Annotated in this window: 38 protein-coding genes; 19 read left to right on the forward strand and 19 right to left on the reverse strand. The window is 71.1% G+C overall.

All coding sequences use genetic code 11. The features are described 5' to 3' along the window. Positions 1-88: 88 nt before the first annotated feature. Positions 89-487: a hypothetical protein gene (locus ADL12_RS55840; protein ID WP_208614730.1), complete on the reverse strand. Its 399-nt coding sequence runs from the start codon at positions 485-487 to the stop codon at positions 89-91. 29 nt (positions 488-516) lie between these two features. Between ADL12_RS55840 and ADL12_RS42375 the strand changes: the two genes are divergently transcribed. From ADL12_RS42375 to ADL12_RS42390, 4 genes are all read left to right on the forward strand, one after another. Continuing rightward, on the forward strand, positions 517-975 hold the full coding sequence (locus ADL12_RS42375) for a hypothetical protein (protein ID WP_062713549.1): 459 nt from the start codon (positions 517-519) through the stop codon (positions 973-975). Further along, positions 972-1,748, forward strand: a complete 777-nt coding sequence (locus tag ADL12_RS42380) for an isocitrate lyase/PEP mutase family protein (protein WP_062713489.1) — start codon at positions 972-974, stop codon at positions 1,746-1,748. The genes ADL12_RS42375 and ADL12_RS42380 overlap by 4 nt, the downstream gene beginning before the upstream one ends. Before the next feature lie 73 nt (positions 1,749-1,821). Beyond that, on the forward strand, positions 1,822-2,241 hold the full coding sequence (locus tag ADL12_RS42385) for an NUDIX hydrolase (RefSeq protein WP_062713492.1): 420 nt from the start codon (positions 1,822-1,824) through the stop codon (positions 2,239-2,241). Positions 2,242-2,353: 112 nt separating this feature from the next. After that, positions 2,354-3,226 carry a trypsin-like serine protease gene (locus ADL12_RS42390; protein WP_208614731.1) on the forward strand — a complete coding sequence of 291 codons (873 nt, stop codon included), beginning with the start codon at positions 2,354-2,356 and terminating at the stop codon, positions 3,224-3,226. Between the two features lie 73 nt (positions 3,227-3,299). Here the strand turns inward: ADL12_RS42390 and ADL12_RS42395 are convergent, their stop codons facing one another. The 5 genes from ADL12_RS42395 to ADL12_RS42415 all read right to left on the reverse strand — a co-directional run bounded on the left by ADL12_RS42395 (position 3,300) and on the right by ADL12_RS42415 (position 8,138). After that, the gene (locus ADL12_RS42395; RefSeq protein WP_062713495.1) at positions 3,300-4,052 is read right to left on the reverse strand and encodes a hypothetical protein; all 753 of its coding nucleotides are present in this window, start codon (positions 4,050-4,052) and stop codon (positions 3,300-3,302) included. Between the two features lie 37 nt (positions 4,053-4,089). Continuing rightward, positions 4,090-5,499: a prenyltransferase/squalene oxidase repeat-containing protein gene (locus tag ADL12_RS42400; RefSeq protein WP_062713496.1), complete on the reverse strand. Its 1,410-nt coding sequence runs from the start codon at positions 5,497-5,499 to the stop codon at positions 4,090-4,092. Between the two features lie 60 nt (positions 5,500-5,559). Then, positions 5,560-6,162 carry a TetR-like C-terminal domain-containing protein gene (locus ADL12_RS42405; protein WP_062713498.1) on the reverse strand — a complete coding sequence of 201 codons (603 nt, stop codon included), beginning with the start codon at positions 6,160-6,162 and terminating at the stop codon, positions 5,560-5,562. Between the two features lie 231 nt (positions 6,163-6,393). After that, on the reverse strand, positions 6,394-7,116 hold the full coding sequence (locus tag ADL12_RS42410) for a response regulator (protein ID WP_062713499.1): 723 nt from the start codon (positions 7,114-7,116) through the stop codon (positions 6,394-6,396). Continuing rightward, positions 7,113-8,138 carry a sensor histidine kinase gene (locus ADL12_RS42415; RefSeq protein ID WP_244188255.1) on the reverse strand — a complete coding sequence of 342 codons (1,026 nt, stop codon included), beginning with the start codon at positions 8,136-8,138 and terminating at the stop codon, positions 7,113-7,115. The genes ADL12_RS42410 and ADL12_RS42415 overlap by 4 nt, the downstream gene beginning before the upstream one ends. A gap of 60 nt (positions 8,139-8,198) precedes the next feature. Between ADL12_RS42415 and ADL12_RS42420 the strand changes: the two genes are divergently transcribed. The 3 genes from ADL12_RS42420 to ADL12_RS42430 all read left to right on the forward strand — a co-directional run bounded on the left by ADL12_RS42420 (position 8,199) and on the right by ADL12_RS42430 (position 12,288). Next, a complete protein-coding gene (locus ADL12_RS42420; RefSeq protein WP_062713500.1) occupies positions 8,199-8,906 on the forward strand; it encodes an ABC transporter ATP-binding protein in 708 nt (235 codons plus the stop codon). Continuing rightward, the gene (locus ADL12_RS42425) at positions 8,903-11,218 is read left to right on the forward strand and encodes an ABC transporter permease (RefSeq protein ID WP_062713501.1); all 2,316 of its coding nucleotides are present in this window, start codon (positions 8,903-8,905) and stop codon (positions 11,216-11,218) included. Before ADL12_RS42420 ends, ADL12_RS42425 begins: the two co-directional genes overlap by 4 nt. Before the next feature lie 146 nt (positions 11,219-11,364). Further along, on the forward strand, positions 11,365-12,288 hold the full coding sequence (locus ADL12_RS42430) for an aminoglycoside phosphotransferase family protein (protein ID WP_062713502.1): 924 nt from the start codon (positions 11,365-11,367) through the stop codon (positions 12,286-12,288). A 201-nt stretch (positions 12,289-12,489) separates the two neighbouring features. Here the strand turns inward: ADL12_RS42430 and ADL12_RS42435 are convergent, their stop codons facing one another. Then, on the reverse strand, positions 12,490-13,809 hold the full coding sequence (locus ADL12_RS42435; RefSeq protein ID WP_062713503.1) for a jacalin-like lectin: 1,320 nt from the start codon (positions 13,807-13,809) through the stop codon (positions 12,490-12,492). A 263-nt stretch (positions 13,810-14,072) separates the two neighbouring features. On the opposite strand from ADL12_RS42435, the gene ADL12_RS42440 reads away from it, so the two are divergent. From ADL12_RS42440 to ADL12_RS42450, 3 genes are all read left to right on the forward strand, one after another. Next, positions 14,073-15,800, forward strand: coding sequence for a PHP domain-containing protein (locus tag ADL12_RS42440; RefSeq protein ID WP_062713504.1), 1,728 nt, complete (start codon positions 14,073-14,075; stop codon positions 15,798-15,800). After that, positions 15,797-16,309, forward strand: coding sequence for a hypothetical protein (locus tag ADL12_RS42445; RefSeq protein ID WP_062713506.1), 513 nt, complete (start codon positions 15,797-15,799; stop codon positions 16,307-16,309). The genes ADL12_RS42440 and ADL12_RS42445 overlap by 4 nt, the downstream gene beginning before the upstream one ends. A gap of 105 nt (positions 16,310-16,414) precedes the next feature. Continuing rightward, complete coding sequence (locus ADL12_RS42450) at positions 16,415-17,281, forward strand: potassium channel family protein (protein ID WP_062713508.1); 867 nt, start codon at positions 16,415-16,417, stop codon at positions 17,279-17,281. Between the two features lie 38 nt (positions 17,282-17,319). On the opposite strand, the gene ADL12_RS42455 is transcribed toward ADL12_RS42450, so the two are convergent. The 9 genes from ADL12_RS42455 to ADL12_RS42495 form a co-directional block, all read right to left on the reverse strand. Then, complete coding sequence (locus tag ADL12_RS42455; RefSeq protein ID WP_107120171.1) at positions 17,320-18,120, reverse strand: ABC transporter permease; 801 nt, start codon at positions 18,118-18,120, stop codon at positions 17,320-17,322. A gap of 25 nt (positions 18,121-18,145) precedes the next feature. Further along, on the reverse strand, positions 18,146-18,952 hold the full coding sequence (locus ADL12_RS42460) for an ABC-2 family transporter protein (RefSeq protein WP_062713510.1): 807 nt from the start codon (positions 18,950-18,952) through the stop codon (positions 18,146-18,148). Position 18,953: 1 nt separating this feature from the next. Then, positions 18,954-19,976 carry an ABC transporter ATP-binding protein gene (locus ADL12_RS42465; RefSeq protein ID WP_062713512.1) on the reverse strand — a complete coding sequence of 341 codons (1,023 nt, stop codon included), beginning with the start codon at positions 19,974-19,976 and terminating at the stop codon, positions 18,954-18,956. A gap of 124 nt (positions 19,977-20,100) precedes the next feature. Further along, positions 20,101-22,968 (reverse strand): glycoside hydrolase family 2 TIM barrel-domain containing protein, encoded by a 2,868-nt coding sequence (locus tag ADL12_RS42470; protein WP_062713513.1) that lies wholly within the window; start codon positions 22,966-22,968, stop codon positions 20,101-20,103. 12 nt (positions 22,969-22,980) lie between these two features. After that, complete coding sequence (locus ADL12_RS42475; RefSeq protein ID WP_062713515.1) at positions 22,981-23,868, reverse strand: carbohydrate ABC transporter permease; 888 nt, start codon at positions 23,866-23,868, stop codon at positions 22,981-22,983. After that, on the reverse strand, positions 23,865-24,830 hold the full coding sequence (locus tag ADL12_RS42480; RefSeq protein ID WP_062713517.1) for a carbohydrate ABC transporter permease: 966 nt from the start codon (positions 24,828-24,830) through the stop codon (positions 23,865-23,867). Before ADL12_RS42480 ends, ADL12_RS42475 begins: the two co-directional genes overlap by 4 nt. Positions 24,831-24,850: 20 nt before the next feature. After that, positions 24,851-26,110, reverse strand: a complete 1,260-nt coding sequence (locus tag ADL12_RS42485; protein WP_062713519.1) for an ABC transporter substrate-binding protein — start codon at positions 26,108-26,110, stop codon at positions 24,851-24,853. Between the two features lie 241 nt (positions 26,111-26,351). Next, entirely contained in the window at positions 26,352-27,611 is a 1,260-nt protein-coding gene (locus ADL12_RS42490; RefSeq protein ID WP_062713520.1) for an ROK family transcriptional regulator, read from the reverse strand. A gap of 228 nt (positions 27,612-27,839) precedes the next feature. Then, positions 27,840-29,105 (reverse strand): FAD-binding protein, encoded by a 1,266-nt coding sequence (locus ADL12_RS42495; RefSeq protein ID WP_062713522.1) that lies wholly within the window; start codon positions 29,103-29,105, stop codon positions 27,840-27,842. A 133-nt stretch (positions 29,106-29,238) separates the two neighbouring features. Between ADL12_RS42495 and ADL12_RS42500 the strand changes: the two genes are divergently transcribed. The 5 genes from ADL12_RS42500 (at position 29,239) to ADL12_RS42520 (ending at position 36,301) form a co-directional block, all read left to right on the forward strand. Continuing rightward, the gene (locus ADL12_RS42500; protein ID WP_062713525.1) at positions 29,239-30,255 is read left to right on the forward strand and encodes a hydroxyacid dehydrogenase; all 1,017 of its coding nucleotides are present in this window, start codon (positions 29,239-29,241) and stop codon (positions 30,253-30,255) included. 235 nt (positions 30,256-30,490) lie between these two features. Beyond that, entirely contained in the window at positions 30,491-31,933 is a 1,443-nt protein-coding gene (locus ADL12_RS42505; RefSeq protein ID WP_062713527.1) for a fibronectin type III domain-containing protein, read from the forward strand. Positions 31,934-32,077: 144 nt separating this feature from the next. Then, positions 32,078-33,175: a substrate-binding domain-containing protein gene (locus tag ADL12_RS42510; protein ID WP_062713529.1), complete on the forward strand. Its 1,098-nt coding sequence runs from the start codon at positions 32,078-32,080 to the stop codon at positions 33,173-33,175. A 111-nt stretch (positions 33,176-33,286) separates the two neighbouring features. Next, complete coding sequence (locus ADL12_RS42515; protein WP_062713531.1) at positions 33,287-34,624, forward strand: radical SAM protein; 1,338 nt, start codon at positions 33,287-33,289, stop codon at positions 34,622-34,624. 189 nt (positions 34,625-34,813) lie between these two features. Then, positions 34,814-36,301, forward strand: coding sequence for a cellulose-binding domain-containing protein (locus tag ADL12_RS42520; protein WP_062713533.1), 1,488 nt, complete (start codon positions 34,814-34,816; stop codon positions 36,299-36,301). A 57-nt stretch (positions 36,302-36,358) separates the two neighbouring features. Here the strand turns inward: ADL12_RS42520 and ADL12_RS42525 are convergent, their stop codons facing one another. Next, positions 36,359-36,652, reverse strand: a complete 294-nt coding sequence (locus tag ADL12_RS42525; protein WP_062713535.1) for a hypothetical protein — start codon at positions 36,650-36,652, stop codon at positions 36,359-36,361. A 71-nt stretch (positions 36,653-36,723) separates the two neighbouring features. On the opposite strand from ADL12_RS42525, the gene ADL12_RS42530 reads away from it, so the two are divergent. The 4 genes from ADL12_RS42530 (at position 36,724) to ADL12_RS42545 (ending at position 40,922) form a co-directional block, all read left to right on the forward strand. Further along, positions 36,724-37,209, forward strand: coding sequence for a hypothetical protein (locus tag ADL12_RS42530; RefSeq protein ID WP_062713537.1), 486 nt, complete (start codon positions 36,724-36,726; stop codon positions 37,207-37,209). A 242-nt stretch (positions 37,210-37,451) separates the two neighbouring features. Continuing rightward, entirely contained in the window at positions 37,452-38,555 is a 1,104-nt protein-coding gene (gene rsgA / locus ADL12_RS42535) for a ribosome small subunit-dependent GTPase A (protein ID WP_062713539.1), read from the forward strand. Between the two features lie 268 nt (positions 38,556-38,823). Continuing rightward, positions 38,824-40,383 carry a DNA-3-methyladenine glycosylase 2 family protein gene (locus tag ADL12_RS51925; RefSeq protein ID WP_062713541.1) on the forward strand — a complete coding sequence of 520 codons (1,560 nt, stop codon included), beginning with the start codon at positions 38,824-38,826 and terminating at the stop codon, positions 40,381-40,383. Positions 40,384-40,385: 2 nt separating this feature from the next. After that, positions 40,386-40,922, forward strand: a complete 537-nt coding sequence (locus tag ADL12_RS42545) for a methylated-DNA--[protein]-cysteine S-methyltransferase (RefSeq protein ID WP_062713543.1) — start codon at positions 40,386-40,388, stop codon at positions 40,920-40,922. Between the two features lies 1 nt (position 40,923). Here ADL12_RS42545 and ADL12_RS42550 read toward each other — a convergent pair whose 3' ends face one another. Then, positions 40,924-41,406, reverse strand: coding sequence for a DUF456 domain-containing protein (locus ADL12_RS42550; RefSeq protein ID WP_062713545.1), 483 nt, complete (start codon positions 41,404-41,406; stop codon positions 40,924-40,926). 89 nt (positions 41,407-41,495) lie between these two features. After that, on the reverse strand, positions 41,496-42,485 hold the full coding sequence (locus ADL12_RS42555; RefSeq protein WP_062713547.1) for a helix-turn-helix transcriptional regulator: 990 nt from the start codon (positions 42,483-42,485) through the stop codon (positions 41,496-41,498). Between the last annotated feature and the right edge of the window lie 679 nt (positions 42,486-43,164).

The raw sequence follows: 43,164 nt of genomic DNA on the forward strand, positions 1-43,164 counted from the left end.
GGCCCCTGAACTCACCCTCATTGCGTGAGATCTGGACGCGGCCGGGCCACCACCGCCAGTGATGGTCACGAGCTGCAAGCCCGGGCATTCATGCCCGGGCCATGTTGACGGACTCCCAGGACAGCAGGAGGCGGTCCTTGCCGTACGGGGCGATGCGGACGTTGACGTGCTCGACGCTCTTGGTGCCGGACAGGTGGATCGTCTGGCCCGCAGGGGTGCTGCGGTTCTTGAGGAAGGCGACTGTCACCTGGTGCGTACTGGTCTTCGGCTTGACCGTCCTGCCGCGGCCGCTCGCGTCGTCCGGGTTCTTCGCGGCCGACGCGGCGCCGCGGGAGGCGAAGGCGGTGACGTAGGGCGTGCTCGGCGTGCTCGAGCACGCCCCGCACCGCCTCCCGGTCCGGGACCACGAGCACCTCGTCGACCAGGGCGGACACGGCGTGTGTACGACGTGTCCGGCGATGAGGTCGGCCGCTGCTTCGGCCGCCACCGAAACGATGTGCGCCTAGCGTGCGGAGCATGACCGACACCGCTCCTCGGACCCCCGCCGACGCCGTCACTGCCATGGTCGACCACGTCCTCACGCTCGCCGCGACCTGGCCGAACTGGGACGGCAAGCTCGCCCACGTCGACGACCGCGTGTACACCCCGCACAAAGCGATCCGCCGCGTCGCCGACCACCTCATCGACCACTTGGCCGAACTGGAGGCCCGCCTGGCCGGCGAGGAGCCCCGGCCCGACCACTGGCACGCCTCCACCGTCACCACCGAGGCCGACCTCGCGCCCTTCACCCCGCAGGACTTCGACGAGGCCCGCAGCCGGCTGACCCGCCTCGCCCGCATCTGGGCGAACCGGCTGGACGCCCTCAGCGACGACCAGCTCGACGACTCACCAGGCGAAGGCTGGAGCTTCCGCGAACTCGCCCACCACCTGGAGGGATCGACGTACTACGCCGACGCCGTAGGAGACCTGTCGTGACCGCTTTCGCCGGCCTTCACCACGGCGACGAGCCTCTGCTGCTCCCCAACGCCTGGGACCACGCCTCCGCGACCGCGCTCGCCGCCCAGGGCTTCCGCGCCGTCGGCACCACGAGCCTTGGTGTCGCCGCGGCCGCCGGCCTGCCCGACGGGACGTCGGCCACCCGCGACGAGACGCTCCGGCTCGCACTCGCTCTTGGCTCGGAGCCGTACCTTCTCTCTGTCGACACGGAGGACGGGTACAGCGAAGACCCCGAAAAGGTGGGGGAGTTCGCCCGTGAACTCGCGGCCGTCGGAGCCGTGGGCATCAACCTGGAGGACCGTCTCGGCTCCGCCGCCCTGCACGCCGCGAAGATCGCCGCCGTCAAGGCGGCGGCACCGGACCTCTTCGTCAACGCCCGGACGGACACCTACTGGCTGGGCGACGGCGAGGGGACCATGGCCCGTCTCGATGCCTACCAACGCGCGGGTGCCGACGGTGTCTTCGTCCCCGGACTCACCGACCCCGGTGAGATCGCCGCCCTGGTGAAGCACCTCGACCTCCCTCTCAACCTTCTCTGCACACCGACCGGTCCCACCGTCCCGCACCTCGCCGACCTCGGCGTACGCCGGGTCAGCCTCGGCTCGCTCCTCTACCGGCGGGCGCTGGGCGCGGCCGTGGAGGCGGTCGCGGAGATTCGGGCGGGCCGGGCACCGACCGGGCCCACACCGTCGTACGGTGAAGTGGACGCGCTCAGCCGCCGGGGCGACTTGAGTCACAGCGAGGGGACGTAGGGCCCTGTTAGCCTTGACTCTTTCCCGGGTATCAGACCCTTTGGACTCATCACCGGCGAGGGACCGAGGAACCATGACCATGGACATCCCCGGCGACAGGCGACTGGCGGCCGCCGTCGTGATGGACGACAAGCAGCGGGTGCTTCTGGTGCGCCGCAGCGAGAAGGAACGGTTCCTGCCGCGGGTGTGGGGTGTCCCCTGCGGGAAGCTGGAGCCCGGTGAGAGTCCCGAGGACGGTGCCCTGCGGGAGCTGAAGGAAGAGACCGGACTGCTCGGCGAAATCGTCCGCAAGGTCGGCGAATCGTCCTTCCTCAGCGACTACCGGGGGCACGAGATCAAGAACTGGCAGGAGAACTTCCTGGTCAGGCCGTTGTCCGCGAGCGTCACCCTCCCCGAGCCGGATCAGGACGCGCGGTGGCTCGGCCGGTCCGAGCTGACCAGCGTTGAGGTCGACGCGTACAACCTGGACATCGTGCACCAGGCCTTCACATAGGGAAAACCCTGCGGGAGCAGGCATTCTCTTGTCGCAGCAGCCCCCAGACGTTTCACTTGGCGCACCCCCCACAGGAGAACACCCAAGCTCACCTGCAGAAGGGTCAGTTCTTTTGTCAGCCATACGCGCCACCGCCGTCACCGCGGCTGCCTGTGCGGCCGTGCTCGCCACGGCGCTGCCGTCCTCGGCCATCAACTCGTACAACGCGACGCCCGCACCCGAACGCACCGAGGTCGGCGCGCTCGTGGCCACCTGGGACAACGACGGCGATCCCGCGACCCCGGACCGGGTCGACTGGGTCTGCTCCGGCACCATGATCGACGCGGACACCTTCCTGACCGCCGCGCACTGCACCACCGACTGGCCCGACAACGTGCAGTTCTACGTGTCCCTGGACCAGGACGTGCAGGCCGGCCTCGACGCCGCCGCCAAGAAGTACCCCGGCGACCCGGCCGCCCAGGCGAGGGCCGTGGCCGTCCAGGGCGCCGCCCACAGCCACCCCGACTTCCCGGGGCCCGCGTCGGACACCCACGACATCTCGGTGATCGAACTGCCCGCCGCGCAGGTCAAGGCCCGCTGGACCTTCACCCCGGCCACCCTGCCCACCGCGAACCAACTCGGTGCACTCGGACCGCAGGGCCTGAACGCCACCGACTGGTTCGTCGCCGGCTACGGCACCCAGGAGGCCGCCAACGGACCCGGCGGGCAGACCCACCCCGGCGGCGGCGTCCGCATGAAGGCGCCCGTCACCTTCGACGCCCTCAACAACTCCTGGGCACGCCTGGCCATGACCGCGCCACAGGGCAACGGCGGTGCCTGCTACGGCGACTCGGGCGGCCCCAACTTCGCGGTGATCGGCGGCAGATACGTCCTGGCCGCCACCACGATCACCGGCGACACCCCGTGCTACGCGACGAACGTGACGTACCGCCTGGACACCCCGGGCGCCCGCGCCTTCCTGTCGCCGTTCGTGAAACTCCCGTAACCCGGGCCACCCCGCTGCCCGGCGCACAAAGCCGCCGGGCGGCGGGGTACCGCAAGCCGTCACAACGCCCCTGTCACAACGCCCTGAGCCGTTCCGCCAGATCGCTCAACGCGTCCAGATAGTCCCGCACACCCAGCGGAACTTTCTCCACCGCACCCGGATGCGGGCCGGCCGCCGTGAACACATCAGTGTGGCGCCGCCGCCCGGCGCCCGTCTCCAGGAACAACGTCACCGTCGGCGCGTCCGTGTCGCACCAGGCCCGGTGCAGGGTGTGCGCGGGCAGGGCGTACGAGCTGCCCGCCGCGTACTGCCCCACATGCGTCAGCCGCAGCCGCGCCGCACCCGCCGGTTCCAGCACCCAGTCCGCCGACCGCTGCGCCAGCGACTCCTCGTACCGGGCCGCCGCGATACCGTCGACACGGTCATGGCCCCTCTCACCGTCCTCGCCGTAGACCTCGTACAACTCCATGGCCAGCCGGCCCCGTACGACATAGGAGGCCAGCGGCGAGCGGTGGTTGTGGATGTCCTCCTCGCCGATTCCGCCGGCGCCCGGATGCCATACGTGCGCGCGCAGCATGTGGCGCGGGCCACCGTCGATCAGCAGCAGCTTGTCGAAGCCGAGGACATGACGGTACGACAGGCGGGCGCAGCCCTCCGGATCGCCCTCCCCGGAGGCGAGTTCGGCGATCAGCTCCAACAGTCGGTCGGAGGAGCCGAGTTCGGCGACGACTGAGCGGGCAGCGGCCGCCAGCTGATGCTCGGGCAGGTCACCGTCCAGTGCCCCGGCCAGCAGCCGCCGCGTCGCCAGAACCTGCCGACCGCCCATGCACTCATCCTCCAACGACCGCTCGTGACAGCCGAGTTCAGCCACCCGGCTGATACATCCATACGGCATGCGCGCGCAGCGCCGAAAGACCTTGATAGGTCATCCACATGGGCCGCCGCAGCTCGGTGCTGTCGCCCCGCCCCCAGAACCAGACGCCGTCCGTCTGCCCCGCCCACACCGCGGCGACGGCCCCGTCCAGCCGGACCCGCCACGCCTCCTCCAGCCCGTCGGCGCGGGCGACCTCCACGGCGCCCGGCGAGAGCAGGGCACGTGCCACCCAGGAGGCGGTGAAGTGCCGTACGTTCAGCACCTCGTGGCGCGAGGGGTCGTCCGTGCGCGGCCGGCGTACCTCCTCGTGCAGGTTCCTCAGGTCCGCGCAGGTGTGGTGCGACGTCTCCGGGCAGGTCAGCAGCCACCGGACGCCGTCCTCGCGGGCGGCGCGCGCACCGGCGTTCTCGCCGAGGACCCGGGCGGCCCGGTCGAGGGCGACGACCGCCTGGGCGGTGTGCAGCGGCGACGGCCAGCCGTGCGGCGGGTCGAGGCGGTAGCCCCAGCAGCGCAGATGGTCGCGGCGCGCGTCGCTGATCGCGCCGTCCGCGAGGGCCTCGCGCAGCACGGGCAGGATCTCGGAGCGGGGCGCGGCGCGCAGCAGCCCGCGCAGCACGGTCGTCACGACATGGGTCGACTCCCGCCCGGCGCGGTCGAGTTGACGGGTGAACCCGCTGGTGCACCGGTCCACCTCCGCGGTCAGCCGCTCGGCGGAGGCGCCGGCCCTGGCCAGCGCGCCCAGCACCAGCGCGGTGACCTCCGGACGCGCCTCGGACCCCTGCGAGCGCGCCGACCAGCCGCCGTCCGGGAGCCGCAGCCGCCACAGCGTGTCCACCAGGTCGCCGGTGCTCAGCCTTCCGTCGGGCACGCCGAGGTCGAGCATGATGTGCAGGCCGTAGGCGGTGCCGACGGGGGTGGGGCGGGAGGACGAGTCCTCGCCGAGGGAGTGCGGCCAGCCGGTGAGCCGTCCGCGCTCCGGGTCGTCCACGACGGACACCTGGTCGACGAGGGTGTCGTAGGCGGACGCGAAGACCTGGGGGAGCGGGTCGGACGCCCCCGGTGCCATGGCGGCGGATCCTACGGCGGTGCCCGCTGCCCGCTCGCCGGCCGCTGCCCGGGCCCGCAGCAGTGCCGCCGCCAGCCAGGCCGCGACGGAGGTGCCGAGGCCACTGACGCCGGCGATCACATACCGGGCGGCCGAACCTTCGATGGAGCCGGGCAGCACACTGAACAGGAACTGGAACACGCCGTACCCGGCGGCCACACATCCGAGGCCACCGAGCCAGCCGACGAAACGCGCCGGGGGCGAGCCGTCCGTGGGTTCCTCGTCGGGAGCGGGAGGTGTGGGACCGGGCTGCCGGGACCTCAAGGGGCCGCGTCCGAGCTGTTGTTGGGACAAGACACGCTCCCTCCCCCGTGGCGGCAGGTGTGACCTCCGCGAAGCTTCCAGTCTAAGTGGTCAGGGTGACAACTGGGGCGGCTGCCGGTCGTGCTCGCTGCGTGGCCAGTTCACGAGCGCCACGTGCAGGGCGTCGACAGCGCGCTCCCAGGACTTGCGTACCTCCCGGGGAGCGCCGAAGGCGCCGGTGGACTCCAGGGCGCAGTAGCCGTGGAAGGTGCTGCGCAGCAGGCGGACGGCGTCCGTGAGGTCGGGTTCCTCCAGACCGTAGGCGCGGAGCATGCCGTAGGTGATCTCGGCGGTGCGGCGCATCGCGGGGGAGTCGGCGACAAGGGTCTGATCGACCCGGATCTGGGTCGCGGCGTATCGGCCCGGGTGCTGAAGGGCGTACTCCCGATAGGCGTCCGCGAAGGCGGCGAGCGCGTCCTTGCCGGCGCGTCCGGCGACGGCGGCGGCGATCCGGTCGATCATCTCGCCGCCGGCCAGCAACGCGACCCGCGTCCGCAGGTCCTGGAGATTCCTGACGTGCGAGTACAGGCTCGCGTCCTTCACCCCGAAATGCCGGGCCAGCGCGGACAGGCTGACCTTCTCGAACCCGACCTCGTCGGCCAGATCGGCCGCGGCCGCGGCGAGGCGGTCGGCGGTGAGTCCTGCGCGGGCCATGGGGCGGGTGACCTCCGGATACGTGACCTGGCCTTGGGCCCCTAGAGCCCCTAGGGGGCATCCTAGTGAGGTCAGCCTCCCGCGAGGAACTTCTGACGGAGGGGTCTCCTCCAGGACCAGGCGCGCGACGCGCTCGGGGTGGCCGGCCAGCTCGAAGGAGTACGTGCCCGGGTGCGGGCTGTGGCCATGGCCGCGCAGGTCCGGGGCTGCCGTACTCCCGATGGAACAGTCTCATCGGTGCGGGGTTCTTCTCGCGTCGGTGTCCCCGGGCCGGACCAGCGCTGTCTCGTAGGCGAGGACGACGGCCTGGGCGCGATCCCGCAGGGACAGCTTGGCGAAGATGCGGGCCACGTGGGACTTCACCGTGGCCTCGCTCAGGGTGAGGTGGGCGGCGAGTTCCGTGTTGGACAGGCCTCGGCCCAGGAGGGTCAGGACCTCCAGTTCGCGGGGTGTCAGGGTCGCCAGGTCGGCGGGGACGGTGGGGGGCCGGCCGTCGGGGTGGGCCGGGTCGGTGGCGAAGCGTTCCACCAGGCGGCGGGTGATGGACGGGGCCAGCAGGGCGTCGCCCGTGCTGACCAGGCGTACGGCCGCCGCCAGGTGTTCGGGTGTGACGTCCTTGAGGAGGAAGCCGCTCGCCCCGATCGACAGGGCTGTGTAGACGTAGCGGTCCAGGTCGAAGGTCGTCAGCATCAACACCCGGCATTCCGGGGCCTGTCGGAGGATGCGGCGGGTGGCGTCCAGGCCGTCCATGTTCGGCATGCGGATGTCCATCAGGACGACGTCGGGGCGGAGTTCGCGCGCCGACGACACCGCCTCCACGCCGTCCGCCGCCTCGCCGACCACCTCGATGCCGCGCGCGGTCAGGATCAGCCGGAAGCCGGTACGGATCAGGGTCTGGTCGTCGACGATGAGGACGCGGGGAGCCGGCCCGGGGTCGGTCAGCGGTGTCGTCATGGGCGGTCCAGGGGGATGCGTGCCCGGACCCGGTAGCCACCGCCGAGGCGCCGACGGGCATCCAGGTCCCCGCCGTACACCGCGACCCGCTCCCGCAGCCCCAGCAGGCCGCGCCCGGTTCCCACCCCGCGCCGGGGGACGGGCCGGGGCTGCTTCGGTGCCCCGCCGGTCAGCACGCTCGGGCCGGTGTTCAGCACCTCTACGCGCAGCGCGTGGTCCGCGTACCGCACGGTGACCTCGGCCTTGCTGCCGTCGCCGTGCTTGAGGGCGTTCGTGAGCGCCTCCTGGATGATGCGGTACGCCGTCACGTCGATCCCTTGCGGGAGCGGGCGCGGTTCGCCGGAGATCCGGACCTCGACCGGCAGGCCCGCGAACGAGACGCGGTCGACGAGTCGGCCGAGCCGGTCCAGGCCGGGCTGCGGGGTGAGGTCGGCTGCGGTGCCGTCGTACTCGTCGCCAGGTCGTACGCCCGGTCGCCGGGCCGGCCTTTTGCCCGATCCCTCGCCCGATCCCTTGCCCGTCCTCTCGCCGGAGCTCTCGTCCGTGTCGTCGTCCTCGCCGCTCGGTGACGGTGCCAGCAGTCCCAGCAGATGCCGTAGATCAGTCATCGCGCCCCGCCCCGCGTCCTCGACCGCCCGCAGCGCCGCCGCGGCCTCGTCCGGCATCGTGCCGAGCACCTCGCGGGCGGCGCCTGCCTGGACGACCATGAGGCTGACGTTGTGGCTGACGATGTCGTGCAACTCGCGGGCGATACGGTCGCGTTCGGCCGCGACCGCGGCGCGGGCCGCGCTCTCCCGCTCCCGCTCCAGCAACCAGCCGCGCTCCCCGACCGCGTCCCGCCAACGGCGCCGCGTCCGCAACAGCACGACGGTCAGCGCCAGTACGGCGGCACACGCCACCGCGAGCGCCACCGTCAGGCCGTTCGGTTCCCAGTCCACCCCCATGGGTTCACCCTGGCAGACGATCACCGCGTCCGCATCGGCCCGGAGATGCAGGCCCTGCATCCGGAGGATGAGGTGCACGGTCAGGTGCCATCCGGGGAGGGATGTCCGAGCCAGGGTCGGCCTCGTAGCGTCCTGCCCATGGTCACTGAGGACAGCAGCGGAGAGGTCGTCGTACGGCTCGACGGCGTGCACAAGGAGTACGGGGAGACGACGGCGCTGGCCGGGGCGTCGCTGGAGATCCGGGCCGGGGAGGCGGTCGCGGTGATGGGGCCCTCGGGGTGCGGGAAGTCCACGCTGCTCAACATGATCGCCGGACTGGACCGGCCGACCGGCGGCACCGTCGTCGTACACGGCGAGAACGTGGGGGAGTTGAGCGAGAAGGGGCTCGCCCTGTACCGGCGGCGCCGGATCGGCATGATCTTCCAGTTCTTCAACCTGATCGACGATCTGTCGGCGCTCGACAATGTGGCGCTGGCCGCCCAGTTGACCGGCACCCCGGCCCGGCAGGCCCGCCGCCGTGCCCTAGAGCTCCTCGACGAACTCGGCATCGCCGACCGGCGCAACGCCTACCCCGCTGTGCTCAGCGGCGGCGAACGCCAACGCGTCGCCGTGGCAAGGGCGTTGATGAACCGTCCCGCCCTGCTGCTCGCCGACGAGCCGACCGGTGCCCTCGACAGCCGCTCCGGGGAGCAGGTGATGGACCTGTTGCTCGATCTCAACCAGATCGGCCAGACGCTGGTCCTGGTCACCCACGACGAGCATCTCGCCCGGCGCTGCGCCAGCCGGCTGATCGAGTTCGCCGACGGCCGGGTGACCGGCGAGCACACCCTGGAGCCGTCCGCATGAGGGCCGTGTGGCGCGCCGCCCGCGCGGCGGTACGGCGGCGCAGACTCCAGACGCTCGTCATCGCGCTGGTCACCCTGACCTCGACGGTGGCCATGGTGGTGGCGCTCGGTCTGGTGGACGCGGCCTCCGCACCCTTCGACAAGGCCTTCGGCAAGCAGCGCGGCCCGCATGTGGTCGCCGCCTTCGACCCCGCCGAGGTCTCCGACGCACAGCTGGCGCAGGTGGCGCGGGAGTCGGGCGTCGAGGCCGCCGCAGGGCCCTACGCGCAGGCCACGGTCGAATTCCCCGACGGCAGCATGAACTTCGGCCTCGGCCGTGAGATCACGGTCGTCGGCCGCGCCGACCCCGAAGGCCCCGTGGACCGGCTGGACCTGTGGGCGGGCCGCTGGGCCACCCGGCCCGGCGAGGTCGTCCTGAACCGGCAGTCCGACTGGACCTCGGACGACCTCGGTAAACGGCTCCCGATGCCCTCGGGCGGCCCGGCCCTCACCGTCGTCGGGTTCGCCTTCGACCTGAGCCGGACCGCGGACGCCTGGGTCGCGCCCGAGCAGATCGACGCCCTGCATCCGACGGTCACCCAGATGCTGTTCCGTTTCCCGGACTCGTCCACGGACGACCGGCTGCGCGCGCAGCTGGGCAAGGCGACCGAAGGGCTCCCGGCGGACGCGCTCACCGCCTCACGGTCGTATCTCACCCTCAAACACCAGGTGAGCAGTTCGGCGCGGGCGTACACCCCCTATCTGATGGCCTTCGGCATCCTCGGCATCGCTGTGGCGGTGCTCATCATCGCCAACGTGGTCAGCGGGGCCGTGATCTCCGGTTTCCGGCACATCGGCGTGCTCAAGGCGCTCGGCTTCACGCCGGGGCAGGTGGTCGCCGTCTACCTCACGATGATCTCCGTCCCGGCGGTCCTCGGCTGTGCGCTCGGCACGGTCCTCGGCAATGTGCTGGCGCGCCCGTTCTTCGAGTTCGTGTTCATGGGGCCCGACGCGGGGGTGTTCCACGACAGCGTCTCCGTCTCTGCCTGGGTGAACGCCGTCACTCTGCTCGGCATGCCCGCCGTCTGCCTCCTGGCCGCGCTCGCCCCCGCGGTGCGCGCCCACCGGATGTCGGCGGCGCGGGCGATCAGCGCGGGCAGCGCCCCACGCGCCGGCCGCGCCCTGGGCATCCAGCGCCGGCTCGCCGGCAGCAGGTTGCCGCGCTCGGTGAGCCTGGGCGTGGGCCTGCCGTTCGCCCGGCCCGGCCGCAGCGCCCTGACGCTCGCCGCCGTGGTCCTCGGCGTGACGACGGTGACCTTCGCGACCGGCCTGGCCACGACGATGACCCGGTTCGGCGACGCGGGGCGCGACGCCTACCAGGTCACGGTGTACGCCTCCCACGTCAAGGACGGCAAGGAGATCCAGCCGGAGCACGGTGACCGCGAACTCCACTCCCTGCTGGCCGAGTTGCCCGGCGCGAGCGAGGTCACCGGCCGGGCGGTCGTCGACGTACGGCTGGCGGGCTCCGCGCACCCGGTGATCCTCGAAGGGCGCCGCGGCGACCGGCCGCAGTTGGAGGACGTGCTCACGCGGGGCCGGTGGATGCGCGGCGACGGTGAGATCGTGGCCGGCTCGGCCTTCCTGCGCCAGAACGGCGTACGGGTCGGCGACCGGGTCAGCCTGGAGAAGGGCGGGCGGACCGAAAAGGTGCTGGTCGTGGGGGAGTTCATGCAGAGCAATCCCCGGGTGGTCGCAGCCGGCTGGTCGACGCTGACGGCACTGGCCCCGCACGAGAAGCCGATCAGCTACCACGTCAGACTCCGCGACGGCACCGACCCGGCCGCCTACGCCCGCGCGGCCCGGGCCGCCGACGCCGGGATCACACCGGATGTGCGGGGCTCCAACGCCATCACGCAGACCATCATCGGCTCGGCCTCGGCCCTCACCCTGATGCTCGCCGTGGTCGCCTCCCTCGGTGTCTTCCACACGGTCGTCCTCAACACCCGCGACCGGCGGCGGGACTTGGGCATGCTGAAGTCGATCGGCATGACGCCGAGGCAGGTCACGGTGATGACGGTGACGTCCATGGCGGTTCTCGGCGCGATCGGCTCCCTGCTCGGCATCCCGCTGGGCGTGGCGGGCTACGACCTGGTCGTCCCGCGCATGACGGCCGCCGTGGACATCACCCTGCCCGCCTACATGACGGACGTCTGGGAGGCCCCGGCGCTGGCCGCACTCGCCCTGGCGGGGCTGGTGATCGCGGTGCTGGGGGCGTTGGTTCCGGCGCGGAGGGCGGGGCGGCTGACCGTTGCGGAGGTGTTGCGGAGCGAGTGAGCGGGGGGGGTGCGGCGGGCGGGGCCGTCGAACGGCGGCCGCCGCGCAGGACGACCGGCGGCCGCGCAGGACGACCGGCGGCCGCGCAGGGGCGATCGGCGGCCGCGCAGGGGCGATCGGCGGCTCCCTGACTACCGTTGCTCCGCATGACCACCACAGAGATCGACATCACCGCGGAGCTGGTCCGGGACCTCCTGCAGGACCAGCACCCGGACCTCGCCGACCGCCCCGTGAAGCTCGGCGCGCGGGGCTGGGACAACCAGTTGTGGCGGCTCGGCGACGACCTCGCCGTCCGGTTGCCCTGGGCGACACAGACCGCGGACGCGCTGCTGCTCAAGGAGCACGCCTGGCTCCCCGCCCTCGCCCCGCACCTGCCCCTGCCGGTTCCGGTGCCGCAGCGCCTCGGTGAGCCGTCCGAGCGGTTTCCGCGGCCCTGGATCGTCACCACCTGGGTACCGGGCTCACCTGCCGACCGCGCACCCGTCACACGCGCCGAAGAGGCCGCCGACACCTTGGCCGCCTTCCTGACGGCTCTTCACCGCCCCGCCCCCGACGGGGCGCCGGCCGGCCGTGGCCGTGGCCGCGGGGGGCCGCTGGCCGACCACGCCGAGGGGTTCGCCGAGGGATTGGCCTCGGCCACCGAGATGGGGCTGATCCCCGACCCGGACGCCGTCCGCGCGGTCTGGGAGGACGCCGTCGCCGCGCCCGAGTGGACGGGCCCGGCGCTGTGGCTCCACGGCGACCTGCATCCGGCCAACGTCCTCACCACGGACGGCACTTTCTGTGGCGTGATCGACTTCGGCGAACTCTGCGCGGGCGATCCGGCCTGCGATCTCGCCGCCCCGTGGACATTGCTGCCGGACGGCGCCGCCGACCGCTTCTACGCCGCCTACCAGCCGACCCCGGACGCCGCGACCCTGCGCCGCGCTCGCGGTTGGGCGGTACGGCGCGCCCTCGGCGGCATCCTCATCGGAGAGGCGGGTGTCCACGGCCGACCCGGAGGCAAGCCCACCTGGGGCCCACCCGCTCACGCCGCACTGCGCCGCCTCACCACGACAGGCCGCCGCTAGGAGGGTGAGGCGGCCCGCACCGGTGCCACACGGCTCAGCTTCAGCCCGGTCAACGGCGTCCGGGGCGCATGGTCCTGAAGCCGCCAGCCGTACTCACCCAGGCGCTGTGGCGGAGCTCCCGTCTGGGCAGCGGCCGTTCACATTGTGCGGTGCCGCCCACCCGGGAACGGCTGCGGGGGTGGGCGGCCGCCGTATGTGCCGTCAGCCGATCGGCGCGTACAGCACTCCCAACTTGTCGACCTCGTCGCCCGCCCGCCCCGTGAACCCGACGATCTGCCAACCGGACGGTGCCGTGAAGGTCTTGGCGTCCGACGTCGCCGTACCGGCGGACAGGGTGCGGCCCTTGTCCGTCGTGAACGACGCCGAGAAGATCCGCGTACGGCCGTCCTTCTGACCCTGTGTCAGCTTTACGGCGGTGAGGTGCTCGCCGGAGGCCAGCGTCAGGGACGTCGCCGTGCCGCCCGTGCCGCCGTGGGTGAGGGCCGGGCCGCCGTCGTGCGTCAGGGACACCGCGTCCAGGCGGGAGCTGCCGCGCAGGGTCAGGGTGCGGGGGGACACCGACGTCGGCAGGTCGTCCGCGTCGTTGAAGGCCGTGCCGTGCGGGCCGCCGAAGAAGTCGCTCGCCTTCAGGGACGAGTTGAGCGTGTAGGAGAAGTCGACCGTGTGCGGGAAGTGGTCGGACAGGTTGCCGCCCGCGGAGTCCAGGAACGACGCCCACTCGTTGTTGTAGCGGGTGGCGTCCAGCGTCAGGAGCTTGCTGCCGCGGTAGAGGACCTTGTCGACGACCTCGCAGCCGTTCGGCGGAGCCGTCGTCGGGCACAGCAGCGCGTCCGCGCCCTGCGTCGGCCGGACGCCGCCCTTGGCCAGCTGTACCCACGCGTCCGTCAGGCCGTTCTCGTCGGCGAGGGTGCGGATGTTGTCGCCGCTGCGGGTGTACCGGGTGTTGGTGTCACCCATGACGATGACCGCGTTGCCGGACGAGTTCGCCTGGATGAAGTCCGACAGCTGGTCGACGTTGGCGCGGCGGGCGGCGAGCGCGGCGTCGTCGGAGTCGGCGTTGGTGTGGACGTTGTAGAGGTCCACGAAGACGCCCTCGGCGAGGCGGACCCGGGCGAGCGAGAAGCCCTTGGGGGTCAGGCAGTTGGTGCCCGTGCACTTGTTCCACTTCACCCGCTGGAAGTCCTCGAAGGCGTAGTCCGAGAGGGTGTTCAGGCCGTCGCCGAAGGGCACGCCGCCGCTGGTCGCGGTGCGGTATGGGTGGTTGTCGCCCGCGTACAGGGCCGCGTGGTAGTTGAAGTCCTCCTGGACGTTCACGATGTCGTACGCCGCCAGCCGCGGCGAGATCAACGGGGTGTTCTTCTCCGGGTTGCCGGAGCTGAGGCCTTCCGGAAGGCCCGCGACGTTGTAGGTCAGGACGTTGAAGGTGCCGGTGGTGGCGGCCACCGCGGGGGTCGAGCCGGTGGTGGCGAGGCCGGTGAGGGCCAGGGCTGCGGCCGCGAGTGTGCCGATCAGTCTTCTCATGGGGGCGTCTCCGATGGGTGACGAAGAAGATGAGTGCTGCTCAGGGGAAGATGAGCGCTGCTCAGGTTCTCTGTCAATCAGGGTGACGTACAAGGGCGGTTGGGGAAACAGTGAAGGACGTGGTGTTCCGACGCGTCCAGGGCGCCCGGCCGCCACTCGCTGCTTGTTCAACGTTCATGTTTCGCCTTGATCCTCCACACACGGCGCAGCAGCGCCGCAGGAGGCAGCCGCAGAAGGCAGCGGCATCAGGAGGGGCACGGCACATGGGACACGGGCACGCGCACGGCCATCATCACCACCACGGACACGATCACAGCCACGACCACTCGCACGATGCGGCGGCAGCCCCCCTGCCCGCCGCCTTCGACACCTCCGTGCCCGACGAGGCCCTGAGCCCCGAGCAGCAGTCGCGCCGCACGCTACTGCGCCGGGCGGGTCTGCTGGGCGCCGGACTGGCCGCCGGCAGTGTCGTCGCCCCGACTCCGGCCGCCGCCTCCGCAGCGGCCACGTCCGTCGCTTCCGGCGGCCGCAGGACGAACGGCTTCCTGTGGCTGGCCGGCGACCACCACATCCACACCCAGTACAGCAGCGACGGCAAGTACCGCGTCGTCGACCAGGTCCGCCAGGGTGCCAGGCACGGCATGGACTGGCTGGTCATCACCGACCACGGCAGCGAGACCCACACCAGGATCGGCGTGGAGAAGGTCAACCCGGACATCCGGGCGGCGCGGGCCGCCTACGAGGACACGCTCGTCTTCCAGGGCCTGGAGTGGAACATCCCGGCCGCCGAGCACGGCACCGTCTTCGTACACCCCGGCAAGAACGAGGTGTCCGTCCTCAAGCAGTTCGAGACCGACTACGACGGCAGAGTGAAAGGCGCCGGCGACTCGACGCCCGCCAACGAGGCGCTCGCCGTCGCGGGCCTCAACTTCCTCGCCGAGCAGGTGGAGCGGCGCAAGGTCAAGGACGCCCTGATGCTCGCCAACCACCCGGCGCGGCGTGGTGTCGACTCCCCGCACGAGATCCGCGGCTGGCGGGACGCGCACCCCACGCGCCGGATCGCCGTCGGCTTCGAGGGCGCTCCGGGTCACCAGGCGGCCGGCCTCCCCGCCCCGCTCGGCATGGCCCGCGCCCGCGGCATCTACGACAACAACCCCAGCGCCAACTCCTTCGCCGGATACCCGCTGGAGAGCTACCGCACCTGGGGCGGCTTCGACTGGATGACGGCCACCGTCGGCGGCCTGTGGGACAGCCTCCTCGCCGAGGGCAAGCCGTGGTGGATCACCGCCAACTCCGACTCCCACCAGGTGTACGCGGACACGGCCGTGCGCGGCACCGGCGGCGACTTCGACACCGACGGCAAGTACCCGGACCCGGTCTACGGCGGCAAGATCGACATCACCCAGGGCGACTACTGGCCCGGCCAGTACAGCCGTACGCACGTCGGTGCCGACGGTTTCTCCTACGCCGCCGTCATGGACGGCATCCGCGCGGGCCGCGTCTGGGTCGACCACGGCCAACTCGTCGACGCCCTCGACGTCCGCGTGGCCGGCGGCCGCCGCTGGGCCACACTCGGCGGCGCCCTGCACGTCAGGAAGGGCACGAACGTCACGCTGACGGTCGACGTGACACCGGCCGGCGGCCCCAACTGGGCGGGTTTCCTGCCGAAGTTGGCGCGCGTGGACGTCATCCAGGGCGATGTGACCGGCCCGGTCGCGGACAAGGACACGTTCACCGCACCGACGGCGAAGGTGGTCAAGTCGTACGACGTGAACAAGTCGACCGGCACGGTCCGCCTCACCTACGACCTCGGCAAGGTCGACCACCCCGTCTACGTCCGCCTGCGCGGCACCGACGGCAACCGCACCGCCGTCGGCCCGATGGGCGCCGCCGTCGACCCGGCCGGCCCGGCCATCGACGTCGTCGGCGACGCCGACCCGTGGCGCGACCTGTGGTTCTACTCCAACCCGGTGTGGGTCCTGCCCTCATGACGCCGTATGTCCTGACCGTGGACGCGGACGTCCGGGACCTCCGCGCGGCCGACCACCTCCTCCACACCCTGGCGGCCGAACTCGCCCTGCCCGAGGGCGTGTTCGGCTGCACCCACCTGGTGCGGGGAGACCGGCCGCGCGTGGCGCTCTCCTTCACCCTCCCGACGGAGCCGCTCCTGCGGACCGCGCAGGAGCGGCTCACCGCGCAGGGGCACGAGGTGTCGCCCGGGGCTCCGGACGCGGTGGGCCGGGCGGTGCTCTACCCGGGGGTCGCGGAGCTCACCGGCACGCTGACCGTGGGGGACGCGCTGGCGCGCTCGGCGATCGACCGCGTGACGGTCCTGGGTTCGCCGAGCCGGCCGGACCCCCATGCCCGCCTGGTGACATGGGATCACGTACGGCCGCAATGGCAGGACGGCGAACTCGTCCTGACCGCGATGCCGGCCGTGGGCGGCACCCTCGTCCCCTTCGAGGTGCCCGCCCCGACGCCGTGCTGCGCGGACCACTGAGCGCCGGTCACCGCGCACCGGGCCGGACACCGGGTCGGATGTACTCGGCCCGGTGTCCGGTCGGCAGCATGCTGGAGCCGATACCGGCGCGGCTGAGGAGGGCGCATGGAAGGGCTGATCTCGCTGGTCGGCGCGGTGGTGGTGATGGTCATCCTGCGGGACGTGTTCCACACCCTGTGGCATCCGACCCGCCACGGAGGGCTGAGCCGGATCGTCATGACGGCGCTGTGGCGGCTGTCCTCCCGCGCAAGTCCCCGCCGGCGCGCCGCGGGAGTCGCCGGACCACTCGGCATGGCCTGCGTCGTCGCCATGTGGACGTGCGGTGTGGCCGTGGGCTGGGCGGTGGTCTACTGGCCGCACATGCCGGAGGCCTTCGTCTTCTCGAGCGCGTTGGAGCCGACCCGGCACTCCCGGCCGGTGGACGCCCTGTACATCTCCTTGGTGATCGTGGGCACCCTCGGTCTCGGCGACATCGCGCCCGCGGAGGAGTGGCTGCGGGTGGTGGCACCCCTGGAGTCACTGGTCGGCTTCACGCTGCTGACCGCCACTGTCTCGTGGGTGCTCGGCATCTTCCCCGCGCTGGCCCGGCGCCGGACGCTGGCGCTGCGCGTCTGCCATCTGCGCCGCGCCGGTATGACCGCCGGGCAACTGGACTCGGCCGCGGGAGCCGCCGTGCTGGGCGCGCTGGCCGCCGACGTGGCCCGCGTCAGCGTGGACTTCGCCCAGTACCCGGAGTCCTACTACTTCCACGACGGCACCGGGGACACCTCGCTCGCGCTCGCCATCGGCTATGCCGCCGAACTCGCCGAACGGGGGCGGCAGGCGAAGGACCCCGGAGCCCACATCGCGTCAGCCGTGCTCGCCGCCGCACTCGACGACCTCGCCACGGTGCTCGACGAGCGATTCCTGCACACCGGGGGAGCCCGACAGCAGGTCCTGGCCGCCTACGAGCGTGACCACGGCGGCGGCTGAAACCCGACACCGCAGGCGGCGGCCCGGGCACCCGGGCGTCACCCGTTCACCCCCGTGTAGCGCTTCAGGCTCCACCGCCACACCAGCCGCGCCGCCAGATACCCGGCGATCCCGAGCAGCGGAGACGCCGCCGCCAGCCAGTACGGCACCCCGATGCCGTGGTCGTGCCCGGTCAGGACGGCCGTCGGGAGGTAGGCGACGAACGCGAGCGGAAGGGCGTAGGTCAGGAAGCCGCCCACCGCCCGCGGGAGGACGTTCAGCGGGTAGCTGCCGAACGTGCCGAGCAGTTCCTCCAGCCAGCGGCTCCAGTAATCGGCGGCAGGGAAGCGCAGGCAGGCGCTCGCCACCACCGTGAACAGGGCCGCCTCCAGCAGCATGCCGCCGATGATCGCGGCGATCAGGTACGACACCCGGCCCGCCGTCCAGTCCAGGTCGCTGCGGCTGAGCGCGCCCACCATCAGGCCCGTCGCGACCGTGAGGTCGCCGATCGCGTTGGTCGGGAAGTAGTCGAGCTGGACCTGGCGGTGCACCGGCATCGGGCGCAGCAGATAGATGTCGATCCTCCCCTCCTGGATCTGCCGGCCGATGAAGTGCATCCGCCCCAGCAGGAGCACGAACAGCCCGTGCGCGAGCATCCGGATCGCCGGGATCAGCAGCACGTCCGAGCTGTCCCAGCCGCCCATTCCGGTGAAACGCGCCAGCAGCACCGTGGCGAACACGATCACCGACACCTGCCAGATCGCGCCGATCGCGATGTTCAGCAGGAACTCGGTGCGGTACTCCATCGCGGCACGGATGTTGAGCAGCGTGATGCGCCATGCGATGCGCAGGGACTTCACAGCCTTCACAGCCTTGACCGACACATCAGCCTCCCTGCGAGATCACGCGCCGCGCGGCCCGCCGCCACACCCACCGGGTGAACAGCGCCAGCACCACGACCCAGGCGGCTTGAATGACCAACTGCACTCCTGCGTCGGACAGTTCGATCCGGCCGACGTAGATCGACAGCGGCACGCTCAGCGTCGCCTGGAACGGCAGGAAGCTGCTCAGCGTAATGAACCAGTCCGGGAAGAACCACAGCGGGGCGTACACCCCGGACAGCAGGTTCTGCGCGAAGATCAGGATCAGCATCGCGGAGTTGTTGCGGATGGTGAAGAAGCACAGCTGGTCGAGGACGAGCATGACGTAGTACAGGACCCACTGGCCGAGCAGCATGCTCACCACGAACACCCCTGCCACGGCGGCCGACTCGGGGGGCTCGACGACACCGGCGGCGAGGCAGACCACGTATCCGCCGAGCGCCCACGCCAGCCCGTACAGTTGCTCGCCGAGGGCGCGCAGGGCGTAGTACCGCTGGGGCGGCAGCGGGCGCAGATACCAGTAGACGATCGTGCCGAAGTGCATGTGCTGCAGCACCATGTCCCGGCCCGCCGACTGGTCCAACTCCCGCAGCCGGGAGGCGAGTACGGCCAGGACGGCGTACGTGACCGCCTGGTCGCGGCTGAGTCCGGCGGTGGTGCCGGTGTGCGCGTACAGGCCGCGCCACAGCGACGCCACCAGGACCACCTGGACGGTCAGCCGGAGCAGCACGGCGGTCATCCGGGGCGGCGTGTGCAGCTCGCCGAGCGGCGTGACGCGGGCGGCGCGCCAGCCGTGCAGTACGGAGGCCATCTCAGGCTCCTTCTGCCGCGGTCTCGGCATGCGAGGCCTCGGCATGCACGTACGCGGCCCGCATCACGTCCTCGAGGTCCGCCTCGTCGAGGGCGAGGTCCGTCACCTCGTACCGCTCGATGACCTGCTTCAGCGCCTGGTGCACGGTCGGCGCGTCGGGGCCGTCCGGCCCGAAGACCGCCTGCGGGCCCTCGTGGCGCAGCAGCGCGATGCCCGGCAGGGAGCCGACCTCCGTGTGCGGGTCGGCGAGCGTCACCCGCACCTGCCAGGTCGAGCCGAACTTGCGGCGGATCTCGTCGAGGGTGCCGTCCAGGACGAGCCGCCCGTGGTTGATCAGGACGACCCGCTCGGCGAGCCGCTCGACCTCCGTCATGTCGTGGGTGGTGAGCAGGACCGTACGGCCGCGCTCCTCCACCTGGTGCCGCAGGAACTCCCGCACCTGCTCTTTCACCACCACGTCCATGCCGATGGTCGGCTCGTCGAGGAAGACCACCGGCGGGTCGTGCAGCAGGGCGGCGGCCAGGTCGGAGCGGACGCGCTGGCCGAGTGAGAGATGGCGGACCCGGGTGTCCCAGAAGGAGGACAGGTCCAGGAGCTCGTCGAACTCCTTGAGGCGCGCCGCGTGTTCGGCCTTCGGCACTTCGTAGATGTCGCGCAGGATCGCGAACGACTCGCGCACCGGGAGGTCCCACCACAGCTGGGTGCGCTGCCCGAACACCGTGCCGATGTTACGGGCGTTGCGCTCCCGCTCCTCGTACGGCACCACGCCCGCGACCCGGGCCTCGCCCGCGGTGGGGGTGAGGATGCCGGTGAGCATCTTGATGGTGGTGGACTTGCCGGCGCCGTTCGGGCCGAGCAGGGCGAGGAGTTCACCGGCGGCGACGGAGAAGGTCACGTCGGAGACGGCGTGCTTGGCGACCTTCTGCGGATTGACCAGAGAGCGCAGTGCGCCCGCGAAACCGGGGCGGCGGACGGTGGTGTGGAAGGTTCGGGACAGACCGCGAACCTCGATGCTGCCAATCAACCGACATCAACTCCCTTGGTGCGAAAACAAGTTGCGGCCGGTCGGCATGAACGCCGACCGGCCGCTGGCGACCTTCCGACCCTGTCGGAAAGTCGATCAATCGGTCAATCGATTAATGACCTTCTTACCTGGCGGTCGAGAACACGAACGAGAACTCCGTCGGCTCGGCCCGCAGGTGGTACTGCGGCAGCGGGCCCGGACCGCAGGACTGCGAGCCGATGCCGTGCTGGCCGTGGTCGAGGTTGACCCACACGGTGTCACCGGGCGTGAGATCGGTGAGGTGCGCGGCCGCGTCCAGTTGCTCGCTGGTCCAGCGCCGCGCGCTGAACCAGAACTCCGGGTCGCCGTCGATCCGCAGCCCGCCGAGCTCCACCCAGCGGACGTCGGCACGGGCACCGTTCTCCTGCGGGCGGACGTACGGCGTCTGCAGCTCGTCCACGGTGGAGTTCCAGCGGCCGACCATGGACGCCAGCCGGGTGTCCGGGTACGCCTCACCGGGACCCCCGCCGAACCACCGCACGGCGTCCGCCTGCGGGAGCCCGAACCGGATGCCGAGCCGGGGCAGCGGCACCTTCCAGTCGCCCTCCGGAGTCACGGACACGGTCAGCTTCAACCGGGTGCCGTCGGAGGTCCACCGGTACACCGTGGCGAGGCCCACCTCCCAGGCGGCGGGCGCCACCCGGGTCCGTACCGTCAGCGCGTCGTCGCCCAGCTCCACGGCGTCCAGCCGGTGCCGCATGCGGTGCAGGCCGTACTTGCGCCAGAGCATCCCGTAGCGGGTGTCGGTCTGCCACTCGGCGCCGTCGTCGTTGTCGGTGGGCGCCCGCCACACGTCCAGGCGCGGAGCCGTCACCTCCACACCGCCGATGGTCTTCAACGCACCGGTGCGGGCGTCGAAGGAGGCCGGGCCGAGGTAGATCAGCTTCTCGCTCGCGGTGGGGCGGTCGGTCGCGGCCACCGTGGGCAACGGACGGGCGGAGGCGGGGAACTGGCCCCACGCGACCTCGTGGTCCTTCTGTCCCCACGCCGTGTCCGCCGCCAGCAGCGCCCGTACCGTCCACTGGGTTTCGGCGCCCTGTGCGTCCGCCGGGGGCTCCGGCAGCTTGACGTCGGCCGACTCGCCCGGCGCGAGCGCGGGCACCGACAGGGCGCCCGCCTCCACCGTCTTGCCGTCCACCTGGAACGACCACTCGAAGGCGAGCCCCGACAGATCGGCGAAGTCGTACTTGTTCGTCACCCGTACGGTGCCGTCGGCGCCGTCACCCTCGATGCGGACCGGCTCGATCACCTTCTTGTACTCGACGAGCCCCGGCGACGGCGTCCGGTCCGGGAAGATCAGGCCGTCGCAGACGAAGTTGCCGTCGTGTAGCTCCTCGCCGAAGTCACCGCCGTAGGCGTAGCCCAGCTCGGGGTGCTTGATGCCGTGGTCGATCCACTCCCAGATGAAGCCGCCCTGGAGCCGGTCGTACTTCTCGAACAGCTCCTGGTAGTCGGCGAGGCCGCCGGGGCCGTTGCCCATGGCGTGCCCGTACTCGCACTGGATGAAGGGCAGGTCGCGGCGCTTGTGAGTGCCGCCGTCCAGGCCCTGGCCGATCTTCTCGACCTCGTCGTGGAAGGCGTACATCCGCGAGTAGACGTCCGTGTCCCGGCAGTCCCAGTCGCCCTCGTAGTGCACGAGGCGCGAGGAGTCCCGGCCGTGGATCCACTCGGCCATGGCGGTCAGGCCGCGCCCGGTGCCGGCCTCGTTGCCGAGGGACCAGAAGACGATCGACGGGTGGTTCTTGTCCCGCTCGACCATCCGGGCCGCGCGGTCCAGCAGGGCCGGGGTCCAGCGGTCGTCGTCGACGGGGTTGTCGCGCCAGGCCTGCTCGGTGAAGCCGTGGGTCTCCAGGTCGCACTCGTCGATGACCCACAGGCCGTACTCGTCGCACAGGTCGAGGAAGGCCGGGTGCGGGGGGTAGTGCGAGGTGCGCACCGCGTTGAGGTTGTGCCGCTTCATCAGCAGCACGTCCTCACGCATGGTCGCAAGGTCCAGGGCGCGGCCCTTCTCGGGGTGCCATTCGTGCCGGTTGACGCCCTTGAAGAGGATCGCCCTGCCGTTGACCTTGATCAGTCCGTCCTCGAGGACGACCGTACGGAAGCCGATGCGCAGCGGCACGCGCTCGCCGGCCGTGACCAGCTCGCCGTCGTACAGCTTCGGCGTCTCCGCCGACCACGGCTCGACCGCCACCGTCACCGACTCGCCGGTCGCGACATCGATGTCCAGGGCGGGCACGGACACCCGCCCGTCGACGTCGGAGTCGACGCGCAGGGTGCCCTCGCCCGTGACGTGATCGAAGGAGGCGTGCACGAAGAAGTCGCCCACGCTGCCCGCCGGGCGGTGCAGCAGCGTCACGTCACGGAAGATGCCGGGCAGCCACCACTGGTCCTGGTCCTCCAGGTACGAGCCCGCCGACCACTGGTGGACGCGCACCGCGAGGACGTTGCCCGTCGGCTTCAGCAGGTGCCCGACCGCGAACTCGTGCGGCAGGCGGGAGCCCTTGAACTCGCCGATGTCCGTGCCGTTCAGCCAGACGCGGGCGCAGGACTCCACGCCGTCGAAGCGGATGACGGCACCGCCGTCGCCCGGCCAGTCCGCCGGCAGGTCGAAGACCCGCAGGTGGTCGCCGGTCGGGTTCTCGGTGGGGACGTGCGGCGGGTCCACCGGGAAGGGGTACAGGTGGTTCGTGTAGATGGGCGAGCCGAAGGCCCCGTCGCCCTGCAGGACCCAGTGCCCGGGGACCGAGACCTCCGCCCAGTCCCCGGCGTCGTAACCCTCCCCGGCGAAGGAGTCGTCCTCGGCGTCGATGGTCGCCGACACGCGCAGGCGCCAGCTGCCGTTGAGCGACAGCGCCTTCGCGTCCGAGGAGGCGTACCAGGCGCGGGGCGGCAGGGCCCCGCTACCGGGCGAGACGTCCTCGACGTAGTCGACGGAGGTAGTGCGGAAAGACATCGGTCTCCTAGCTCAGCCCTTGATGCCGGTCTGTGCGATCCCCTGCACCAGCCAGCGCTGGAGGAAGAGGAACACGAACACCAGGGGCAGGATGGAAATGGCCGTGGCCATGAAGATCAGGTGGTAGTTGACGGTCTGGTTGGTCGCGTACGACGACAGCGCGACCTGCACCGTCCACGCGCTGGGGTCCTGGCCGATGACCAGGGGCCACAGGAAGGCGTTCCAGCCCGCGATGAACGTGATCGTCGCGATCGCCGCGAAGAAGTTCAGCGAGTTGGGCACCACGACACGCCAGTACGCACCCCAGTACGAGAGCCCGTCCACGCGTGCCGCCTCCTCCAGCTCCTTGGGGAACCCCAGGAAGTACTGCCGGAACAGGAAGCAGGTGAAACCACTGAACAGGCCCGGAATGATGAGACCGCGGTAACTGTCGACCCAGCCGAGCGACGAGACGAGCACGAAGCTCGGCACGAAGGTCACGGCGGTGGGAACCATCAGGGTGGCCAGCACAGCGTAGAAGACCTTGTTGGCGTGCTTGTACGGGATGCGGGCCAGGCCGTAGCCGGCCAGCGAGCAGATCAGCAGGATGCCCACGGTGTGCAGGACGGCGACGACCAGGGAGTTCCACATCGACCGGGCGAAGTCGACGGTGACGTCGTCGAACGGCTCGGTGATGTTGCCCCACTGGATCGTGCTGGGGAACCACTTCCACTCCTCGCCCGTGATCTCCGGGTCCGTCATGAAGGCGTTGCGGACGATCAGATAGAACGGGATGAGGAAGAGGACGGCGGCCACACCGGTGGCGAGGTACAGGCCGGCGTTGCCCATGACCCCGCCGACGCGCCTGGCCTTCGCCGGCTTCGCGGGTGTCTTGTCGAGGTCGGGTGCTGTGGTGGTCACTGGGACTCCTCACCCCTTCCGAAGCCCATGATCTTCCCCTGGAACAGGGTCACGAGGCAGATGAGAGCGGTCAGGACCAGCGCACCCGCGCTGCCCGCGCCGTAGTTCTGGTTCTCACCCAGGGCCATCTTGTAGAGCTCGACCAGCGGCGGCATGCCCCACGTGGCCTTGCCGAGCAGGATGAAGAACTCGTCGAAGGCCTGGTACGCGGCGATGAGCAGCAGCAGGATCACCGCGGTCGAGGTCGCGCGCAGCTGGGGCAGCGTGATGTAGCGGAAGGTCTGCCAGCCCGGCTTGGCGCCGTCGATGGCGGCGGCCTCGTACAGCTCCCGCGGGATGTTCTGGAGCGCCGCGAGGAAGAGGATCATGTAGAAGCCGGACTGCAGCCACAGGCGGACGGTCACGATGACCAGCCAGTACCACGGCGGGTCGGGGTTGCCGAGCCAGGCGATGTTCTCGACGCCGAACCAGCCGATGACCGTGTTGGCCAGGCCGAAGCGGACACCGTTGAAGATGGACATCTTCCAGATCAGGGCGGCGGCCGCGTAGCTGACCGCGGTCGGCAGGAAGAAGACCGACCGGAAGAACGCGCGCATGAACCGCAGCCGGTTCACCAGGAGCGCGAGGCCGAGCGACATCGCCCAGGTGGTCGGCACGATGAACGCGGCGAACACGGTGAACGTGACCAGGGAGTTCCTGAAGTCCGTGTCCGACAGGATCATCCTGTAGTTCTCGAGCCCGACGAACTCGCTCGGTGTGACCGTGAATCGGGCCTCGAAGAAGCTGAGATAGAGGCTCCAGCCGATCGGTACGAAGACGAAGACGATCAGGCCGATGAGGAACGGCCCGGTGAAGAGCCAGAAGTTGAAGGTGCTGCTCGCCCTCAGGCCCCGCCGCGGCCGGTCCTTGGAGACCTTGGCCGGGGCGGGGGAGGCGACCCCGCGAGTGGTGGTGGTCGACATGTCGAGATCCGTCCGCCGGCTTATCCGAAGAGCTTCTTGAGCTCGGCGTCGACCTTCTTCTCGGCCGTGGCGAGCTGGGCCTTCGGGTCGGCGTTCTTACGGACGGAGTTCGCCATCACGTCGTTGACCGCGGCGATCATCGCCTGCGTCCAGCCGATGTTGTCGAAGTGGCCGAACTCGTTGAAGAGCTTGACGCCCTCGGCAGGCAGGCCGGTCTTCAGCTTGGTGGCGGACTGCGCGATGGAGGTACGCGGCGGGATGTGGAAGCCGTAGGAGAGGGCCCAGTCCTCCTGGTACTTCTTCTGGTCGATCCACAGCCACTTGACGTACGCCTTGGCCGCTTCGAGGTTCTCGCTCTTGGCGTTGACGAACATCGACCAGCCGCCGTTGGTGACGGACTGCTTGCCGGCCGAGCCGACCTTCGGGAAGGGGAAGACGCCGATGTCGTCGCCGAGCGCCTCGATCATGGCGGGCATGGCCCACATACCGCACCACTGGATCGCGGTCAGACCCTGGGTGAAGGCCGACGGGTCCCACCAGTCGGTGGGGGAGTCGAGCAGCAGGTTGCCGCTGGTGAACAGGCCACGCAGCTGCGTGAGGCCTTCGGCGACGGCGTCGGTGTTGAAGGCGGGCTTGTTGTCCGCGGTGAGGGTGTCCGCACCGGCCGACCAGATCAGCGGGTTCTGCACCGTGGTGATGTCGTTGCCGAGGAACGCGCCCTTGACCTTGCTGGTGGTGAGCTTGTCCGCGGCCTCGATCAGCTCTTCCAGGGTCTGCGGGACCTCGATCTTGGCCTTCTCGAACACCGAGGGCCGGTAGAAGAAGAACTGCGGGTCGTCGATCATGCGGACGCCGTATATCTTCCCGTCGACCGTGTGCGACGTGATGTCGGCCTGGTTGAAGTCGCTCTTGACCGGCTCGATGATGTCGGTCAGATCCGCCACCTGGCCGCTCTTGATGAGCTGGATCTGCGGGTGGAACTCGAAGACGTCGGGCGCGTTCTTGGTGAGCAGCGCGGCGAACAGCTTCTGCTCGAAGTTGTTGCCGGTGATCCACTGGGTGGTGATGTTGGCGTCCTTGTAGGCCTTCGCGTACCGCTTGATGGCCTGCTCGGTACCGGCCTCGCCGTAGGCGTGGAAGTACTGGACGAGGCTGTCGCCCGACCCGCTGCTGCGACCGGTGTTGCCGCCGCACGCGGCCAGTCCGCCGGCGGCGGCCATACCCATGGCGGCCCGCAGAACGGTGCGGCGGTCCCAGTTGACGTTCCTCATTGCCGACATGCTGACGTCCTTGTCTCGAGTACGGCTGCGGCCCTGTGCCTGTGGCTGGAGCGGCTCAGCGCCAGTTGGCTCAAATGGGGTTGCGGTGCGGGACGTTAACCTTCGGCTAAGGCTTCGGCAAGGGGTTGGACGAAGTCTGCACGAAGCGTTGTGCAACGTTCGGGATACCGGACATGGCGGGATGGCGGGGCGCCGCACCAGCGACCCGCAACTCCCTTTCAGAACGCGGGAATCACGTCCGTCATGAGGGCGGTACGGTACGGCTCCTTACAGGTGTGATGCGTTTCGCGGCAGGCTGCGTCCTCTTCTGCGGGGCCGACTGCAGCGCACCCTCGAGTGCGAACGTCGCCGCGCCCAGACACACCGGGTCGGTGGGGATGGGGGAGAGAACGATCCGGGTGGCGGCCAGCGGACGCCTGAGCGCGTGCCGGGCCACGGCCTCGCGCACCTCGTGCAGCAGCGGCTCGCCCAGGGTGGCGGCGACCCAGCTGCTGAGCACGACGATCTCGGGGTTGAACAGGTTCACCAGGTCGGCGATCCCGGCGCCCAGATACCGGGCGGTGTCCCGGACCACCTTGAGCGCCACCGGATCGTGCGCGCCGACCCCACGGGCGAGCGCGTCGATCGTGGCCGTCTGGTCCTCGGGATGGAGCAGCGCGCTGTCGGCGGCCAGCTCCCGCAGGTTCACCATGATGCCGGGCGCGCCGACATAGGTCTCCACGCAGCCGTGATTGCCGCAGTGGCACAGCCGTCCGTCCAGCACCAGCGTCGTATGGCCCCACTCGCCGGCACTGTTGCTCACGCCCCGGTGCAGCCCGCCGCCGAGCACCAGCCCGGCGCCCACGCCGGTCCCGAGATTGACCACCACGGCGTCCCCGCTGCCGCGTGCGGCACCGAACCACAGCTCGGCCACCGCGCAGGCGCGCAACGGGTTGTCCATGTACAGGGGGTAGGCGATCTGCTCGGCGAGCAGGTCGAGCAGGGGCACGTCGTGCCAGTCCCAGTTGGGCGCGTACTCGGAGACGCCGGTGTCCCGGTCCACCTGCCCCGGCACGCTCACCCCGACGCCGAGCACCCGCGCGCCCTCCACGCCGGCCTGCGCGACCACCGAGCCGACGGCGGCGGCGACATGGCCGACGACCTGCTCGGGGCGGCTCTCGCCGGGGCGCATGTCCTCGTCGGCGCGGGCCAGGACGTTCAGCCCGAGATCGAACAGCTCGACCCGCACGTACGTCTCCGCGATGTCGACGCCGATCAGGGCGCCGCCGGACGCGTTGACGGCCACGAGCCCGCGGGGGCGGCCGCCGGCCGAGTCCTCGAACCCGACCTCCGTGATCATGCGGAGGTCGAGCAGCTCGCCCACGAGGGTGGCGACCGTGGCGAGACTGAGGCCGGTGGCGGCCGCCAGCTCCTGCCGGGAGGTGGGCGACGCGGCGATGATCTGGCGCAGCACCTCGTAGCGGTTCGCGGTGCGGATGTCGCGTGATGTGCCGCGCTTCATCGAACTCCCCTCACTGGCAAGCGCCGTTCCGGTCGGGTCGGCCGGGGGTCCGGCCCGCCGCGCAGCGGCCAACGGACACAGCGTCCCCCGGGAGAACACAGCACCGGTGGTGCCCCCGTCCCTTCGCTCATGCCGGGTCGTCGTCGGCACCGGCGCGGCGCAAGGCTATGGCGTGCATCGCCTTTCTACAAGGGGTTAGGAAAGGGGGTTTACGAAGTCCACCCGGAGTCAGTCACCCAGTATCTCGTGCACGAAGGTGTTGGCGAATTTCCGACCGGGATCCAGCTCCCGCGACAGGGCCCGGAAGTCGCCGAGCCGCGGATACCGCCCGCGCAGTACGTGTGCCGGCACGGTGAACACCTTCCCCCAGTGCGGCCGCGGCGCGAAGGCGTCCAGTGCGGCCTCCAGCCGCCGCACCACCGGCAGGACGGCCGCCGTGTCCTCGACCCAGGTGAAGTGCAGCGCCACGGTGTCCCGCCCGTAGGAGGGGCTGAGCCACTGGTCGTCGGCGGCGACCGTGCGCACCTCACAGGTCTGCAGCACGGGCGCGACCGTGTCCCGGATCCCATCGACCGCATACAGTGCCTCGACTGCATACGACCGCGGCAGCAGATACTCCGACTGCAGCTCGGCCCCGCTGCTCGGCGTGAACTCCGCCCGGAAGTGCGGCAGCCGCTGATGCCACGGCCCCGGCACCCCGAACTGGTCCGTGCAGTTGACCGCGGGCATCCCCGGCACCGGGTGCATCTTCTCGGTGGCGGGCGCGGCCCAGGGGAAATCGGTCGGGAAGTCGGGCAGCGGCTGGTCGGTGCGCCGCTTGAGCCACACCTGCCGAAAGCCCGGCTCGCGCCAGTCGGTGAACAGACTCACGCTGTACGCCGACGCCATCACCGTTTCGAACGCCGCCGAGTCCAGCCCGTCCAGCGGCAGCTCCGTGAAGACGTGCTGCTCGACGTCGAAGGACGGCACCAGGTCGAGGGTGAGTGCCGTGACGACACCGAGGGCGCCCAGCGAGGTGACGGCGCCGCCGAACCGCTCGTCGCCCCGCCCGATGGTCACCACCGACCCGTCCGCCGCGACCAGCTCCACCTCCCGCACGGACGAGGCCAGCGCGCCGTTGCCGACCCCCGACCCGTGAGTTCCGGTGGCGACCGAGCCGGCCACCGAGATGTGCGGCAGGGACGCCATGTTGGGCAGCGCGAGCCCGTGCGCGTACACCGCGCGGGCGAGCTCGGCGTACCGTACGCCGCCCGAGACCCGGACCGTACGGGCCGCACGGTCCACGTCGATCACCGGCGGCAGAGCGGCGATCGACAGCAGGACGCCCTCGGGGCCCGGCTCGGCGATCTCGTTGAAGGAGTGCCCGCTGCCCAGCACCCGCACCCGCTCGCTCCCCGCCACCAGGGCGCTGATCGCGTCGATCGAGTACGGCCGGTGCAGCTCCTTGGCGGTGTAGGTGATGTTGCCCGCCCAGTTGGTGATCGTCTCGGTCATCCTTGCCGTCCTTCAGGGTGAGTGCCGTGCCGTCCTGCAGGGGGAGTGCCTGTGCGTTGACCCTCTCATCCGCGCCTGCCTACCGTAGAGACCGCTTTCCCCCACCCATCTCGCCGAGCCGGAGGCCACGTCCTTGATCCAGCGGCCGCACGCCATGTTCGCCATGTCCGCCGAGAACGTGCCGCAGGTCTTCCCGCCGGAGGTGCTCCAGCGGCTGCGGGAGTCGGTCGACATCGATCCCTCCCTGGTGGCCGAGGACCACGAGGACTTCGCGGACCCGCGCTTCAAGGACGCGCTCGCCCGCACCGAGATCCTCGTCACCGGCTGGGGCTGCCCCCGCCTCGACGCGGCCGTACTCGACTCGGCGCCGAAGCTGCGCGCGGTGCTGCACTCGGCCGGCTCGGTCAAGGGCCTCGCCACGCCCGAGCTGTGGCGGCGCGGCATCGCGGTGAGCTCGGCGGCCGTCGCCAACGCCGTGCCGGTCGCCGAGTACACGCTCGCCATGATCCTGCTCGCCGGAAAGGACCTCTTCGCCGCCCGCGACCGCCTGCGCACCGAGCGCGCCTTCCCTGGCTGGGGGCTCGTCCCCGGCATCGGCAACTACGGCCGTCGGGTCGGCGTCATCGGGGCCTCGCGCATCGGGCGCCGGGTGATCGAGCTGTTGCGCCCGTTCGACCTGCGGGTGAGCCTCAGCGACCCGTACGTCGACGAGGCCGGGGCCGCCGCGCTGGACGTACCCCTGCTGCCCCTGGACGACCTGCTGCGCTCGTCGGACGTCGTGACGGTCCACGCCCCCGAGACCCCGGAGACCCACCACCTCGTCGGCCCCCGCGAGCTGGCCCTGATGCCCGACGGGGCGGTCCTGATCAACACCGCGCGCGGGGCCCTCGTCGACCACTACGCCCTGATCGCCGAACTGAGCACCGGTCGGCTCAGCTCGATCCTCGACGTAACGGACCCCGAGCCCCTCCCCGCCGACTCACCCCTGTACGACCTGCCGAACGCCTTCATCACCCCGCACCTCGCGGGCTCCCAGGGCAACGAGGTGGCCCGCCTGGGCAGGTCGGTTGCCGAGGAGGCGGAACGGCTGCTGTCCGGCGGGCGGTTGGCGTACCCGGTGGACCCGGCGGCGCTGGCGCGCGAGGCGTAGGCGTCCGCGGGGCGCTGCTGCAGTTCCCCTGAGCGCTGCAGCTCTCTCGACGGCCGCGACTGTCCCGCCCGTCGCCCGTCGCCCGTCGCCCGGCGCAACTTTCGGGTCGTCGGTTGTCACAGCTTTCTCGGTACGACGTCTTGTCCCCGTAGACGCGTGGATCTAGCTTCCTGTAGAGAACGTTTACTATGCCTTTTCTTCAGCGCCGCCCCCGTCGCTACCGTGACGATCCCGCATGCCCGTCACCAGAAGATCCGTCCTGGCCACGGCCGCCACCGGCACCGGTGCACTCGCGCTGACCGGCTGGTCCTGGACGGCCGCCGATCAGGCGTCCGCAGCCGAGGCCGCCACAGCGGAGGCCGCCGAGGGCGCCGGACGCCTCGACCTGATCGACTTCGGAAACGCCGACTCCGAGACCGCCCACGACTTCACCGGCCCGGACACCGAGGTCGCCGACGGCCACGCGGGCGACCGGGCCCGGGTCGCCAAGCCGCTCGCCACCACCGACATCAAGGGCGGCGACCTGCGCTTCACCCTCGCCGTCGACCCCGTCCACCAGAACTACCTCACGGTGAAGTGCTCGCCGATCACCCGTGAGCTCGACGGCCGGACCCTGGCCGCGACGCCGTATCTGCGGCTGGTCCGTGATGTCAGCACCCACCAGGTGCACGGACAGGTCTCGGTGGACGGCACCACCTGGGTGACCGTCGCGAGTCTCCTCACGCCCTTCCCGTACGCCGTCTACGCGGGCCTCGCGGCCACCGGCGACGCCACGTTCGCCCAGGTGGCCGTGGACCGGCTCAAGGAGGACGCGGTGCTGGTGGCCGTCGGGCGGGACGCCGACACGGTCACCGTCCGCTGGAACAAGCCTGAGGACGCGCTGACGTTCACGGTCGCGCGGTCGACCGACGGCGACTCGTGGGAGACCGTGGAGTCGGACACCCGCGCCTTCGCCTACGAGGACACCGGACTGCGGCACGGCGAGCGGTACTACCGGGTCTCTGCGACCCTGGTCGACGGCGGCACCCGCACGTCCGCTCCGACGGTCGCGGTGGCCGAGACGCTGGCCGGCGTGCTGGCGCGGGCGCGGAAGACCGATCCGGCGGAGTGGACGAAGAAGAGCTACGCGGCCTTCGTCGCCGAGGTCGACCGCATCGAGGGGGACACCGGCAAGGACGACGACGCCCGCATCGACGCGGTCTACGCGGCGTACGAGCTCCTCGTCTCCCGCGAGACCCTGCTCCGCCGCACGCAGGTCACGGCGTCGATGGTGGCCGCCTCGACCATCGAGTGGCCGGGCCGGGGCACCAAGGAGTCCAACGGCTGGAAGGGCTTCGACGGGGACACGGCCACGTACCCCGACACCCTCGCGGCCGAGAGCTGGATCGACATCGACGCGGGCGACGTGGGGCCGCTCGTCGTGGACAAGCTCCGTATCTTCCCGCGCGCGAACTATGCCGCGCGGGCCACCGGCACCGTGCTGCTCGGCTCCTCCGACGGTGGGCTGACCTGGACCGACCTGCACACGATCGGCACGACGAGCGAGGGCACGTGGCACGAGGCCACACTCCCGTCGACCGCCTCATACCCGCTTCTGCGCTTCTACGACGGCCACAACGGCCGGTGCAATCTCGCCGAGATCGAGTTCTGGTACTACGCGGCGGAGGAGGAGGCCTGACGGGCGACGTCACCCGGGGCCCCTCCGGGGTGCCCCGGGTGCGGAGGCCGCGTCCGAACCACCGGAGCGACCGCGCCTCAACAGAGGTAATGTCGAGAACAGACCTCGCTCTGCTGACGAGCGGCGGACAAGGAGGTCTCTTCGATGAAGACCTGTCTGCGGGACGCTGCCGTCGCCGTCGCGGCGGTATCGGCGGCCGTCGCTCTCGCCGCCTGCGGGGACGCCGACGGCGGCTCCGGCGGTGGGGCGGACGGCCTGAAGATCGGCCTGCTGCTGCCGTCGAGCCAGACCAGCCGCTACGAGGAGTGGGACAGGCCCTTGATCGAGCGGCGGATCAAGGAGCTGTGCGGCGCCTGCACGGTGTTGTACGCCAATGCCCAGCTCGACGTGGACCGTCAGCTGCAGCAGATGAACTCCGTGATCAGCAGGGGGGCCGACGTCCTGATCCTCGACCCCGTCAACGCCACGTCGCTCCGCTCCTTGGTGAACATGGCGGACCAGGCGGGTGTCCCCGTGGTCGCCTATGACCGCCTCGCCGAAGGCCGGATCTCGGGATACGTCTCCTTCGACAACGAACAGGTCGGCAGGCTCCAGGGCCAGGACCTGCTCAAGGCCATGGGGAAGAAGGCGGACGGAGGCCAGATCGTCATGCTGAACGGCGCTCCGACCGACCCGAACGCGGCCGACTTCAAGAGGGGCGCGCTGTCCGTCCTCAAGGGCAAGGTGAAGATCGGCAAGTCGTACGACGCCCCCGGATGGCGGCCGGCGGAGGCCCACCGCAGCATGTCCGACGCCATCGCCGCCCTGGGCGCCGACAACATCGACGGCGTCTACGCCGCCGGCGACAACCTCGCGACCGGTGCCATCTCCGCCCTCAAGGCCGCCAAGATCAAGCCGCTGCCCCCGGTCACCGGCCAGAACGCCGACCTCGCGGCCGTGCAGCGCATCGTCGTGGGTGACCAGTACATGAGCGTCTACAAACCCTTCAGGCCCGAGACGGATGCCGCCGCCGCCATGGCCGTCGCCCTGGGCCGCGGCGAAGAGGGCATGCTCGCCGACATCGCCACGACCACGGTCGGCAACGACACCACCAAGGACGTCCCGGCCGTCCTGCTCACACCGATCTCCCTGACCGTCGACAACATCGAGGAAACCGTCGTCAAGGACGGCCTGTACACGATCGATCAGATCTGTACCCCTGAGTTCAGGTCTGCCTGCGACAGGGCCGGACTGACCGGATGAGACATGTTCCTCTTGAGATCGCCGGTCGCGGGGGGACCCGCTACCGCTCACCCGCACGCAGGGGCATACCGTGAGGAGTCGAGCGCATTCGTCGGGAGCGAGGAGAACGGGATGGGTGGCCGTACCGCACTGGTCGAGGATCTGATGGAGCGGTTCCCGCACGTGCCGCGGGAAGCCGTCTTCAAGGAGGACCTGCTTCGCGGCGGTGTGGCCTTCGACCCGTCGGCCCTCAGCGACAACGAGAGCGGCGAGGTCAAGCCGAAGTCGTACTTCATCTTCTCCTTCGACCACGGCACCCTGCCCGAGCTCGGCGAGGCCGCGCTGCGCCGCCCGCCGGAGGAGATCATCCTGACCGGCGGGCCGTACGACCTGCGGCGCACCGTCGTCTCCGTGCGCGTGAACCCGACCTCGCCGTACCGGGTCGCCGCCGACGCGGAGGGCATGCTCGGGCTCTACCTCGACGGCAAGCGGATCGCCGACGTCGGTGTGCCGCCGATGCCGGAGTACTACCGGCACACCCTCGCCAGCGGGAAGTCGGTGATGGAGGTCGCCCCGACCATCCAGTGGGGCTACCTGATCTACCTCACCGTCTTCCGGGTCTGCCAGTACTTCGGCGCCAAGGAGGAGTGCCAGTACTGCGACATCAACCACAACTGGCGCCAGCACAAGGCGGCCGGGCGCCCGTACACCGGGGTGAAGGACGTCGAGGAGGTCCTCGAGGCCCTGGAGATCATCGACCGGTACGACACCGCCAAGGCGTCCACCGCCTACACGCTCACCGGCGGCGCGATCACCAAGACCGTCGCCGGCCGTGACGAGGCCGACTTCTACGGCCACTACGCCAAGGCCATCGAGGAGCGCTTCCCGGGCCGCTGGATCGGCAAGGTCGTCGCCCAGGCGCTGCCGCGTGACGACGTGCAGCGGTTCAAGGACTACGGCGTGCAGATCTACCACCCCAACTACGAGGTGTGGGACGAGTACCTCTTCAAGATGTACTGCCCGGGCAAGGAGCGCTACGTCGGCCGCGACGAGTGGCACAAGCGGATCCTCGACTCGGCCGACGTCTTCGGCGCCCGCAACGTCATCCCCAACTTCGTGGCCGGCGTCGAGATGGCGGAGCCGTTCGGCTTCGGATCCGTCGACGAGGCCATCGCGTCCACCACCGAGGGCCTGCGCTTCTTCATGTCGCACGGCATCACGCCCCGCTTCACCACCTGGTGCCCCGAGCCGACGACCCCGCTCGGCAAGGCCAACCCCCAGGGCGCGCCGCTGGAGTACCACATCCGCCTGCTGGAGGCCTACCGCGCCACCATGGACGACTTCGGCCTGTCCTCGCCTCCCGGCTACGGCCCGCCCGGCCCCGGCCGCGCAGTGTTCTCGGTCAGCTCCTTCATGGACAGCCTTCCGGCACAGGAGTCGGCGACGGCAGAGGATTCCGTCACGGTGTAGGTGAGACAGACGGGGCCCGCGTCCGTACAAGTGGCTGGAGTTGTAGGGGCGCGCGGTCTGTCATGACAATTGAACACGGCGCTTGTCAGTTGTGTTTGAATCGTGAAAGGCTCATGTCCTGCCGCGAGGTTCCCCCCAACTCCACTGCCAATATGGCGAGTTGACCTCGCATGTGGATGCAGGAGACTCATGCCCGACCTGCCGACCCCCCAGGACGCCACCGAGGCAGCGCTGTTCTCCGAGTGCTGGGACGCCGTGCTGTCGTACGCCGACCTGTGCACGGCCGGCTCCGCCGCCGCCAACCAGCTGGCGGCCGAGGCGTTTTCGACCGGCATACGCGAGGCCCGCGAGGCCGAGACCGGGACCTTCAGGAGTGCGGGCCGCCGCCCGGCCCGCCTGCCCCGAATCCCCCTGCTGCTGACCGCCGTACGCACCACGGCGGCCGCCTGGGAGGAGAGCGGGCAGGGTCACAAGCTCGACCCCGATCTGCGCCTGTGGCTCAACTCCGACAAGGCCGCCCGCTACACCGGACCCCCGCTGCAGCGCCCGATCGCGCTGCGCGGACTGCGTGACATGCAGGAACCGGACGCGGCCCTGCTGTGGCTGGCCGAGGTGGAGGCGCTGCCGCTGCACGTGGTGGCCCGCCGGCTCGGCCTCGACCCGGCCACCGTCTCCGAGGAACTCACCCAGGTCCGGGGCCTGTTCAGGGACCGCTGCCACCGCAACCACCTCGACACGCCGATGGACGCGCAGTGCCGCAGCTACGCGCGCCTCCTCGACGCCGTCACCCGCTCGACCGCCGCCGACACCCCGGTCGACCTCTCCCGTCACCTCGCCACCTGCGTGCAGTGCGCCGAGGCCGCCGCCTGTCTACGGCTGCACGGCGGCGGGCTGCCTGGTGCCCTCGCCGGGGGTGTGATCGGCTGGGGCGGCCTTGCCTACCTGGAGCGCCGCCGCCGGGCCACCGAGGTGCGCGGTGCCGGACGCCCCGACCCGGTGGACGCCGACGCCGGCCCGCCGAACCCCGGAGCGCACAAGGCGCGCGTCGTGCGCAACGGCCTCCTCGTCGCCGCCGTCCTCGTCTCCATGCTCGCCCTCGCGGTGTCGATGATGCCCGCCGGCTCCACCGGCGACGGCGGCACCGCGGGCGGCGACCCGTCCGACCGCCAGCCGGTCGCCGGACCCGACTTCTCCGCGCCGGTCACGGGCGCCACCGGGCCGGCGTCGAAATCGCCGGCACCGTCCGAGACCGGCACGTGGGACGACTCACCCGCGCCGACGGACCCCGACCCCGAGCCCCAGGGCACCCAGTCGTCCACGGCCGACGAGGACCACCCGAACCCCTCCGCGAGCGAACAGGCCACCTGCGGCGTCCAGTACGACCTCGTCAACGAATGGCCCGACGGCTTCCAGGCCACCGTCACCGTCACCACCGAACGAGCCCTCGACGACTGGCGCGTTGCCTGGTCCTTCCGCGACAGCCAGAAGGTCGGCCAGATGTGGGACGCGAGCTTCGCCCAGAACGGCTCCCGGGTGACGGCCAAGGCGGCGGACTACAACAAGACGGTCCCCGCGAACGGCACCCTCTCCTTCGGCTTCATCGCCTCGTGGGAGGACGAGAACTCGCCGGCGTACGACTTCGCGCTGAACGGGCACGACTGCGCGAAAACCGGTTGACGGGCCTTCACGGGGACCTGGCTTCGAACCCGGGCGGACGACCCGCATTCCCAGCGACTAGCGGAACTGGTCCCACTTCGGGCTGAGTGCGATCTGCCGCAGCTGTTCCGTTGTCACAGCCGGGGTCGCATGGATCGGAGTGCCGTGGCCGGCGGGGTTGTAGGCGCTGATCACGACACGGAAACCGTCGGTCCGTATGGTGTCGACGGTCCACATCACGCTCCCCTCGACGCCCTTGTCGCCCGGCCCCTGGCGCGTGGCGACCCTTGTGCCGTCGGGCAGGGTCTCGGCGTCGGCGCCGTACAGGGCGTCGGCGGCGTCGGACGCATCGGCGCGCGGCGGCGGCGACACAAAGGGATCCTCCGGAGAATGGGACCGGGCGTGTCGTCCCCGGCAGCCAGGATCAGTTCTGGGAGCAGATCATGGAGCAGGACACCGAGGGGCGGAACTGGGGAGGGGACGATCCCGGCAACCCGACCGGCCTCAACCGCTCGCCGACGTTCTCCAGTTACGGCTGGAACACTGCCGTCGCGGGGCAGCTGACCCCGCCCACGCCGGTCCTCCACGGCCTCGACGACGAGACCGCGCCGCCGGCCAACTCGTCCGCCATCTTCAACGCGCTCCCGGCGTCGATGACGAACAAGGTGCTCGTACAGGTCCAGTGCGCCAGCCACCAGATGCAGATGGAGGGCTGCTCCGGCCTGCGCTGCACACCGGAGTCCGGAACGCCCTACGGCGGGCGCCCCGGCGAACCGTGGGCCGGCCCCCATGCCACGGTCAAGGCGGCGTTGATCGAGTGGATCAGGAGCGGGACCTTCAACGGTGCCGCGAACGGACAGTTCACCGTCGACGAAAGCGGCGTGGCAAGCGCCAGTGAGCGTTCGGCCTCCGTCAGCCATCCGCGCTGAAAAATCGCTGGTGCATCGTCGAGGAGGGTGGCTAGGGTCGTGTTCGTTGCTGCGGCCGTTCCGTGCCGCGGCTGTTGGCTGCGTGTGAACCGGGAGGTGTTGACCGATGGCTGTCTTTGCGATGGGCGTTGCCCGCATTCAGGAATCCATCAAGTCCACCTCCGTGGCCACTGGCTGACACCACCAACTCCTTCCGCGCCTGTGCGCGCGACGGCCGGGGCCGCCCTTGTGAAGGGTCACCCTTGACTTTCCGTTCCGCTGCTTCATCTGTTTTCTCCGCTCTCGCTCCCTACGGCTGGGACGAGGCATGGGCGGACGAGTTCGCCCCCTACGAGCCCGAGGGGCTCCTTCCCGGACGCGTGATCCGGGTCGACCGCGGGCAGTGCGACGTCGTCACCGCCGAGGGCGTCGTACGGGCCGACACCGCGTTCGTCACCCCGCACGATCCGATGCGGGTGGTGTGCACGGGCGACTGGGTCGCCGTCGAACCCGCCGGGAACCCGCGCTACGTACGGACGTATCTGCCGCGCCGTACCGCCTTCGTGCGCTCCACCTCATCCGAGCGGTCCGAGGGGCAGATCCTCGCCGCCAACATCGACCACGCGATCGTCGCCGTCTCGCTGGCCGTCGAACTCGACCTCGGCCGTATCGAGCGCTTCCTCGCCCTGGCGTGGGAGTCGGGCGCCCAGCCGGTCGTGGTCCTCACCAAGGCCGACCTCGTGCCGGACCCGGCGACGCTCGGGCATCTCGTCCAGGACGTGGAGACGACGGCGCCGGGTGTGACGGTGCTGACCGTCAGCGCGACGCTGGGGGAGGGGCTCGAGGTCCTCACCGCGGTCGTGGGCGGTGGCACGTCCGTGCTGCTCGGGCAGTCCGGCGCGGGCAAGTCGACGCTCGCGAACGCACTCCTCGGCGAGGACGTCATGGAGGTCCAGGCCACGCGTGACATGGACGGCAAGGGCCGCCACACGACCACCACGCGCAACCTTCTCGCCCTGCCGGGCGGCGGCGTACTGATCGACACGCCGGGGCTGCGGGGCGTCGGGCTCTGGGACGCCGAGACCGGGGTCGGGCAGGTCTTCTCCGAGATCGAGGCGCTGGCCGAGCGGTGCCGCTTCCACGACTGCGCGCACGAGAGCGAGCCGGGGTGCGCGGTGCTCGACGCCATCGACGCCGGTGAGCTGTCGGAGCGGCGACTGGAGAGCTATCGGAAGCTGCTGCGGGAGAACCAGCGGATCGTGGCCAAGACCGATGCGCGGCTTCGGGCCGAGATCAGGAAGGACTGGAAGCGCAAGGGGGCCGAGGGGAGGGCGGCCATGGAGGCGAAGCGGGGCCGCTGGAGCTAGGTGTGCTGTCCGGCGGATCATGCCGGCGTCGCGGTGCCCGGCACGCGCTCGCCCAGAGGGGGGACCCCCCATCGCGTCGCCCGCCGCGGTAGCGGCTGATCGACACGGCTCCTCCGCCTTGCAGCTGCACGCACCAGACACCGCCCGGCTCGGCCGGTCTGCACTGTTTCTTGCAGGCCGGCCTGATCCGCCGGACAGGCCCTGCCGCAGCGTCACGTCCGATTTCCGCCAGCCGCACCTCCCGCGCCGGCGGAGACTGGAGGGCGTGATGGACGAGGACACCAGGTACGAAGCGGTCCGCAGCAGGGACGCCCGGTTCGACGGCGAGTTCTTCTTCGCCGTCCGGACCACCGGCATCTACTGCCGCCCCAGCTGCCCGGCCGTCACTCCGAAGCGGCGCAATGTGCGGTTCTTCGCGACGGCCGCCGCCGCGCAGGGCTCGGGCTTCCGGGCCTGCCGGCGGTGCCGTCCGGATGCCGTGCCGGGGTCCGCCGAGTGGAATGTGCGGGCCGATGTGGTGGGGCGGGCGATGCGGCTCATCGGCGACGGGGTCGTCGACCGGGAGGGTGTCGCCGGGCTCGCCGCGCGGCTGGGTTACAGCGCGCGGCAGGTCCAGCGGCAGCTCACCGCCGAGCTCGGCGCCGGGCCGGTCGCGCTGGCCCGGGCCCAGCGGGCGCACACCGCGCGGGTGCTGCTGCAGACCACCGAGCTGGCGATCACCGAGATCGCGTTCGCGTCCGGGTTCGCCAGTGTGCGCCAGTTCAACGACACGATCCGGGAGGTGTACGCGTCCACGCCGAGCGAGCTGCGGGCCGCCGCCACACCGAGGGGCGGCCGCGGCGCCCGGCGTGCGGGCACCCCGTCGGCCGGGATACCGCTGCGGCTCGCGTACCGGGGGCCGTACCGGGCCGGCCTCGTCTTCGACCTGCTGGAGTGCGAGGCCGTGCCCGGCGTCGAGGACATCGGCGGACCGGTCGGGCGCCGGACGTACCGCCGTACCCTCCGGCTGCCGCACGGCACCGCCATCGTGGCGGTGGAGGAGCGGCTGGGCGGCGCCGGGAGGCAGGCCTCCGCGGCCCGCCGTGCAGTACCGACGTCGGCGCCGACAGCGGCTGCGGACTCGGGGGTGGCGTCCCCGGCGTCGGCCACCGTCGTGGGTCCCGGCACGGCGTCATCCGGGGCCGCTTCCTCTCACCTCCGAGCCGCCACCGCCACCGCCCCCGCCGGCGCCACCCACCCCGGCGGCTGGCTCGACGCCCGCCTCCACCTCACCGATCCTCGCGACCTGACCACCGCTGTCCACCGGCTACGGCGGCTGTTCGACCTGGACGCCGATCCGTACGCGATCGACGAGCGGCTCGGTGCCGATCCCCGGCTCGCTCCGCTGGTCGCCGCCCGGCCGGGGCTGCGGTCACCCGGTACCGCCGACGCGGAGGAACTGGCCGTGCGCCTGCTGGTGGGGCGGGCAGCGGCCGAGGGACTGGTGCGGCGGTACGGCAAGGCGCTCGACGCGCCCTGCGGCAGCCTCACCCACCTGTTTCCCGAACCGGCCGTCCTCGCCGAGGCCGAGCCCGACGGCCCCCTGGGCGCGCTCACCGCCGCCCTCGCCGACGGCGCCGTACGGCTGGACCCGGGCGCCGACCGCGACCGGGCGCAGGACGCGCTGCTCGGGCTGCCCGGCCTGGATGCCCGCACGGTCGCCGTCATCCGCACCCGCGCCCTCGGCGACCCGGACGTCGCCCCGCCCGACGTCGACGCCCCTGACAGCTGGCGCCCCTGGCGCTCTTACGCCTCGCAACACCTGCGTGCAGCAGGGGAGTTGGAGTAACCATGAGCACCCCGACCCCGACCCCGACCACCACCCCGACCCGCTGGACCGAGCTCGACAGTCCGCTCGGCCCGCTCCTCCTCACCGCCGACCCCGCCACCGGCGCCCTGACCTCCCTCTCCGTGCCCGGCCAGAAGGGCAGCCGCAGCGTCCAGGAGGGCTGGCGGCGCGACCCCGCGCTCTTCCGTGCGGCCGAGGTACAGCTCGCCGCCTACTTTGCGGGCGAACTCAAGGAGTTCCAGCTGGAGTTCAGCACGGCCGGCACCGAGTTCCGGGAGCGGGTCTGGGCTGCCCTCGACGATGTTCCCTACGGGGCTACGACGACGTACGGCGAGATCGCCGCGCGGATCGGCGCCTCCCGGGCCGCAGTACGGGCCGTCGGCGGTGCGATCGGCGCCAATCCGTTGCTGGTCGTCCGCCCCTGCCACCGGGTGATCGGCGCCGACGGGTCACTGACCGGGTACGCGGGCGGCCTCGACCGCAAGGTGCGGCTGCTCACGCTGGAGGGTTCTCGTCCGGCCGCACCGGAGACCCGATGAATCAGCCCCAGATCACCGCACCCACCCACGCCCCCGCGATCAACTGGCAGGTGAACAGCTCCGCCAGCACACTCGACCCGCCCGACCGCATCGCTGTCCGCAGCGCGGCCCGCGCCTCACCGTGGCGACCGAGTCGGAGCCGTGCCTCCAGGTAGACGCCGGCCATGAAGCCGGGGATCGAGCCGAGTACGGGGACCAGGAAGAAGCCCAGGAACGACCCCGCCGCGGCGTACACGGCCATGCGCCGGCCCGCCCAGCTCGGGCGCATCCGGCGGGGCGGCAGTGCCCAGCGCACCACCTGGGAGAGGAACAGTGCGACGGTGGCCCCGACCAGCACCCACCACGCGACCGGTTGCGGGTCCTGCAGCGCCCACCACATGACCGCGGCCCACACCAGCCACGACCCCGGCACTCCGGGCACCAGCACTCCGCAGAGGCCGAGCAGGAGGACCAGGCCGACCAGCACTAGGTCCCACGCTCCCATCTGACCAGAGTGCCGGAGCTCACGAGAACGCGCAGATCAGCCTTGTCACCGAGGGTGCGCCACGGTCACCCATCGCACTCCCGCGCCCGTCACCCCTGCCGTTCCCGCGCCACCCACCCCCGCTCGTACGCGTGCCACCCCAACTGCAGCCGTGTCGTCACCCCGGTCAGCTCCATCAGCCGCTTCACCCGGCGCTGCACGGTCCGCAGCCCCAGGTCCAGCTGCTTGGCCACGCTCGCGTCGGTCAGGCCGGCCAGCAGCAGGGACAGCACCTCCAGGTCGGTGTCGTCGGGTCCGTCCGGCGGCTGCTCGGTGACGCCGGACGAGCCGAGGCGTACCGGCAGCGCGTCCCGCCACACCGACTCGAAGAGGCCGGAGAGCAGCTCCAGGAGCCCGCTGGCGTGGACGACCAGGGCGGCCGGTTCCGAGGTGTGCGAGGTGAGCGGTACCAGGGCGAGGGTCCGGTCGGCGATCACCAGCTTGGTGGGGACCCGGTCCACTACCCGCACCTGCTCCTCGCGGCCCAGGGCGGCGGACAGCTCGGTGATGCCGTGCGGCTGGTCGAGGACCGAGCGCTCCAGTACCACCCGGTAGCGGACGCCGCGGTCGGCGGCCTGCTCCTCCGCGTCGTTCTCCATGCCGGTGACGGCGACGGGGCGGCCGGTGACCAGGGCGCACACCTCCTCGCTCGCCCCGAGCTGGAGCTGCAGGAAGCGCTGCGAGACCGCGGCCGCGCCGATCACGACCTCGACCAGGTCGTGCACGGCGGGCTCGGCGACCCCCGCCCGGTACTCCTCGGCGAGCATCGCGGCCGCCAGCTCCGCCTTCTCCAGCTCGTGCCGCTGCTGGGTGAGCAGCGCGCCCAGCGCCACCCCGGGCGGTGCGGCGACCCAGCGGCCGGGCCGGGCCGAGGACTGCGCCGCGAGTCCGTGCCGCTCCAGACGGCGCAGGGCGCGCTCGGTGTCGTACTCGCCGAGGGTCAGCCGTCGCGCGAGATCCGGTACGTCGGCGGCGCCCACGGACACCAGGGCCCGGTATGCCGACTCATGCGTCTCGTCGAGACCGATCACTCCCAGCATCGGGCCGCGCCCCTCCCCAAAGTCGAACACTGGTGTCCGGTCCGTGGCGGAAAACGGCCACGGCGTAAAACCGCCTCAGCACATCATCGCCGCACCACCTGTCACTCTGCCAAGGTGTCGCCACCGCAGTATCAAGAACCGCCCGCTTTGCCCTACTTGGGCCTCCTTGGCCTGCGCTTTCGTGCCGGGGCAGGCGGCAGCACGAGGAGGTCCGTCAAGCCGGAGATCCTGACCGACGCGAACGGCGTCTCGGTCACCCAGATCGTGACCCGGGCTCACGACGTGCGCCGACGCGTGCGTAGGGGATCGGGGTCCGGGTCACCCGGCAGTCGCCGGGCGGTTCTCCCGTGGGGGGTGGGGCCGCCCGGCGACGTGTGTCGCCTCTTGTGGCGCCCGGTGTATCGCAAGACTGTTCAACACCTCACCCGACAACGCCTTTTGAGGCGCCTCACCGGGTCTGATTTTCCGGATGCCCCGTTTTCATCCGGCCCGTGCGGTGGACAATTGAGGGCATGAGTCAGCAGGGGGGAAAGCCCGCCGGTCACGAGGACGACTGGTGGGGGCAGCTGTACGGTGACGCCACCGAGGACACGGGCCCGACAGCGGCGCCCGACTCACTGGACGACCGGTTCGCCTCGGCGGCGGGGGCGGTGAACCAGCGGTCGGGCTCGGCGGCGGG

Origin of the sequence: Streptomyces regalis (assembly GCF_001509475.1) — a bacterium.
In the GTDB taxonomy this organism is placed as follows: Bacteria; Actinomycetota; Actinomycetes; order Streptomycetales; family Streptomycetaceae; genus Streptomyces; species Streptomyces regalis.

Excerpts from the sequence above, each read along its gene's own strand:
- ADL12_RS42405 (WP_062713498.1), bottom strand. The coding sequence starts at position 6,162 with ATGGCCCGCGCAGGACTCACCGCCGACCGCCTCGCCGCGGCCGCGGCC.
- ADL12_RS42460 (WP_062713510.1), bottom strand. The coding sequence starts at position 18,952 with ATGGCCTCCGTACTGCACGGCTGGCGCGCCGCCCGCGTCACGCCGCTC.
- ADL12_RS42395 (WP_062713495.1), bottom strand. The coding sequence starts at position 4,052 with ATGGGCGGTCGGCAGGTTCTGGCGACGCGGCGGCTGCTGGCCGGGGCA.
- ADL12_RS42510 (WP_062713529.1), top strand. The coding sequence starts at position 32,078 with ATGAAGACCTGTCTGCGGGACGCTGCCGTCGCCGTCGCGGCGGTATCG.
- ADL12_RS42505 (WP_062713527.1), top strand. The coding sequence starts at position 30,491 with ATGCCCGTCACCAGAAGATCCGTCCTGGCCACGGCCGCCACCGGCACC.
- ADL12_RS42520 (WP_062713533.1), top strand. The coding sequence starts at position 34,814 with ATGCCCGACCTGCCGACCCCCCAGGACGCCACCGAGGCAGCGCTGTTC.
- ADL12_RS51925 (WP_062713541.1), top strand. The coding sequence starts at position 38,824 with ATGGACGAGGACACCAGGTACGAAGCGGTCCGCAGCAGGGACGCCCGG.
- ADL12_RS42470 (WP_062713513.1), bottom strand. The coding sequence starts at position 22,968 with ATGTCTTTCCGCACTACCTCCGTCGACTACGTCGAGGACGTCTCGCCC.
- ADL12_RS42555 (WP_062713547.1), bottom strand. The coding sequence starts at position 42,485 with ATGCTGGGAGTGATCGGTCTCGACGAGACGCATGAGTCGGCATACCGG.
- ADL12_RS42385 (WP_062713492.1), top strand. The coding sequence starts at position 1,822 with ATGACCATGGACATCCCCGGCGACAGGCGACTGGCGGCCGCCGTCGTG.
- ADL12_RS42450 (WP_062713508.1), top strand. The coding sequence starts at position 16,415 with ATGGAAGGGCTGATCTCGCTGGTCGGCGCGGTGGTGGTGATGGTCATC.
- ADL12_RS42530 (WP_062713537.1), top strand. The coding sequence starts at position 36,724 with ATGGAGCAGGACACCGAGGGGCGGAACTGGGGAGGGGACGATCCCGGC.
- ADL12_RS42485 (WP_062713519.1), bottom strand. The coding sequence starts at position 26,110 with ATGTCGGCAATGAGGAACGTCAACTGGGACCGCCGCACCGTTCTGCGG.
- ADL12_RS42490 (WP_062713520.1), bottom strand. The coding sequence starts at position 27,611 with ATGAAGCGCGGCACATCACGCGACATCCGCACCGCGAACCGCTACGAG.
- ADL12_RS42550 (WP_062713545.1), bottom strand. The coding sequence starts at position 41,406 with ATGGGAGCGTGGGACCTAGTGCTGGTCGGCCTGGTCCTCCTGCTCGGC.
- ADL12_RS42430 (WP_062713502.1), top strand. The coding sequence starts at position 11,365 with ATGACCACCACAGAGATCGACATCACCGCGGAGCTGGTCCGGGACCTC.
- ADL12_RS42445 (WP_062713506.1), top strand. The coding sequence starts at position 15,797 with ATGACGCCGTATGTCCTGACCGTGGACGCGGACGTCCGGGACCTCCGC.
- ADL12_RS42440 (WP_062713504.1), top strand. The coding sequence starts at position 14,073 with ATGGGACACGGGCACGCGCACGGCCATCATCACCACCACGGACACGAT.
- ADL12_RS42480 (WP_062713517.1), bottom strand. The coding sequence starts at position 24,830 with ATGTCGACCACCACCACTCGCGGGGTCGCCTCCCCCGCCCCGGCCAAG.
- ADL12_RS42410 (WP_062713499.1), bottom strand. The coding sequence starts at position 7,116 with ATGACGACACCGCTGACCGACCCCGGGCCGGCTCCCCGCGTCCTCATC.
- ADL12_RS42495 (WP_062713522.1), bottom strand. The coding sequence starts at position 29,105 with ATGACCGAGACGATCACCAACTGGGCGGGCAACATCACCTACACCGCC.
- ADL12_RS42375 (WP_062713549.1), top strand. The coding sequence starts at position 517 with ATGACCGACACCGCTCCTCGGACCCCCGCCGACGCCGTCACTGCCATG.
- ADL12_RS42425 (WP_062713501.1), top strand. The coding sequence starts at position 8,903 with ATGAGGGCCGTGTGGCGCGCCGCCCGCGCGGCGGTACGGCGGCGCAGA.
- ADL12_RS42435 (WP_062713503.1), bottom strand. The coding sequence starts at position 13,809 with ATGAGAAGACTGATCGGCACACTCGCGGCCGCAGCCCTGGCCCTCACC.
- ADL12_RS42515 (WP_062713531.1), top strand. The coding sequence starts at position 33,287 with ATGGGTGGCCGTACCGCACTGGTCGAGGATCTGATGGAGCGGTTCCCG.
- ADL12_RS42545 (WP_062713543.1), top strand. The coding sequence starts at position 40,386 with ATGAGCACCCCGACCCCGACCCCGACCACCACCCCGACCCGCTGGACC.
- ADL12_RS42420 (WP_062713500.1), top strand. The coding sequence starts at position 8,199 with ATGGTCACTGAGGACAGCAGCGGAGAGGTCGTCGTACGGCTCGACGGC.